Source organism: Kosakonia sp. S42, assembly GCF_016624785.1.
Taxonomy (GTDB): Bacteria; Pseudomonadota; Gammaproteobacteria; order Enterobacterales; family Enterobacteriaceae; genus Kosakonia; species Kosakonia cowanii.
In genome coordinates, this window is record NZ_JACVTW010000029.1 from 1 (window position 1) to 42,976 (window position 42,976).

At 59.2% G+C, this 42,976-nt stretch carries 41 protein-coding genes and 1 pseudogene; 21 read left to right on the plus strand and 21 right to left on the minus strand.

Translation table 11 applies throughout. The annotated features are described in order from the left end of the window. Positions 1–64 precede the first annotated feature (64 nt). The 3 genes from gutM (at position 65) to gutQ (ending at position 2,223) form a co-directional block, all read left to right on the plus strand. Complete coding sequence (gutM, locus tag IAE50_RS21200; RefSeq protein ID WP_200135649.1) at positions 65–424, plus strand: transcriptional regulator GutM; 360 nt, start codon at positions 65–67, stop codon at positions 422–424. A gap of 67 nt (positions 425–491) precedes the next feature. After that, a complete protein-coding gene (locus IAE50_RS21205) occupies positions 492–1,265 on the plus strand; it encodes a DNA-binding transcriptional repressor (RefSeq protein ID WP_187799901.1) in 774 nt (257 codons plus the stop codon). Beyond that, positions 1,258–2,223: an arabinose-5-phosphate isomerase GutQ gene (gene gutQ / locus IAE50_RS21210; protein WP_200581197.1), complete on the plus strand. Its 966-nt coding sequence runs from the start codon at positions 1,258–1,260 to the stop codon at positions 2,221–2,223. The genes IAE50_RS21205 and gutQ overlap by 8 nt, the downstream gene beginning before the upstream one ends. On the opposite strand, the gene norR is transcribed toward gutQ, so the two are convergent. Then, entirely contained in the window at positions 2,220–3,734 is a 1,515-nt protein-coding gene (gene norR / locus IAE50_RS21215) for a nitric oxide reductase transcriptional regulator NorR (RefSeq protein WP_094421808.1), read from the minus strand. The genes gutQ and norR overlap by 4 nt on opposite strands. Positions 3,735–3,915: 181 nt before the next feature. Here norR and norV point away from each other — a divergent pair, with 181 nt between their 5' ends. Together norV and norW are read left to right on the plus strand one after the other, a co-directional pair. Then, positions 3,916–5,358 (plus strand): anaerobic nitric oxide reductase flavorubredoxin, encoded by a 1,443-nt coding sequence (gene norV, locus IAE50_RS21220; protein ID WP_200581198.1) that lies wholly within the window; start codon positions 3,916–3,918, stop codon positions 5,356–5,358. Then, complete coding sequence (norW, locus tag IAE50_RS21225) at positions 5,355–6,488, plus strand: NADH:flavorubredoxin reductase NorW (protein ID WP_200581199.1); 1,134 nt, start codon at positions 5,355–5,357, stop codon at positions 6,486–6,488. Before norV ends, norW begins: the two co-directional genes overlap by 4 nt. Here norW and hypF read toward each other — a convergent pair. The 4 genes from hypF to IAE50_RS21245 form a co-directional block, all read right to left on the minus strand. Continuing rightward, complete coding sequence (gene hypF, locus IAE50_RS21230) at positions 6,433–8,706, minus strand: carbamoyltransferase HypF (protein WP_200581200.1); 2,274 nt, start codon at positions 8,704–8,706, stop codon at positions 6,433–6,435. The two genes, norW and hypF, sit on opposite strands and share 56 nt — an antisense overlap. A 4-nt stretch (positions 8,707–8,710) precedes the next feature. Further along, a complete protein-coding gene (gene fdhF, locus IAE50_RS21235) occupies positions 8,711–10,861 on the minus strand; it encodes a formate dehydrogenase subunit alpha (RefSeq protein ID WP_200581201.1) in 2,151 nt (716 codons plus the stop codon). A 35-nt stretch (positions 10,862–10,896) separates the two neighbouring features. Continuing rightward, on the minus strand, positions 10,897–11,442 hold the full coding sequence (gene hydN / locus IAE50_RS21240; protein WP_023480526.1) for an electron transport protein HydN: 546 nt from the start codon (positions 11,440–11,442) through the stop codon (positions 10,897–10,899). Positions 11,443–11,575: 133 nt separating this feature from the next. Then, the gene (locus IAE50_RS21245; protein WP_200581202.1) at positions 11,576–12,589 is read right to left on the minus strand and encodes a LacI family DNA-binding transcriptional regulator; all 1,014 of its coding nucleotides are present in this window, start codon (positions 12,587–12,589) and stop codon (positions 11,576–11,578) included. Between the two features lie 263 nt (positions 12,590–12,852). Here IAE50_RS21245 and ascF point away from each other — a divergent pair, with 263 nt between their 5' ends. The 4 genes from ascF to IAE50_RS21265 all read left to right on the plus strand — a co-directional run bounded on the left by ascF (position 12,853) and on the right by IAE50_RS21265 (position 18,669). After that, positions 12,853–14,295, plus strand: a complete 1,443-nt coding sequence (gene ascF, locus IAE50_RS21250) for a PTS cellobiose/arbutin/salicin transporter subunit IIBC (protein ID WP_200581203.1) — start codon at positions 12,853–12,855, stop codon at positions 14,293–14,295. A gap of 20 nt (positions 14,296–14,315) precedes the next feature. Then, complete coding sequence (locus IAE50_RS21255; protein ID WP_200581204.1) at positions 14,316–15,740, plus strand: 6-phospho-beta-glucosidase; 1,425 nt, start codon at positions 14,316–14,318, stop codon at positions 15,738–15,740. Positions 15,741–15,876: 136 nt separating this feature from the next. Continuing rightward, complete coding sequence (locus tag IAE50_RS21260) at positions 15,877–16,770, plus strand: SDR family oxidoreductase (protein ID WP_023480577.1); 894 nt, start codon at positions 15,877–15,879, stop codon at positions 16,768–16,770. A gap of 84 nt (positions 16,771–16,854) precedes the next feature. Next, a complete protein-coding gene (locus IAE50_RS21265; protein ID WP_200581205.1) occupies positions 16,855–18,669 on the plus strand; it encodes a glycoside hydrolase family 15 protein in 1,815 nt (604 codons plus the stop codon). A 19-nt stretch (positions 18,670–18,688) separates the two neighbouring features. Here the strand turns inward: IAE50_RS21265 and IAE50_RS21270 are convergent. Together IAE50_RS21270 and IAE50_RS21275 are read right to left on the minus strand one after the other, a co-directional pair. Then, a pseudogene (locus IAE50_RS21270) lies at positions 18,689–19,749 on the minus strand (bifunctional transcriptional activator/DNA repair enzyme AdaA). Next, entirely contained in the window at positions 19,736–20,500 is a 765-nt protein-coding gene (locus IAE50_RS21275) for an isocitrate lyase/phosphoenolpyruvate mutase family protein (RefSeq protein WP_200581206.1), read from the minus strand. The pseudogene IAE50_RS21270 and the gene IAE50_RS21275 overlap by 14 nt, the downstream one beginning before the upstream one ends. 480 nt (positions 20,501–20,980) lie before the next feature. Between IAE50_RS21275 and IAE50_RS21280 the strand changes: the two genes are divergently transcribed. Both IAE50_RS21280 and IAE50_RS21285 read left to right on the plus strand, forming a co-directional pair. After that, complete coding sequence (locus tag IAE50_RS21280) at positions 20,981–21,364, plus strand: type IV secretion protein Rhs (protein ID WP_232045226.1); 384 nt, start codon at positions 20,981–20,983, stop codon at positions 21,362–21,364. Positions 21,365–21,370: 6 nt separating this feature from the next. After that, positions 21,371–21,778 carry a putative T6SS immunity periplasmic lipoprotein gene (locus tag IAE50_RS21285; protein WP_200581207.1) on the plus strand — a complete coding sequence of 136 codons (408 nt, stop codon included), beginning with the start codon at positions 21,371–21,373 and terminating at the stop codon, positions 21,776–21,778. 36 nt (positions 21,779–21,814) lie between these two features. Here IAE50_RS21285 and IAE50_RS21290 read toward each other — a convergent pair whose 3' ends face one another. Genes IAE50_RS21290 through IAE50_RS21305 form a run of 4 tightly spaced genes read right to left on the minus strand, consistent with a single transcriptional unit; the run spans position 21,815 to position 23,791 of the window. Continuing rightward, positions 21,815–22,348, minus strand: coding sequence for a type IV pilus biogenesis/stability protein PilW (locus IAE50_RS21290; protein WP_200581208.1), 534 nt, complete (start codon positions 22,346–22,348; stop codon positions 21,815–21,817). A gap of 33 nt (positions 22,349–22,381) precedes the next feature. Next, entirely contained in the window at positions 22,382–23,086 is a 705-nt protein-coding gene (locus IAE50_RS21295; protein WP_200581209.1) for a helix-turn-helix transcriptional regulator, read from the minus strand. Further along, positions 23,083–23,475 carry an amino acid-binding protein gene (locus IAE50_RS21300; protein WP_094421828.1) on the minus strand — a complete coding sequence of 131 codons (393 nt, stop codon included), beginning with the start codon at positions 23,473–23,475 and terminating at the stop codon, positions 23,083–23,085. The genes IAE50_RS21295 and IAE50_RS21300 overlap by 4 nt, the downstream gene beginning before the upstream one ends. A 1-nt stretch (position 23,476) precedes the next feature. Continuing rightward, positions 23,477–23,791 (minus strand): antibiotic biosynthesis monooxygenase, encoded by a 315-nt coding sequence (locus tag IAE50_RS21305; RefSeq protein WP_200581210.1) that lies wholly within the window; start codon positions 23,789–23,791, stop codon positions 23,477–23,479. 218 nt (positions 23,792–24,009) lie between these two features. Here IAE50_RS21305 and IAE50_RS21310 point away from each other — a divergent pair, with 218 nt between their 5' ends. Next, entirely contained in the window at positions 24,010–25,869 is a 1,860-nt protein-coding gene (locus IAE50_RS21310) for a beta-glucoside-specific PTS transporter subunit IIABC (protein WP_200581211.1), read from the plus strand. A 30-nt stretch (positions 25,870–25,899) separates the two neighbouring features. After that, positions 25,900–26,895 (plus strand): LacI family DNA-binding transcriptional regulator, encoded by a 996-nt coding sequence (locus IAE50_RS21315; RefSeq protein WP_200581212.1) that lies wholly within the window; start codon positions 25,900–25,902, stop codon positions 26,893–26,895. A gap of 127 nt (positions 26,896–27,022) precedes the next feature. On the opposite strand, the gene IAE50_RS21320 is transcribed toward IAE50_RS21315, so the two are convergent. Beyond that, positions 27,023–27,883 carry an aldo/keto reductase family oxidoreductase gene (locus IAE50_RS21320; protein WP_200581213.1) on the minus strand — a complete coding sequence of 287 codons (861 nt, stop codon included), beginning with the start codon at positions 27,881–27,883 and terminating at the stop codon, positions 27,023–27,025. Positions 27,884–28,050: 167 nt separating this feature from the next. Between IAE50_RS21320 and IAE50_RS21325 the strand changes: the two genes are divergently transcribed. Beyond that, a complete protein-coding gene (locus IAE50_RS21325; protein WP_094421838.1) occupies positions 28,051–29,004 on the plus strand; it encodes a diguanylate cyclase in 954 nt (317 codons plus the stop codon). On the opposite strand, the gene hycI is transcribed toward IAE50_RS21325, so the two are convergent. From hycI to hycA, 9 genes are all read right to left on the minus strand, one after another. Next, positions 29,001–29,456 carry a hydrogenase maturation peptidase HycI gene (hycI, locus tag IAE50_RS21330; protein ID WP_076769120.1) on the minus strand — a complete coding sequence of 152 codons (456 nt, stop codon included), beginning with the start codon at positions 29,454–29,456 and terminating at the stop codon, positions 29,001–29,003. The two genes, IAE50_RS21325 and hycI, sit on opposite strands and share 4 nt — an antisense overlap. Beyond that, the gene (locus IAE50_RS21335; RefSeq protein ID WP_200581214.1) at positions 29,449–29,859 is read right to left on the minus strand and encodes a formate hydrogenlyase maturation HycH family protein; all 411 of its coding nucleotides are present in this window, start codon (positions 29,857–29,859) and stop codon (positions 29,449–29,451) included. Before IAE50_RS21335 ends, hycI begins: the two co-directional genes overlap by 8 nt. Beyond that, positions 29,859–30,623, minus strand: coding sequence for an NADH-quinone oxidoreductase subunit B family protein (locus IAE50_RS21340; protein WP_054804324.1), 765 nt, complete (start codon positions 30,621–30,623; stop codon positions 29,859–29,861). Before IAE50_RS21340 ends, IAE50_RS21335 begins: the two co-directional genes overlap by 1 nt. Further along, positions 30,623–31,165 (minus strand): formate hydrogenlyase complex iron-sulfur subunit, encoded by a 543-nt coding sequence (locus IAE50_RS21345; protein ID WP_200581215.1) that lies wholly within the window; start codon positions 31,163–31,165, stop codon positions 30,623–30,625. Before IAE50_RS21345 ends, IAE50_RS21340 begins: the two co-directional genes overlap by 1 nt. 17 nt (positions 31,166–31,182) lie before the next feature. After that, positions 31,183–32,892, minus strand: coding sequence for a formate hydrogenlyase subunit HycE (hycE, locus tag IAE50_RS21350; RefSeq protein WP_094421840.1), 1,710 nt, complete (start codon positions 32,890–32,892; stop codon positions 31,183–31,185). Between the two features lie 12 nt (positions 32,893–32,904). After that, positions 32,905–33,831 carry a respiratory chain complex I subunit 1 family protein gene (locus IAE50_RS21355; protein WP_124967423.1) on the minus strand — a complete coding sequence of 309 codons (927 nt, stop codon included), beginning with the start codon at positions 33,829–33,831 and terminating at the stop codon, positions 32,905–32,907. Between the two features lie 2 nt (positions 33,832–33,833). Beyond that, on the minus strand, positions 33,834–35,648 hold the full coding sequence (hycC, locus tag IAE50_RS21360; protein ID WP_200581216.1) for a formate hydrogenlyase subunit 3: 1,815 nt from the start codon (positions 35,646–35,648) through the stop codon (positions 33,834–33,836). Further along, positions 35,645–36,253 carry a 4Fe-4S dicluster domain-containing protein gene (locus tag IAE50_RS21365; RefSeq protein ID WP_200581217.1) on the minus strand — a complete coding sequence of 203 codons (609 nt, stop codon included), beginning with the start codon at positions 36,251–36,253 and terminating at the stop codon, positions 35,645–35,647. Before IAE50_RS21365 ends, hycC begins: the two co-directional genes overlap by 4 nt. A gap of 96 nt (positions 36,254–36,349) precedes the next feature. Continuing rightward, positions 36,350–36,817, minus strand: coding sequence for a formate hydrogenlyase regulator HycA (hycA, locus tag IAE50_RS21370; RefSeq protein ID WP_023480582.1), 468 nt, complete (start codon positions 36,815–36,817; stop codon positions 36,350–36,352). A 197-nt stretch (positions 36,818–37,014) separates the two neighbouring features. Here hycA and hypA point away from each other — a divergent pair, with 197 nt between their 5' ends. The 7 genes from hypA to IAE50_RS26135 all read left to right on the plus strand — a co-directional run. Then, a complete protein-coding gene (hypA, locus tag IAE50_RS21375; protein ID WP_023480549.1) occupies positions 37,015–37,362 on the plus strand; it encodes a hydrogenase maturation nickel metallochaperone HypA in 348 nt (115 codons plus the stop codon). Between the two features lie 3 nt (positions 37,363–37,365). Next, positions 37,366–38,238, plus strand: coding sequence for a hydrogenase nickel incorporation protein HypB (gene hypB, locus IAE50_RS21380; protein WP_200581218.1), 873 nt, complete (start codon positions 37,366–37,368; stop codon positions 38,236–38,238). Beyond that, positions 38,229–38,501, plus strand: coding sequence for a HypC/HybG/HupF family hydrogenase formation chaperone (locus tag IAE50_RS21385; RefSeq protein WP_042718782.1), 273 nt, complete (start codon positions 38,229–38,231; stop codon positions 38,499–38,501). The genes hypB and IAE50_RS21385 overlap by 10 nt, the downstream gene beginning before the upstream one ends. Next, positions 38,501–39,622, plus strand: coding sequence for a hydrogenase formation protein HypD (gene hypD / locus IAE50_RS21390; protein WP_200581219.1), 1,122 nt, complete (start codon positions 38,501–38,503; stop codon positions 39,620–39,622). Before IAE50_RS21385 ends, hypD begins: the two co-directional genes overlap by 1 nt. Further along, complete coding sequence (hypE, locus tag IAE50_RS21395) at positions 39,619–40,629, plus strand: hydrogenase expression/formation protein HypE (RefSeq protein WP_200581220.1); 1,011 nt, start codon at positions 39,619–39,621, stop codon at positions 40,627–40,629. The genes hypD and hypE overlap by 4 nt, the downstream gene beginning before the upstream one ends. A 43-nt stretch (positions 40,630–40,672) precedes the next feature. After that, complete coding sequence (gene flhA / locus IAE50_RS21400) at positions 40,673–42,754, plus strand: formate hydrogenlyase transcriptional activator FlhA (protein ID WP_200581221.1); 2,082 nt, start codon at positions 40,673–40,675, stop codon at positions 42,752–42,754. Then, positions 42,747–42,976: hypothetical protein (locus tag IAE50_RS26135; protein ID WP_234467277.1), on the plus strand; the 230-nt coding region annotated here is incomplete at its 3' end. The genes flhA and IAE50_RS26135, both read left to right, overlap by 8 nt.

Genomic DNA, 42,976 nt, shown 5'->3' on the forward strand with positions numbered 1-42,976 from the left:
CCAACGCCTGATGGCGCTGCGCTTATCAGGCCTACGGGTTCAGCGATTTATAAAGGAGACACCGATGGTTTCATCCCTTATCACTCTCGCCATTATCGCCTGGCTCAGCCAGCTGGCGCTTGGCGGCTGGCAAATCCGCCAGTTCAACAAAGCTTTCGACGCGCTCTGCCAGCGCGGGCGCGTTGGCGTTGGTCGCTCGGGCGGGCGCTTCAAACCGCGCGTAGTGCTGGCGGTGGCCTTCGATCAACACGATCGCGTCAGCGACACGTTGCTGATGCGCGGCCTGACGGTTTTTGCCCGTCCGAGCAAAATCGAGCGCTTAATCGGCGTAAAAAGAGAGGAATTAGAGCCCGATGTGATCTTTCCCCATGATCCGGGCTGTCAGAATGCTCTATCATTGGCGCTTAAAATGAAACATGGATAATTTCGTTGTGAACGCTAATAGCTTGCGAAATTATCATTTCGCAACGTAACGCAGGATATCTTCGCCTATGAAACCACGTCAGCGTCAGGCGGCAATTCTTGAGCATCTTCAGAAGCAGGGAAAGTGTTCTGTTGAAGAGCTGGCACACCACTTTGATACCACCGGCACAACCATCCGCAAAGATCTGGTCGTGCTGGAGCAGTCCGGCGCGGTGATCCGCACCTACGGCGGGGTGGTGCTCAATAAAGACGAGGCCGATCCGCCCATCGATCACAAAACGTTGATCAACACCGTGCAAAAGGGTCTGATTGCCGAAGCAGCCGTTGGCTACATCCACGACGGCGACTCGATCATCCTCGACGCGGGCAGCACGGTGCTGCAAATGGTGCCGCTGCTCAGCCACTTCAATAACATCACCGTGATGACCAACAGCCTGCATATCGTCAACGCCCTCTCGGAGCTGGATAACGAACAGACCATCCTGATGCCCGGCGGCACATTCCGTAAAAAATCTGCCTCTTTCCACGGCCAGTTGGCGGAGAACGCCTTTGAACAGTTCAGCTTCGACAAGCTGTTTATGGGCACCGACGGCATCGATCTTAACGCCGGGGTGACTACCTTTAATGAGGTCTTCACCGTCAGCAAAGCGATGTGCAACGCCGCCCGCGAGGTGATCCTGATGGCGGACTCCTCCAAGTTTGGCCGTAAAAGCCCCAATATTGTCTGTAGCCTTGAGAGCGTCGATAAACTGATTACCGACGCCGGGATCCCGCCGGACGTTCGCGCCGCGCTGGAAGAGAAAGGAATCGATGTGATTATTGCCGGAGAAGAAAATGCGTGACGCTTTTATTAACGCCGCCCGCCAGGCTCTGCTGCTGGAGCTACAGGAAGCAAGCCGCCTGCCGGAGCGCCTTGGCGACGATTTCGTTCGCGCCGCTGAAACAGTGCTGAACTGCCAGGGCAAAGTGATTGTCTCCGGGATCGGTAAATCCGGGCATATCGGCAAGAAGATTGCCGCTACTTTCGCCAGCACCGGCACCCCGGCCTTTTTTGTCCACCCGGCAGAGGCGCTGCACGGCGATCTCGGCATGATCGAGAGCCGCGACGTGATGCTGTTTATCTCCTACTCCGGCTCGGCAAAAGAGCTGGATCTGATCCTGCCGCGTCTTGACGAGAAAGCCGTCACGCTGCTGGCGATGACCGGTAAATCGCGCTCGCCGCTGGCGCTCGCTGCCCACGCGGTGCTTGATATTGCCGTTGAGCGCGAAGCCTGCCCGATGCATCTCGCCCCCACTTCCAGCACCGTCAACACACTGATGATGGGCGATGCGCTGGCAATTGCAGTCATGCAGGCGCGCGGCTTTGACGAAGAGGATTTTGCCCGCTCGCATCCGGCGGGCGCGCTGGGCGCACGGCTGCTGAACAAAGTGCATCATCTGATGCGCAAAGCAGATCAGGTGCCGCAGGTGATGCTGACCAGCAGCGTGATGGACGCGATGCTGGAGCTAAGCCGCACCGGGCTGGGCCTGGTGGCGGTCTGCGACGCCGGGCATCACGTGCACGGGGTGTTTACGGATGGCGACCTGCGCCGCTGGCTGGTGGCGGGCGGTGCCTTAACCGCGGCGGTCAGCGAGGCGATGACGCCGGGCGGCATTACCCTTGACGCCAGCAGCCGCGCAGTGGATGCCAAAGAGCGCCTGATGCAGCGCAAAATCGCCGCCGCGCCGGTGGTAGATGATGCAGGTGAACTGGTTGGTGCCATCAACCTGCAGGACTTTTACCAGGCTGGAATTCTCTAGTCCTTCAGCCCAAGACGCTTCGCCAGCCGGTGCAGGTTGGCGACGTCCATCTCCAGCGCTCTGGCGCAGGCGGCCCACTTGCCGCCACTCTCCTCAAGCGCGCGAGAGATAAGTGTGCGCTGGAACGCCTCCGTCGCTTCGCGCAGGTTTTGCCCGCTTAACGGCACGCTTACCGGCTTTGCCGGCGGTGCAGGCTCATCGCTCAGGGCAAAGTGATGCGCTTCCAGCACGATATCCCCGGCATGCTGGGTGCCGCGCGCCAGCACCACCGCCCGGTGGATGGCATGCTCCAGCTCGCGCACGTTTCCCGGCCAGCCGTAACGCTGCAAATGCCCGCGCGCAGCGGGGCTTAGCGCCACGCGCCCGAGACCAAAACGCAGGCGGCACTGCTCGCAAAAATAGCCCGCCAGCAGCACCACATCCTCGCCCCGCTCGCGCAGCGGCGGCACCTGTAACGGAAAGACGCTCAGGCGGTGATAGAGGTCGGCGCGAAACCGTCCGGCAACCACCTCTTCACGCAGATCGCGGTTGGTAGCAGCCAGCACCCGCACATCAACACGCTGGCTGCGGTCATCGCCGACGCGCTGAATATCGCCATATTGCAACACGCGCAGCAGCTTCGCCTGTAGCGCCAGCGAAAGCTCGCCAATCTCATCGAGAAACAGCGTGCCGTTATCGGCCATTTCGAACTTGCCGCTGCGGTTGCTGATGGCTCCGGTAAAGGCCCCTTTCACATGACCGAAGAGTTCGCTCTCGGCAACGCTCTCCGGCAGCGCGGCACAGTTGAGGTAGACCAGCGGTTTGTCGGCGCGTGGCGAGGCTTCATGGATTGCCTTCGCCACCAGCTCTTTACCGGTGCCGGTTTCGCCGCCAATCAGCACGTTGAGATCCGAAGGCGCAACGATGGCGATCTCTTTTTTCAGCTGCACCATCCCCGGCGACAGGCCGATCATCTCGCTGCGCGCGACCTGCTCAAACGCCGCGGGCGCACCGGGCAGCATGTTCTGCCGCTCCAGCTCCTCAATCAGCAATGCGTTATTAAGCGCGCCTGCCGCCAGCGCGGCAACCAGCCGCAGCTCCTCATCGCTGAAGGCGTCAAACTGATCCGGCGACATGCCGTCGAGAGTCAGCGCGCCAATCAGGTTTTGCCCGGCAAACAGCGGCAGGCCGACGCAGGCGTGCACTTTGAGTTTCTCCTGGCCGGGGATCAGGCCATCGTAGGGATCGGGCAGATCGCTGTCGGCGGGAAAGCGCACCACATCGCCAGCGCGGGCAATCGCTTCCAGCCGCGGGTGGCCTTCAAGGGTAAAGCGCCGCCCGAGCACATCCTGCGCCAGGCCGTCGATCGCCAGCGGAATAAACTGCCGCGCCTCGTAGCGCAGCAGCGCCGAGGCATCGCACGCCAGCACCTGGCGCAGGGTGGTAATCAGCCGCTGGAAACGATCCGCGTGACCGATCCCGCTTTGCAGCTCAATGGCGATACCCGCCAGCACATTCAGTGAAAAACTCATTCTGACCCCACTGTCATTTTGACAATACATATTGTCATATTGACTCTATTTATCATAGTCATAATGACATTATGATTTTGAATGGATTTTAAAAAATATATCAATATCAAAATGATAAAAAGCTGGCACGCCTCTTGATATAGCCATGTATCACATTGAGAAACTGCACAGGATTACGATCATGGCGATTCATGTAAAAAACAACATTCACTGGGTTGGACAACGCGACTGGGAAGTTCGTGATTTTCACGGCACCGAATACAAAACCCTGAAGGGCAGCAGCTATAACAGCTACCTGATCCGCGAGGGCAAAAACGTGCTGATTGATACCGTCGATCACAAATTCAGCCGCGAGTTCGTGCAGAACCTGCGCGGCGAGATCGATCTGGCGATGATCGACTACATCGTCATTAACCACGCCGAAGAGGATCACGCGGGCGCGCTGACGGAGCTGATGTCGCATATCCCCGATACACCAATCTACTGTACCCATAACGCTATCGACTCGATTAACGGCCACCATCACCACCCTGAATGGAATTTCCATGTGGTGAAAACCGGCGATACGCTGGATATCGGCAACGGCAAACAGCTGATCTTCGTCGAAACGCCAATGCTGCACTGGCCCGACAGCATGATGACCTACCTGACCGGCGACGCGGTGCTGTTCAGCAATGACGCCTTCGGCCAGCACTACTGCGACGAGCATCTGTTCAATGATGAGGTGGATCAGGCCGAGCTGTTTGAGCAGTGCCAGCGCTACTACGCCAATATCCTCACCCCCTTCAGCCGACTGGTGACGCCGAAAATTACCGAGATCCTCGGCTTTAACCTGCCGGTAGAGATGATTGCCACCTCCCACGGCGTAGTGTGGCGCGATAACCCGACGCAGATCGTTGAGTTGTACCTGAAATGGGCGGCGGATTATCAGGAAGATCGCATCACCATTTTCTACGACACCATGTCAAACAACACCCGCATGATGGCCGACGCCATCGCCCAGGGAATTACCGAAGTCGATCCGCGCGTGGCGGTGAAAATCTTCAACGTCGCGCGCAGCGATAAAAACGACGTGCTCACCAATGTTTTCCGCTCCAAAGGGGTGCTGGTCGGCACATCGACGATGAACAACGTGATGATGCCGAAGATTGCCGGGCTGGTCGAAGAGATTACCGGCCTGCGTTTTCGTAATAAGCGCGCCAGCGCTTTCGGCTCCCACGGCTGGAGCGGCGGCGCGGTTGATCGCCTCTCGACACGTTTGCAGGATGCCGGGTTTGAGATGTCCCTCAGCCTGAAAGCGAAATGGCGACCCGATGTCGATGCGCTGGAGATCTGCCGCCAGCACGGGTGCGACATTGCCCGCCAGTGGGCGCTCGCCCCGCTGCCGGAGCCGCTCAGCCAGCCCGCCGTGCAAGCTGCCTGCGGCTGCGCAGAATCAACTGCCGATCTCGGCCCGCGTATGCAATGCAGCGTCTGCCAGTGGATTTATGACCCGCAAACAGGCGAGCCGATGCAGGATGTCGCGCCGGGTACGCCGTGGTCTGAGGTGCCGGGCTCCTTCCTCTGCCCGGAGTGTTCGCTGGGTAAAGAGGTGTTTGACGAACTGGCAGTGGAGGCAAAATGAGCGCCGGGATTGTGATTATCGGCTCGGGCTTCGCCGCCCGCACGCTGGTGAAAAATATCCGCAAGCTGGACAGCCAGGTGCCGCTGACGCTGATTGCCGCCGACAGTATGGAAGAGTACAGCAAACCGGAGCTGAGCCATGTGATAAGCCAGGCGCAGCGCGCCGAAGATCTGATCCGCCAGACGGCGGGCGACTTCGCCGAGCAGTTCAACGTGCGCCTTTTCCCCTACACCTTTGTCACCGCCATCGATCCCCACGCGCAGGTGGTGAAAAGTGCCGACAGAAGCTGGCCGTACGATAAGTTAGTGCTGGCGACCGGGGCGAAAGCCTTTGTGCCGCCGCTGCCGGGGCGTGAAATGATGCTGACATTTAACAGTTTGCAGGAGTATCACACCTGCGAAGAGCAACTGCGCGCGGCGAAGCGGGTGCTGATTGTCGGTGCCGGGCTGATTGGCTGTGAGTTAGCGATGGATCTTCAGCGCGCGGGCAAAACCGTCACCCTGCTGGATAACGCCGCCAGCATCCTTCCGGCACTGATGCCGCCGGAGGTGAGTGCTCGCCTGCAACACTGCCTGACGGCAAGCGGTGTGCGCCTGCTGCTCGCATCCAGACTGGCGCAGCTTGAGGCGCAGGAGAGCGGCGTGCGGGCGCGGCTGGATGATGAGCGCAGTGTCGATGCCGATGTGGTGGTTGCCGCCACCGGCCTGGTGCCACACACCGCGCTGGCGCAGGCCGCCGGGCTGCAGACCCGCCGCGGAATTGTCGTCGACGCCACGCTGCAAACCAGCCAGCCGCATATCTTCGCGCTGGGCGACTGCGCCGAAATTAATGGTCAGGTGCTGCCCTTCCTGCAACCCATTCAGCTCAGCGCCATGACGCTGGCGAAAAACCTGACCGGCAGCCCGACGCAACTGACGCTGCCGCCGATGCTGGTGAAGGTGAAAACGCCGCTGATGCCGCTGCATCTGGCAAGTGAAACCTCGCGCGCCGACCTGCGCTGGCACATCGCTACCGATGCCGCAGGCATGGTGGCAAAAGGGATCGACGACTCCGACAAGCTGCGCGCGTTTGTGGTCAGTGAAGATCGCATGAAAGAGGCCTTTGCGCTGCTGAAGGCGCTGGGGCAATAGCCCGCGCGGCCGCCACCAGCCCCTGGCCGAAGGCGATGCCGCCATCCCCGGCCGGAAGCTGGTGGGGAAAGAGCAGCGTGAAATCGGCCAGGTAGTGCTGTAAGCGGGCTTTCAGCAGGCGGTTATGCAGCACGCCGCCGCTGAAAACCAGCGTTGTAATGCCGTGTTTGCGGGCCTGCTCGCGCGCAAGCCGGGCAAAGCCGCACGCCAGCGCATCGTGAAACGCCCACGCCCGTGCGGGCGGTGCCGCCTGCCAGCCCAGCCACGTCTGCCAGAAGGTCGCCAGATCGAGCCGGCTCCCGAGAAGCGGCATCTTCACCGGGTGCTCGAGGTTTTCCGCCTTTGCCGCCAGCGCTTCCAGCTGGCAGGCGGCCTCCCCTTCATAGCTAAGCTGCTCTGGTGCACAACCGAGCGCGCAGGCCACCGCGTCAAAAAGCCGCCCGCAGGATGAGGCCAGCGGTGCGTTGATGCCGCGCGCGATTGCTCGCTCCAGCACCGGCCAGTTCTGCTGTTGGATAAGCGCCGTTTCCGGGTAATCCTGCCACCTCTCAACAAAAGCCAGCATCTGTGCCAGCAAGTTGCGCCACGGCTGACGCGCGGCGAGATCGCCCCCCGGCAGCGCCACCGCCGGCAGGCCACCGAGGTGCTCGCAGTCGCGGTAGTTGACCCGCAAACACTCCCCGCCCCACAGCGCACCGCCCTCGCCCATACCGATCCCATCCAGGGTTATAGCAATCACATCCCCGCCGTCGAGCGGCCAGCCATGCTCGCCAAGACAGGCGGCGGCGTGGGCGTGGTGATGCAGCACGGTATGAACCGGCAACCCGGCGCGATCCGCCCATGCGCGAGTGCGGTAGGCCGGGTGCGCGTCCACCACCACCTGCTGCGGCGTGAAATCGTAGATCTGCTGCATCAGGCGCAGGGCGTTTTGCCACTGCGCCTCGACGCCCTCATCGGTTAAATCGCCGAAATGCTGCCCCGGCACGGCGCTCTCGCCGCGCAGCAGGCAGAAGGTGTTTTTCATCTGCGCGCCGAGGCAGAGCAGCGGCGGAATATCACGAAAGCCCGGCGGCAGCGGCAGCGCATCGGGCACATAGCCTCTGGCGCGCCGCAGCATCTCGCCGCTCGCCCGCACCACGGAGTCATCCATACGCTGCACAATCTCGCGATTATGCACCAGGAAACCGTCGACTATCGACGCCAGCTCGGCCTGCGCGGCAGCGTTGGTAAGCGCGGGCGGTTTGCCGCTGAGGTTGCCGGAGGTCATCACCAGCGGGCGCTGCAACGCCTGCGCCAGCAGATGCTGCACCGGGTTTGAAGGCAGCATCACACCAGTCTCATCAAGCCCAGGCGCAATGGCCTCACAGAGGCCGCTGACGCTTGCGCTCTCCACCAGCACAATCGGTGCCGCAGGCGTGGCCAGCAGGCGCTGCGCTTCAGGGGAGAGCCCGTCGCTTGACGCCAGCATTACCGCCAGCGGCTTGCTCGGGCGCTGTTTTCGCGCGCGCAGGTAGCGCACGGCGGCCTCGTTGCCCGCATCGCAGACCAGATGGAAGCCGCCGATGCCTTTCACCGCCACCACGCCGCCGCTTTTGATCAGCGCCACCGCCATCTGCAACGCCTCTTCGCCTGCTGCCCGGTAGCTCGCATCATGCCAGCTCAGTTGCGGCCCGCATTCAGCACAGGCCACCGGCTGGGCATGAAAACGCCTGTCCAGCGGATTGCAATACTCCGCTTCGCACTCCGGGCAGAGGGGAAACGCCGCCATAACCGTTAACGGGCGGTCATAGGGCATGGCGTGAATGATGGTAAAACGCGGTCCGCAGTGGGTGCAGTTGATAAAGGGGTAGCGGTAGCGGCGCCCGGCGGGGTTGAACATCTCCGCCAGGCAATCAGGACAGGTTGCGGCATCGGGGACAATCTGCGTATCCATTGCCCCGCCCGCGCTGTCGCGGATGGTGAAGGCCTGCGGTAAAACAGGCCAGTAAAAGGGGTGCTGCTCAACGCGATCGATGCGCGCCAGCGGCGGGCAGCGCTGGTGCAGCAGGGAGAGAAAAGCCTGCGCATTGCCAACGAGGCGTATCTCTACCCCCTGCGCGTCATTACAGACATCGCCGTTCAGCGCCAGCTGCTGCGCCAGCTGCCAGACAAAGGGGCGGAAGCCCACCCCCTGCACTTTTCCATAAACGCGTAAGCAAACCCCAGGGCTTTGGCTCATATCATCATTGCAGCGCCGCATCGCGCAGGCGCGTCTTCATCTGTTGATAGGTGCGCTGAGTGTACGCTTCGGCCCAGGGCTGATCGTTGATCGCACTCACCCGTACCGCGCAATATTTGGTCTCCGGCGTTTTCGATATCGGGTCGAGATTATCCTGCGTCAGCTCGTTACAGGCACCGATCCACCACTGGTAAGTCATATAGACGCTGCCCTGGTTGATGCGCTCGCTGACATCCGCGCGGGTGATGACTTTCCCGCGGCGCGACTCTACCCACACCAGTTGATGGTCGCGGATCCCCAGCGCATCGGCATCCAGCGGGTTGATCTGCACAAAGCCCGGCTCATCGGCGAGGGTTTGCAGCGCCGCGCAGTTGCCGGTCATTGAACGGCAGGAGTAGTGCCCCACTTCGCGCACGGTACAGAGCACCAGCGGGAATTCGCTGTCCGGGCGTTCGGCGGGCGCACGCCACGGTGCGGCGAAAAGGTGGCCTTTGCCATCCGGCGTATCAAACTTGTTGTCGTGGTAAAGATAAGGCGTGCCGGGATGATCGAGCGTCGGGCAGGGCCACTGAACATGGCCCATATCGCCCATCTTCTCGTAGGTGACGCCGTAAAAGAGCGGGCAGAGTTCGCGCAGTTCATCCCAAATCTGCTGATTGTTGTCGTAGTGCATCGGGTAGCCCATCTCGGTGGCGATCAGGCTGATAATCTCCCAGTCACGTTTGACGTTATAGGTCGGCTCAATCGCTTTTTCGAAGCGCTGGAAACCGCGGTCAGCGCAGGTAAAGACGCCGCCATGTTCACCCCACGAGGTGGCGGGCAGCAGCACGTCCGCCTGCTCGGCGGTTTTGGTCATAAAGATGTCCTGCACCACGATAAAGTCGAGAGCCTCAAAGCCTTTGCGCACCAGGCCCAGGTCCGCTTCGGTCTGGAGCGGATCCTCGCCCATGATGTAGTAGGCTTTCACTTTGCCCTCCAGCGCCAGGTGCGGCACTTCGGTAATGCGCACGCCCACCTGATCATCCATTACCGCCGGATCGATCCCCCAGGCAGCGGCGAATTTAGCCCGCACCTGCGGGTCAACCACATCCTGATAACCGGGGAACTGGTTCGGGATGACGCCCATATCGCACGCGCCCTGCACATTGTTCTGACCACGCACCGGGCCGACGCCGACATGCTCGCGGCCGAGGTTGCCGGTGAGCAGCGCAAGGCTCGATAACCCTTTCACCACATCGACCGCCTGACCAAACTGCGTCACGCCCATGCCCCACATAATGGTGGCGGAGGGCGCGGCGGCAAAGGTGCGCATCGCCTGGCGTACCTGTTTCGCCGGCACGCCGGTAAGGTGTTCCACCGCTTCCGGGGCGAACTCTTTCACCGTTTCCCGGTAGGCATCCAGCCCGGTAGTAAAGCTGGCGACATAATCTTTGTCATACAGCTCCTCCTCAAGCAGCACATAACCGAAGGCGTTGACCAGTGCCATATTGCAGCCGTTTTTCAGTTGCAGATGCTGGTCGGCGATGCGCGCGGTCTCGATCCGACGCGGATCGCAGACGATAATTTTCGCACCATTTTGCCGCGCTTTAATCACTCTTCGCGCCACGATCGGGTGTGAATCGGCGCAGTTGTAGCCAAAAATCAGCAGGCAGCGGGAGTTTTCAATATCGCTGATGGAGTTGCTCATCGCGCCGTTGCCGAGGGTCTCCTGCAACCCGGCAACAGAGGGGCCGTGGCAGACGCGGGCGCAGCAGTCGACGTTATTAGTGTTGAGCACGCCGCGGGCGAATTTCTGCATCACATAGTTAGTTTCATTCCCCGTCCCGCGTGATGAACCAGTGGTCATAATGGCGCGCGGGCCGAACTGGGCTTTGATTTCGCTAAGGCGTTTTGCGGTGTAGCGGATCGCTTCATCCCAGCTGACCGGGGTGAGCTTGCCCCCTTTCTGATAGCGGATCATCGGTTGCGTCAGGCGCGGGGTGAGCAGCTTGGTGTCGTTAAGGAAATCCCAGCCGTAGTAGCCTTTCAGGCAGAGTTCATTCTGGTTGGTATGGCCGTCGGCGGCTTCCGCGCGGATGATTTTTCCGTCATCAACAACCAGTTTCAGTTTGCAGCCCGCGCCGCAGTATGGGCAAACACTTGTGATCTTCTTCATCAGTAACAGACCTGTTAAAAGTGAAAGTAAAGGGGTTAGAAGGTAATGGAGAGCGAGCTGTCGAGCGCGGCGCGACGCCGTTTATCCGCGCTCATCTGCTCCAGCACATTACGATCGATGCAGACCAGCGCCTTGGTCGGGCAGGCCTGAATGCAGGCCGGGCCGCTCTCGCTGTGGTGGCAGAGATCGCACTTGTTGGCTTCGGCTTTTTCTGCCCGCACGTTGAGGCCCGCGCCGCTGTGGCGAATAACCGGACGCACGACCACCTCCATCGCGCCATAGGGGCAGGCCACCACGCAGGTTTTGCAGCCGATGCAGCGCTCCTGCATCACATGCACAAAACCTTCGTCGCGGCGGATGGCGCCGTTCGGGCAGACGTTGGCGCAGGGCGCGTCTTCGCACTGACGACACATGGTCGCCGTCGACACATTGACGCCTTTCACCACGTGAATACGCGGCAGGAAGGTTTCCGGGGTGAGCGCCGCGCAGTCGCGATCCGCCTGATGGGAGACCACGCAGGCCACCTCACACGTGCGGCAGCCAATGCATTTTGCGGCGTCGGCCATAATAAATCGGTTCATCATTTTCTCCAGCTAAGAGCCTTGTCCCGCTGAAGTATTCATAAAGCGTGCCACTTTTTAAGTGGCTGAATTTAATGATGTTAGTAAAAGCGCAGCGCTGTCATCGACAGAAGTGTCGATGACGGCTGACACCTCAGGCGCCGGGGCCGCTGGTGATGGAGTCGCGCAGGATCAACTCGCCGGGAAAGGTGGATTGCAGGGTAAAGTCACCGCCATCGAGCATAAAGATCAGGCGGTTGATGGTCTCTTTGATCATCCCGGTAACCGGGATTTTGACGCTGGAGAGGGCCGGTACGGTGAAGGGAGCCATGGCGATATCATCAAACCCCACTACGGAGACCTGGCCGGGTATGGCAATGCCGCTGTCATGCAGCTGTTTGATAGCCCCCACCGCCATATCGTCGTTGCTCGCCACCAGCGCACTGAAAGAGACTTTGCGATCCAGCAGTTCACGCACGCCGCTTGCTCCGCTTTGCGGTGTCCATTTCCCTTCGACAATCAATTCGTTACGCACCGCAATACCCTGCTGTTGCAGCGCGTCTTTGTAACCGGATAAACGCTCAATGCCGGTGGGTGAATCGAGCGAGCCGGTGATCAGCGCAATATCGCGATGGCCGCGCGCAATCAGCGCTGAGACCGCCTGCTGGCTGGCGGCGTGCTGATCGCAAAAGACGCAGTGGCTGAGGTTTTTGCGCAGGCGACGGTTGAGCACCACAATCGGCTGAGGGTGGCTGTCGATAATCGCATCCAGCTCGTCGACGCTGAGAAAACGGGGGTAGATGATGACGGCGTCGCAGCGCAGATCGAGCAGATACTGAATCGCCTGACGCTCCTCTTCGGCGCTGTGTTTACCATCCGCCAGCAGCAGTTGACGCCCTCTGTCTTCGGTCATGCGCGCCGCGTGAGAGAGCAGTTCGCTGAAGTAGACGCCGTGGTAAAGGGTGTTAGTGACCACCAATCCCAGCGTCTGGGTGGTGCTGCTGGCAAGGCTGCGCGCCAGCAAGTTTGGCCGGTAGCCGCTCTCGCTAATTGCCTGAAAGACGCGGGTTTTTGTCTCTTCACTGACATAGCCTTTGCCCGTCAACACGCGTGAAACCGTGGCTTTCGACACCCCTGCCCGCTTCGCCACCTCCTGCATTGTCGCCATCTGTCCTGCTCCTGCAAATGTCCTGTGGCGAAGTGTACTTCAGCCACGACGCGTATTGGAACAGATAACCATCCTGCGAAAAGCGCGCGCTTGTGGTTATCCGGTGATCTCCATCACGCTTTGGAAAAGTGGTTATTTTTAGGTCTTGTTTCACTCACACAAACTCATCATGATTTTGTGGAACCGGTTACCTATTTCATGTTTCATCGCCGCCTGGGCGTGCGATAAGTCATTACCCTATTGATTAAACAGGATAAAAAACAATGGCTAAGAACTATGCGGCGCTTGCCCACTCGGTGGTAGATGCGCTGGGCGGTGTCGATAACATTGCCGCCGTAACGCACTGCATGACGCGCCTGCGCTTCGTGGTGAAAGATGAAACGCGCATCGACAGCGCGACGCTGAAAAGCATCAGCGGCGTGATGGGCGTGGTACGCAACGACAATCAGTGCCAGGTCATTATCGGTAATACGGTTGCGCAGGCGTTTCGTGAAGTGGTCAGCCTGCTGCCGCAGGATATGCAGCCCGTTGAGACGCAGACCAAACAAAAACTCACCTTGCGCCGCATCGGCGCGGGCATTCTCGATGCGCTGATTGGCACCATGTCGCCACTGATCCCGGCAATTATCGGCGGGTCGATGGTCAAACTACTGGCAATGGTGCTGGAGATGTCCGGCGCGCTGCCCAAAGGCTCCTCCACCCTGACCATCCTGACGGTGATTGGCGACGGGGCCTTCTTCTTCCTGCCGCTGATGGTGGCTGCCTCGGCGGCGGTAAAATTCAAAACCAATATGTCGCTGGCGATCGCCATTGCCGGTGTGCTGGTGCACCCGAGCTTTATTGAGCTGATGGCGAAAGCGGCACAGGGCGAGCACGTCGAGTTTGCGCTGATCCCGGTGACCGCGGTGAAATATACCTACACGGTGATCCCGGCGCTGGTGATGACCTGGTGCCTCTCCTACATTGAGCGCTGGGTCGATCGCATCACCCCGGCAGTGACGAAAAACTTCCTCAAGCCAATGCTGATTGTATTGATTGCCGCGCCGCTGGCGATTGTGCTGATTGGCCCGCTCGGCATCTGGATCGGTAGCGCCATCTCCGCGCTGGTTTACACCATTCACGGCTATCTCGGCTGGCTCTCCGTTGCCATTATGGGCGCGCTGTGGCCGCTGCTGGTAATGACCGGTATGCACCGCGTCTTCACACCCACTATCATTCAGACCATTGCCGAGACGGGCAAAGAGGGGATGGTGATGCCGTCGGAAATCGGCGCGAACCTCTCCCTTGGCGGCTCGTCGCTGGCGGTGGCATGGAAAACGAAAAACCCGGAGCTGCGCCAGACGGCGATGGCGGCGGCGGCCTCGGCGATCCTCGCCGGCATCTCCGAACCGGCGCTCTACGGCGTGGCGGTTCGCCTGAAACGCCCGCTGATCGCCAGCCTCATCAGCGGCTTTATCTGCGGCGCGGTCGCCGGAATCGCCGGGCTTGCCAGCCACTCCATGGCGGCACCGGGGTTATTTACCAGCGTGCAGTTCTTCGATCCGGCAAACCCGATGACCATTGTCTGGGTGTTTGGCGTGATGGCGCTGGCGGTAGTGCTGTCGTTTGTGCTGACGCTGCTGCTCGGCTTTGAGGATATTCCGGTCGAAGCGGAGAAAAACGCACCGATGGCGCAGCCGGTAACGGTAAAAGAAGCACAAGCCTGATTAATAGAGCGAGGTAACGCATGGCTGTTTTTCCGCAAGGATTTTTATGGGGCGGCGCACTGGCCGCCAACCAGTCGGAAGGGGGATATCTGGAGGGCGGCAAGGGGCTGACCACCGTCGATATGATCCCGCACGGCGCGAACCGTCTGGCGGTGAAACTGGGGCAGGAGAAGCGCTTTGCCCTGCGCGACGATGAGTATTATCCCAGCCATGAGGCGATCGATTTTTACCATCGCTACAAAGAGGATATCGCGCTGATGGCGGAGATGGGCTTTACGGTGTTCCGCACCTCGATTGCCTGGAGCCGTCTCTACCCGAAAGGCGACGAATTAACGCCGAATGAAGAGGGGATCGCCTTCTATCGCGCGGTGTTTGCCGAGTGTAAAAAGTACAATATCGAACCGCTGGTGACGCTGTGCCACTTCGATGTGCCGATGCACCTGGTGACGGAGTATGGATCCTGGCGCAACCGCAAAATGGTGGAGTTTTTCACCCGCTATGCCCGTACCTGTTTTGAAGCCTTCGACGGTCTGGTGAAGTACTGGCTTACCTTCAACGAAATCAACATTATGCTGCACAGCCCCTTCTCCGGTGCCGGGCTGGTGTTCGAAGAGGGCGAAAACCAGGATCAGGTGAAGTACCAGGCCGCGCACCATGAGCTGATTGCCAGCGCGCTGGCGACCAAAATCGCCCATGAGGTGAACCCGCAAAACCAGGTCGGCTGCATGCTGGCGGGCGGTAACTTCTACCCCTACTCCTGCAAACCGGCCGATGTCTGGACGGCGCTGGAGAAGGATCGCGAAAACCTCTTCTTTATCGATGTGCAGGCGCGCGGCAGCTACCCGGCCTACTCCGCCCGCGTATTCCGCGAAAAAGGGGTGCAGATTGTTAAAGAAGCAGGCGATGACGACATCCTGAAAAACACCGTCGATTTTGTCTCCTTTAGCTACTACGCCTCGCGCTGCGCCTCGGCAGAGATGAATGCCGCCAACACCAGCGCGGCGAATATCGTCAAATCCCTGCGCAACCCGCATGTTGAGGTGAGCGAATGGGGCTGGGGTATCGATCCGCTTGGCCTTCGCATCACTATGAACATGATGTATGACCGCTATCAGAAGCCGCTCTTTTTGGTGGAGAACGGGCTGGGGGCGAAGGATGAGGTCGATGCTAACGGCGAGATCCATGACGATTACCGCATCAGCTACCTGCGCGAGCATATCCGCGCGATGGGCGATGCGATTGAAGATGGTATTCCGGTGATGGGTTACACCAGCTGGGGCTGCATCGATCTGGTGGCGGCCTCCACCGGTGAGATGAGCAAACGCTACGGCTTTGTCTATGTCGATCGCGACGACCAGGGCAACGGCACGCTGGCGCGCAGCCGCAAGAAATCCTTCTGGTGGTATAAGAAGGTGATCGCCAGCAACGGCGCGGATCTCGACTGATCCTGACGGCAGCGAAAACCCCGCTTTTCGCTGCCGTTTTATTTCACATATTCCTGGTTTTCCTGCCCGTAACGTGACAACGCTCACATCTATGCCAGGCTTAAACACGTGTCTACATAACGTTTAAGGAGCAAGCATGGCAGAGCAAAACACTAAACGACCTTTAGCGCCGCACTACCCGACCCCTCCTTTTGCCGAGCAACCGCAAACGCCGCCTGGCCTTGCCAGCAAGATGATCCCGGTACCGGATCATGGCGAAACCAGCTATCGCGGTTCTGGCCGTTTGACCGGACGTAAAGCGCTGATCACCGGGGGTGACTCTGGTATTGGTCGCGCTGTCGCCATCGCCTATGCCCGTGAAGGGGCCGACGTGGCGATTAACTATCTGCCGGAAGAGGAGTCCGATGCGGCAGAAGTGATCAAACTGATTGAAGCAGAAGGCCGCAAAGCGATTGCCATTCCGGGCGATATCCGCTCCGAAGCCTTCTGCCAGCAGCTGGTAGAGGAAGCCGTTAAAGGCCTTGGCGGGCTGGATATTCTGGTTAACAACGCCGGTCGCCAGCAGTTCAACGAATCGATCCTCACCCTGTCGACGGAAGATTTCGACGCCACCTTTAAGACCAACGTCTACGCGATGTTCTGGATCACTAAAGCGGCGGTGAAACACCTGCCGGAAGGCGCGAGCATCATCAACACCTCTTCGGTGCAGGCCTACCAGCCAAGCCCGATCCTGCTTGATTACGCGCAGACCAAAGCCTCGATTGTCGCCTTTACCAAATCCCTGGCGCAGCAGCTGGGCGAGAAAGGGATTCGCGTCAATGCCGTTGCACCGGGTCCTTACTGGACACCGCTGCAATCAAGTGGCGGTCAGCCGCAGGAGAAAGTGCAGCAGTTTGGTGCCAGCGCACCGCTGAAACGCCCAGGCCAGCCGGTTGAGATTGCGCCGCTGTACGTCACGATGGCATCGCCGGAAAGCAGCTACAGCTCCGGTCAGGTATGGTGCTCCGACGGGGGTACCGGCACATTGTAAGGATTGCCACAATCCTGCATCTCGTGGTCGCCGCCCGGCGGCCACGTCCGTTTCTCCCCTCCTCTCAACAGGACACAACAGACCGTGAAGAACGCGCAATACACCTCTCCCGTGCGGGAAAATGGCTTTGTCGAGGCGGGCGATTATGCGGCTATCGGCGAAGGCCGCTCCGTGGCGCTGATTGCGCCGGATGGCTCGATTGACTGGTGGTGCGCGCCCAACCTTGATTCGGCCCCGCTGTTTGACCGCCTGCTCGACCCCGATATCGGCGGTTTTTTTCAGCTTGAGCCAGATGCGCCCTACAGCGTGACGCGGCGCTATCGCGATGACAGTAACGTGCTGGAAACCACCTTCACCACCGACAGTGGCAAAGTGCTAATCACCGAATCGATTAACAGCACGCTGGCGGGCCGCCTGCCGTGGAGCGAACTGGCGCGGCGCGTTGAAGGGATTGAGGGAGAGGTGAAAATGAAGCTCTCCCTGCGCTTTGGCACGCGGGCGGAAACCTGCTCGCCGTGGCTTAATGAAACCGCTCACGGCAACGTCTACCATATCGCCGATCTGATGGCGATGCTGCGTACCAGCGAGGATGTGGCGATCGTCGATGTTGATGATGAGCAGATCCACGGCGCCTTTACCACATCGCCCGAAAGCCGCACGCTGGTGGCGCTGCTGGTGACGGAGAAGGAGCCGCTGGCGGTGCCGGATCTCGCGGCGATTGATGAGCGGATCGAGACCAGCCACACCGCGTGGGTCGACTGGTCAAAAAGCCTCAGCTACCGCGGGGCGTATGAAAATCATGTCGGGCGTTCGGCGCTGGCGCTGAAGTTTCTCTGGTACTCACCGACCGGTGCCCTTGCCGCAGCGGCAACCACTTCTATACCTGAAGGGGTCGGCAAAGAGAAAAACTATGACTACCGCTATGCCTGGGTGCGCGATGCCTGTCTGATCATTAAAGCCTTCGCCTTTCTCGGCGCGCTGGAGGAGTGCAAAGCCGCCTTCTCATGGTTATCAAAAACGATTATTCGCCACGGTGTGCGCCTCCACGCTTGCTATACGCTGGAGGGCGAAGCGGTGCCCGCCGAGACCTATCCGCCACTGCGGGGCTATAAAGATTCGCGCCCGGTGCGCGTCGGCAATAACGCCCGCGATCAGCTGCAACTGAGTATGTATGGCGACATGCTGGCGACGGCGCAGCTGTTTGTTAACGCCGGGCATGTGCTCGATCTGCGCACGTCGCGTTTACTGGGCGAGCTGGCGAACTGCTGCGCCGATCACTGGCGGCAAAAGGATTGCGGCATCTGGGAACTGCCCGAGCACCAGCACTATACCCACTCCAAAATGGCCTGCTGGCTGGCGCTCGACCGCGCGGTGGAGATGGCGCGCGAGAAGCATATTGAGCCGACCTGGGTAGGCCGCTGGGAGCGCGAACGCGACCGCATTCGCGACTGGGTTGAGGAGCACTGCTGGTCTGAGCACAAACAGGCCTACCTCTTTTACCCGCAAAGCGAGGATCGCCTCGACGCGTCGCTGGCGCTGGTGCACCACTATGGCAACAGCGTTAATCCGCAGCGCATGTTATCCACCTACCGTGTGATCCGCGAAGAGTTGGGCGACGGCTGCGCCATGACCTACCGCTACAGCGGCGTGCAGGAGGAGGAGAACACCTTCGTCGCCTGTTCGTTCTGGCTGGCGGAGGCCTGGGCGGCAATGGGCGAGATCGAGTGCGCGAAAACCGCGATGGAGGAGGTCCTCGAGTGCATCTGCGATAAAGGCAACGTCGAAACCTTCAACGAGATGTTCGACGTGCGCACCGGAAAATGGAGCGGCAACCTGCCGCAGGGGTTGAGCCATCTGGCGCTGATCTGCGCCGCGCAGGCGATAACGGAGCATTCGTAAGATGTTGATGCGCCTTGCGCTATCCGGCCAGGTTAAGCGCGTGGCGCGCGTCATGCTCAATTAACCACTTTTTGCGGGCAATGCCGCCGCCATAGCCGGTCATGGTGCCATTTTTACCGATAATACGGTGGCATGGGATGACTATTGCCACCCGGTTGGCACCATTCGCCGCCGCGACCGCCCTCACCGCCAGCGGTTTAGCGATACGCTCGGCAAGGCATTGATAGTGCGTTGTTTGACCATACGGCACATCCTGCAAACCTTGCCAGACGAGGCGCTGAAAGGCGCTGCCCGGCAGATCTAATGCCATATCAAAATGGCGGCGATGACCCGCAAAATAGTCGCTTATCTCCTTTTCGGCCTGCCGCGTATGCGCATTCTCTCCGGCGAGAATGCGGGCGTTAAGCAACCGTTGCAGATCGCTGAACTCGGTTTCAAGCATACGTCTGTCGACAAACTCAAGCAGGCAAACTCCGTGCGCGGTAGCGCAGACAAACATTGGACCCAGCGGCGTCGTGAAGCGGTGGATCATGATGGTCTGCCGCCCTTCGCTCGGCGCGGCACCGGTGAGTTTTTATAGGTGTAACCGAACCCGCTCAGCGATTCATACCCACTGTCGAAAGCCACATCGGTGGCGCTGCGACCACCTTTAAGCTCCTGCAACGCAACGTTGACGCGCATCATCCGTTGAAAAGCCTGAAACGTCATGCCGTGGTGTTGTAAAAACCAGCGCCTGACACGCTCCGGACTGATATTCCGTTCACGCAGCTGCGTATCACTGATGCGGGATTTCAGGTTATTACGCACCAGCGTAACCGCCTGCTCAATAAAGTCTGGCGCAGAGCAGGCATTTTCTGTTGGTCGGCACACTTTGCACGGCCGGAAACCCGCACCCAGTGCCGATTTCATATCGCTATAAAATTCGACATTCTCCCGCTTCGGCTTACGCGCCCGGCAGACAGAAATGCAGAACACACCGGTGGTTTTCACGCCGACGAAGAACACGCCCGTGTACTCCGAGGCGCGGTCAAGCAACGCCTGATACCAGTTCGCGCATTGAACAGGATCACTGATTTTCATCGCAGAAAATCTCCTCAAAAACCTGCTTCCGCTGAATGCCTGAGAGTAACGTTTTTAGCCGGGCCTGTATCGCTTGATGCAGGAAATTTCCTGTTGATATCCGCCGCACACCCCAGCTTGAGAGTGCAGCAATATCAGCCAGCCCTGGTAAGGCCATCACATTGAGCGGCAGCGCAACCTGTCCGGCAATGGTGATGATATCCGTGTCCTGTTTTACCCCCGGCACAAACAACCCATTGGCACCGTGGTCCGCATATAGTTCGCCGCGCCACAGCGTTTCCTGCAGGGCATCATCGACCCCAAGCAGAAAGGTATCGGTACGGATATTGAAAAAGAAACCCACGGGCAGCAGGCCGACGAGGGTTTGCAACTGACGCGCGAAAAGTAGAGGGTCAACCAGAGATCGTCTGCCGTTGACCACCTGGCTATCTTCCAGATTGATACCGACCACGCCCAGTGCGATTAACTGCTGGATATTTTGCGCAATCTCTTCGGCAGAGCGGCCATAACCCGCCTCCAGATCGACGCTTAATGGTAAGTCGCTTACGGCGCGAATGCGCTCGACTATAAAGAGCAGGTGTGCGAAGGGCATTGCTTCGCCATCGGCATAGCCGAACTGTGCGGCAATAGCGGCACTTGAAGTGCCTAATGCCGCATAGCCCGCCTGCTCCGCCGCCTGGGCACTGCTTGCATCCCAGACGTTAGCTAACAGTAAAGGGCAAGGTTGTTGATGAAGGTCGTTGAACGTCATGGTCGTCTCCGGTGGTGTTGTTGAGCCGAGTCTGACGTTTAGAGCCATAGACGCACAACCGAAAATCGGACGACCATTTTTACCCTGAGCGGGCACGTTTTCTTGCCGGATGGCGGCTGCGCCTTATCCGGCCTACGAAGACGAGGGGCGGCGTTCGGGGGCTCTTAAAGATGTTGGTGTTTTCGGGAAGAAGGTGACGGTGCGTGATTCTGTAAAGGCAGGAGCTTTTTTAATTTTGCGACTTTTTCATCGAATACTTTGAGATTTTGACTCTGACTATACCCGCACAAAAAATGTAATTATTTCGGCAGTTTGTAACAACCGAGAGTATAAAGATGGAAACCAGGGAAGGCTTTGAAAGAGCGTTAACATATGGGGAAGTTGTGCTGGCACGCTCTGTATATGGCAATTCAATTTTTTATAACGACGTAAAAGTACATTGTGACAAATACTTTCCATTCGGATTACAAGATCCTGCTTATGCAATGGCCCCCCAATGGAGAGCTGTGGTTTCGAAAAGAGGGTTATTTATCCGACTTCTCGCGAGGAAATGATGAATCTCAGCATACTTTCATACATGAAATGGCTCATGTCTGGCAGCACCAGAAAGGTATGTGGGTAAGGTTGAGCGGCCTTTTTAGCGGATTTGCTGATTACACGTACCGCCTTGATGGTAAGAGGTTGCTCCATCACTACACGATGGAACAGCAAGCATCCATCATTGCTGATTATTGGTTGCTTCGAAAACTAGGGTATTCCAGATGGATTAAAAACGTACGCCTTATCAATTTCAGGGGTGTAACAAATAAGACTGTCCTGCCAGAATACGAATATGTTCTTTCACACTTTTTAAACCAAAGGTAATAGCCGATGAAAAAAATGGTGTTAGTAAGCCTGTTAGTATTATCGCTTGCAGCCTGCCATCAGAACCCACAGCCTCCGCAGCTACGGGCTAAGGTTGTTACCGTCGCGAATAATGTTTGTGTTCTTGTTCAACCCGAAGGCGATGAAAAAGTGGCGATTGTCAAAATTTCAGAAGTCGGGAATCCGCAAAATGTGCTTGAAAAATATGATATCAACGATATAGCGGCCACCTCTGACAGTTGCATGCCGACTTATGGCTATAAGTTTGAAAAAGGGCACTCCTATAACTTCACCGTCTACCTCGACTCAGACGAAAAAAGAGAGAAATCGATAATCCCCTCTTCACGCATATTCTCTGTAGGCTTTGCCGTTCGGGATAATAACGGTAATACAGAAATATTTAGCGATAACTAATTTTTGAGCCCAGTGACTGGGCTCATATTTATTCTATTACGGGTAAATCACCATCAGTACGCTGCGTTTATCCTGCGAGAAGAGAGTGAAATCATCACTTAGCGCCGGATTTTTTGTTAATAAACGCTGCTTAACCGCCAGAAATTTATCGTCGTTGGTAAAAAACAGCGCCATCAGAGAATCCATATTTTCAATATGATTACTTTCCGATTCGCTGATTACACGTTGATAGCACGCATCCTCTTTTTTACCCAGACGCTCTTTGAGCATGCACTCTTGCAGCAATAATGATGGATTAGCGTTAGCTCTGTTAAAAGGCTCAAGATAAGTGAGCGATTTCTGATAGTCGCCTCTTGAAGCAAGCAGGCTGGTATAACTGCGAATAACATTCACATTTTCAGGATTTTTGCGCGCGAGCTTGTCGAAATCCTCTAACACGGCAGGTTTATCCGCATCCTCTGCCAGCGTGTACTTTTTCACCAGCTCAGAGGCTTGCTGTATGGGCTCCGCTATCGCGGGTGCGCCGAGAAAAAGGATTAAGATGAATGTTGTCACGCCACTGATACGCATTTCGCTCTCCCTGCTTTAAAAAGAGACATAACCTTACTGCGCAGCGCTTTTTATACCAAACACCCTAAACAGTGCGCTTCTTCCCTCTTCGGTAATCGTCACTTCGCGGTAGCCCGGCGTGCGCTGCAGCCAGCCGCGCTGTTCGAAGGCGACAAGCAGCGCGGCGCCGGCATCGCCGCCGAGATGAAAGCGGCGCTCGCTCCAGTCGAGGCAAGCGCTACAAGGTTTACGACGGGTGTTCAGGTCGAGCGCTACGCCGAGTTTTGCAAGCTCGCGCCTGCCGGTTTCGGTTACCGCAGCACCCGCTTCGGTGATCCACCCATCTCGCTGCATCACGCTATAAATGCCAACGGCGATCTCACCGGCGAGGTGATCGTAACAGGTACGCGCCCGGCGTAGCGCCAGCGGCGTGCGGGTGACGGGGGCTTTTGCGCCGCGCATTGACACACCCATCATATTTTCCAGCAGCCCGGCGACATCGCTGCCCGCCAGCCGGTAGTAGCGATGCCGCCCCTGCGAGACGCAGACCAGCAGCCCGCTGTTTAGTAACTTGGTTAAGTGCGCGCTGGCCGTTGACGCGGCGATATCAACCACCGCGCACAGCTCCGTTGCGGTCCACGCCCGCCCATCCATCAGCGCACAGAGCATCCGCGCGCGCGACGGTTCCGCCATGGCGCTGGCGATGGCGGCAAGGGCTGTTTCCAGCACTGGCGGTGAATTGTCGGCAGGTAAACTCATACTTTCGAAACGTCCCAATGTTGTGTCACCTCGTGCGCCAGTGGATCATTATCGGTGAGCAGGATCAAGCGATTATCGTGATCGCTGTACTGCACCTCAATGTTGATCCCGGCGTTTGCCAGCGCGCGCGCAATTGCACCCAGCTCGCCCGGCCTCTCCTGCTTTAGTTTGCGGATAAGCGGCTTTCGCACACTTTGCAGCGTAAAGCCTGCGGCCTTCAACACCTGCCCTGCGCGCTCCCCCTCTTCCACCAGAAAGTGAGCATGGCACTGCGCGTTGACGGTAAACACCCCGCCGCCCTCAAGGCCGACGCCATTGCGACCCAGTGTTTCGCCAAGCGCCGCCAGCGCGCCGGGCGCGTTATCCAGCACCACGTGAAGATCGTACATATCAGGCTCTCCTGTCAGTCGAGGTGTAGTCGCGAAACACCTGCGCGACGCGAATGCGGTAGAACGAAAAGATGGTGCGCTGCCCTTCTGCTTGCGCGGCCTGGTGGAGGACGTTTTGCTTCCAGGCGATCACCGCCGCCTCATCGCGCCACCAGGAGAGGGACAAAATCTTCCCCTCCGTGCTCAGGCTCTGAAAGCGCTCGATGGTGATAAAGCCGTCAATCTCCGCCAGCTGCGGCTTCAGCTCTGCGGCAAGCTGCAAATAGCGCGGCTGCTCGCCAGGCGCAATATCCGCTTCAAATAACACTGCGATCATAAGTCACTCCCTCTACTGTTCCGTCTCGCCAGTGTTATGCAGCGTCCAACGCGATGCTTCGCCCGGCAACGAAATGTCGCTGCCCCCCTCTTTTTTAGGAGTGATTCAGTTCGCACTTTTCCATGAAACCGGTTGCGGCAGAGCGTCACCAGGCTAGCATGAAACCGGTTTCACCCAGTTACACCTACTCAGTTTCCGATAATAAAAGGTAAATAAAAATGGCCGTTATCAGGGATTACAATAAGTTAGCGAGCGATATCCTGCGGGAGGTCGGCGGTGAAGAGAACATCAGCAACTTCTCCCGCTGCGCCACACGACTGCGCCTTGTCCTCAATGAAACGCCCGCCACGGCAAAAAACAACGTGCAGAGTTTGCCCGGCGTCATTGCGGTCGTTGAGAGCGGCGGTCAGTTCCAGGTGGTGATTGGTACCCACGTCGCCGATGTTTTTAACGCCCTGAGCGGCATGGTGAAAGAGCGCGGGGATGACGCGCCGCCACCCAAAACGCGCTGGCTCGATGCGGTGATCGCCACCATGTCGGCAGTGTTTGCCCCCATCGTCTATATTCTTGCCGCCGCCGGGATTTTACAGGGTTTGTTGATTCTGCTCGGCCTTGCGGATGCGGATATCAAATCCACCGGCACCTTTGCGGTGCTCAACTTTATGTCCTGGACGCCGTTTGCCTTCCTGCCGGTGTTTATTGCTATCACCGCCGCGCGCCACTTTAAGTGCAACCCGTTTATTGCCGTGCTCTGCTGCTGTGCGCTGATCAACCCCGAGTGGACGGCGCTGGCGGGTAAAATCGCCGCCGGTAACGAAGTGAAGTTCCTCTTCTTCCCGCTGGCGGAAACAGTTTATACCTCGTCGGTGCTGCCGCCGCTGTTCCTCGTCTGGGCGCTGTCGTGGTTTGAGCGCCGGGTAGAAAAATGGCTGCCGGAGGTGGTCAGCCCGCTCTTTACGCCGCTTATCTGCTTTGTAGTGATTGTGCCGCTGACGCTGATTGTGATTGGGCCGCTGACCAGTTGGGCGGCGATTGGCGTGGCAAATGGCTATAACGCCCTGTTCCATGCCGCTCCGGCGCTGGCGGCCGCGATTATTGGCGGCGTCTGGCAGGTGATTGTGATTTTTGGCGTTCACTGGGGTATTACGCCGGTGATCATGGCCAACTTCGACACCCAGGGGTATGACTCCTTCCAGGCCTACCAGACTATAGCGGTAATTGGTCAGATGGCGGCGGTCTTTGGCGTGTTTATTAAAAGCCGTAACAAACAGCTGAAAGCCACCTCGCTGTCGGCAGGCGTGACCGCCATTTTTGGTATTACCGAACCGGCGATTTACGGCGTTACGCTGCGCTTTAAAAAGCCCTTTATCTGCGGCTGTATTGGCGGTGCCATCGGCGCAGTTGTCGCCAGCCTGTTTGGCAGCCTCTATTATGCTTATGCCGCGCTGCCGGGCCTCTTTACGCTGGTGAACGCCATCAGCCCCGATGCGCCGATGTCCTTTATTGGCGAACTGGCCGGTGCCGGGACGGCGATTGTGCTGACCGTGGTGATGGTGCAGTTTATTGGCTTTGACGATCCGGTTGAAGAGACGCCCACAGAGCAGAAACCGGCGACGGTTACCGTTGGCACACTGCAAATGCTCAGCCCAATCAAAGGCGAAGTGATTGCGCTAGAGAGCGTGAAAGATGAAGCGTTTGCCGGCAAAGTGCTGGGCGATGGCATCGCGATTGTCCCCGCCGAGGGGAAAGTGGTTGCGCCGTGCGATGCGCAGGTCGCGACATTAATTGACTCCCATCACGCTATCGGCCTGATCTGTGACAATGGCGCAGAATTACTGATCCATGTTGGCCTGAATACCGTTAATTTACAGGGGCAATACTTTACGCCGCTGGTGAAAGAGGGCGACCGGGTCACCGCAGGCACGCCTCTGCTGGCATTCGATAAGGCGAAAATTGAGCAGGCCGGGTATGATTTAACAACGCCGGTGCTGGTGGTGAACAGCGATGAGTTCACGCTTACTCACCATCAGTCACAAGGTGCCGTCACCGCGGGAGCGCCGCTGATGTCGCTGGCCTGACAAGAGAGATAACACGAGCGAGGATGAAGAATGGTAACGATACTGGATGTCGCACGGCTGGCAGGCGTCTCCAAAGCGACGGTATCGCGCGCGCTGAACGGCAAAGTCTTTGTCCGCGAAGAGGTTAAAGCCCGCATTATGCAGGCGATTGACGAAACGGGTTACAAGCCAAACCAACTGGCGCGCAACCTTGCCAATAATAAAACCAACTCCGTCGGTCTGGTGATCACTAACGGGCTCTACAACGGCCCGTTCTTCTCCAGCATGATTTACCACGCGGCGACCGACAGCGAAATGCACGGTCGGCAGCTGGTGCTGGCGGATGGAAAACACAGTGCGCAAGAGGAGCGCGACGCTATCGACCTCCTGCTGTCGCTGCGCTGTGAAGCGATCCTTATCTACCCGAAATACCTGACGGTCGACGAGCTGGACGAGATTATTGATACCAGCGAGACGCCGATTGTGGTGATTAACCGCGAGCTGAGCCGCAACCGCAGCCAGTGCGTGTTTGTTGACCACCAGCAGAGCAGTGAAAGGATGGTGGCGTATCTGCTGGCGCAGGGGCATACGCGTATTGCCTTTGTCGCCGGTTCCGAGGGATCCCCCACCGGCGAAAGCCGTCTGGCGGGGTATCACCAGGCGCTGCGCAACGCCGGAATCGAGCCGGATCCGCAGTTGCTGGTGCGCGGAAGCTGGAGCACCGACAGCGGTTATGAGGCCGGGCGCGAACTGCTGGCGCGCAATGTGCCGTTCAGCTGCGTGCTGGCGGGGAATGACGATATGGCGATTGGCGTGGCGAAAGCGTGTCAGGAGGCCGGGCTGCGCCTGCCGGAGGATGTTTCCCTTGCCGGGTTCGATGATTCGGTGATTGGCAAATATTACAACCCGGCGCTCACCACCCTGCATGTGCCGATGGATGAGATGATCCGCCACGCGGTGGCGATCCTTTTATTGCCGGACGAAACGCCCCCGCGCGCCCATCAGGGCGAGTTGGTGTGCCGCGAGTCGGTGGTTAAAGTTAGCTAATGCCTGGTTTTTGTAGGCCGGATAAGGCGGAAGCCGCCATCCGGCAATACCGCCGATTAATGCCTGATGGCGCTGCGCTTATCAGGCCTACAAATACTTATCACGCCGACAAATACCGAATCGTTTGCTACGCGCCGATGCTGTTTAATGTTTCCAGCACCTCGTGCGGCAATACCAGCCTGGCGCTGGCGAGGTTCTCCTGCAGATGCTGCGGAGAAGAGGTGCCCGGGATCAGCAAAATATTGGGTGAACGCTGTAACAACCACGCCAGCGCCACCTGCATTGGCGTTGCATCAAGCTCCGCCGCCACCGCATTCAGCTCGCTCGATTGCAGCGGTGAAAAACCGCCAAGCGGGAAGAACGGCACAAAGGCGATGCCCTGCTCATTCAGACTATCAATCAGCGCATCATCCTGACGGTTCGCCACGTTATAGAGATTCTGCACGCAGACGATGGACGTCATCTTCTGCGCATCCGCCACCTGTTTCGCCGTCACGTTGCTCAGGCCAATATGGCGAATCAAGCCGCGATCTTTAAGCTTAATTAAGGTCTCCAGCGGCGCCTCCAGTGACCCTTCCGCCGGGCCGTGGGCACTGAACATCGCGCGCAGATTCACCACATCCAGCACATCAAGCCCGAGATTGCGCAGGTTATCTTCCACCGCGCGGGTCAGCTCTTCATCACTAAAAGCGGGCAGCCAGTTGGCCTTCTCATCGCGGCGCGCGCCGACTTTGGTGACAATCGTCAGGTTATCCGGGTAGGGATGCAGCGCCTGCTTAATCAATTTATTGGTGACGTGTGGGCCGTAAAAATCACTGGTATCAATATGATTCACCCCGGCGGCTACCGCATCGCGCAGCACTTGCAGCGCGCGCGCTTCATCGGCCGGCGGGCCAAACACGCCAGGGCCTGCGAGCTGCATTGCACCATAACCCAGACGACCTACTTCGTTGTCGCCCAGACGATAAGTCAGCGAAAGTTCAGACATAGCATTGCTCCTGTGTGTTAAGTCAGTCGATTGTAGGCGGCGCGTCTGAAGGCGGCAATGCACCTTTTGTGCGAAGGGTAAAGCCCATCCTCAAGCCACGGATATATAACGCAATCGTTACAAGAAATGTCTACACTTTAGAAAACGGGCCCTATCGAGGATGTCATATGATTTTTCCAGCTATGCCAGTCAACGAAAAAGAGCGTCTGCACTCTTTATACATGATGGATTTGCTTGATAAAAAAGATGACGAACGCTTCGACCGCTTAACCCGCATGGCGAAAACCACCTTCGATGTGCCGATTGCGGTGATTAGCCTGCTCGATCGCGATCGCCAGTGGCTGCTCTCTCGCGGCGGCATTGATACCCACGAAACCCCGCGTAACCTCTCTTTCTGCGCCCACGCCATTCTCGAAGAGGGCGTCTTTATTGTGAAAGATACCCAGATGGATACGCGCTTTGCCGATAACCCCTTCGTCACCGGCGAGCCGTGGGTGCGTTTCTACGCCGGTTGCCCGGTGCGTCTGCCGGATGGCGCCATTGCCGGTACCATCTGCATTATTGATACCTACCCGCGCCCCTTCTCCAGCGCGGAGATCAACACCCTGCTCGATTTCGCCGCCATCGTCGAAGATGAGTTTTTAATTCTCAGTATGGCGATGACCGATGCCCTGACCGGCATGCCCAACAGCCGCGGCTTTTACCGCTCCGGCGAGAAGCGCTTCACCTTGTCGAAAGAGCACAACACCCCCTTCAGCTTGCTCTATTTCAGCATCGACAACCTGAAGTCGATCAATGAAGTGCTGGGCAGTAAAGAGGGGGATGCGGTGGTGAAAACCTTCGCCAGCACGCTGACGAAATGCCTGCAGGAGCAGGATATCGCCGCGCGCATGGGCGGCGGGGAGTTTGCCGTGCTACTCAGCAACAGCGCCGAGCACGATGTCGATGCCTTCCTCTTCGATCTGCAAACGCGAATGGACACGCTGGAGGTGAGCGGCGGCAAAAACTACCACATCAACTACTCCCACGGCGTGATTGAGCAGGATGAGAAGTACACCACCCTGCGCGACATGCTGGAGGAGAGCGGCAAAGTGATGTACGCGGAAAAACGTCGCCGTTAAAGGGTGGCGAAACCGCCCTGCCCTTGCCAGCCCTCAAGCCGCTGATAGATCGTCTCTACCGCCGCCTTCACCGGCGGCGTCATCGGGTAGTAAAAGCCGACGATATCGGGCTGAATGCCGAGGAAAATCACCTCGCCGACATCCTCTTTCAACTGATCGATCAGGTAGTTGAGCGGCATATTGTGGGTGGTCATCATAAACATCTCGGCGATGTCGTCCGGGTTAACCACACGGATCTCGCCGGGGTTAAGCCCCATATCGGTAGCGTCGACCAGCAGCAGCCGTGCCGGGCGCAAATCACGGATCGCGGCAACATCATTCTCCGGCGCGCTACCGCCATCAATCACCCGCCACTCTCCGGCAGGTTTCGCGGCGCACATCTCCGCCAGCAGCGGGCCTGCGCCATCGTCGCCCATCATGCTGTTGCCGACACAGAGTAAAACGTCAGTCACGTAACCTCCTGACCATCAGATAGATGGCGCTCTCCTGGTAAATATCATGCAGCATCGACAACAGCTCGCGGCTCCACGCCTGCTGCGTTGCGGTTTGCTGCGCCAGCGCGCGGTCAAACGCGTTCGCCAGCAGCATCACATGCGTACTGTCGATAACAATTTCGCCATAGCGCGGCACCCCTTCCATTTTCCGCCGCGCCTCGCTGCCCGCTTCGAGGGTGGCGATCCACGCCATGTAGTCGTCCCACGGGCAGGTGAGCGCCGCCTCCAGACAGTCGATCACCCCAAGATGGTGGCCAATAGCCAGACTGTAGTAGACCACCTGCTGCGCCTGCGGCGGCGTCGCCTCGTTTTCGTCGATAAATTTGCGCCGCAGCTGGCTAAAGACCACCGTTTCACTCATCAGATTTTCGCCTCCTGCACCACCTGGTTAAGGTGGCTGACAATCTCCGTCAGGCGCGGATCGTTCTCCTGCGCCAGCCAGTTCATCACTTCATGCTCGCCGAGGGTGCGCAGGCGCAGGTAGTCATCGGCAATCTGGCGGCCATAGCGATAACCCGCCAGTCGGCGCGCGGTGCGATCTACTTTGACCCGCAGCGGTTGCACCATCTGCGGATGGAGGATCTCCGCCGGTTGATCGTCCAGTTCGCCGGGCAGACGAGCGTGAATTTTCTGCTCCAGCAGCCCGAGCGCCATCGCAAAGCCATACAGCGTGGCGGCAGGCGTCGGCGGGCAGCCGGGAATATAGACATCGACCGGCACGATCTTGTCCGTTCCGCCCCAGACGCAGTAGAGATCGTGGAAGATCCCGCCGCTATTGCCGCAGGCACCGTAGGAGATGCAGATCTTCGGATCGGGCGCCGATTGCCAGGCGCGTAACGCCGGGGAGCGCATTGCGCGGGTGACCGCGCCGGTAAAGAGCAAAATATCGGCATGACGCGGCGAGGGCACCACTTTAATACCGAAGCGTTCGGCATCGAACAGCGGCGAAAGGGTGGCGAAAATTTCGATTTCACAACCGTTGCAGCCACCGCAATCCACGCGGTAGACGTAGGCCGAGCGTTTGATCTTCTTCAGCAGCGAGGCTTTCATGCTGGCGATGGACTCCTCCACCGTCATCGGCAGCGGAATGCCCTCTGCGTCGCGCGGTCCAATAAGCTGGCTCATCAGCTGGCCTCTCTCATATGACGGGTCAATTCAATCCGGTCGGTTGGCACCAGGCACTGCTGGCGTTTACAGGCCGGGCAGGTTTCAAAGCTGGCGCGGTGCGCTTCGGCGCGGGTGTCGCCGTTATGCGCCAGCAGCGCGATGGCGTAATCGATCTCTTTTTGTACGGCAAAGGGGCGCGCGCATTCGCGGCACTGGCACAGCTCAAAGCGCGACTGTTGCAGAAAGTCGGCCTTGTTCCACACCGCCAGCTCATACTCCTGCGACAGGGTAATCGCCGCCGTCGGGCAGACCTCTTCGCAGCGGGCGCAGAAGATGCAGCGCCCAAGATTAAACTGCCAGGCCTGCTCGCCGGTGGCGAGATCGGTCTCAACCGTCAGCGCATTAGAGGGGCAGGCGTTGACGCACGCCGCGCAGCCGATGCACTGCTGCGGGTTGTGCTGCGGCTTACCGCGAAAATTTTTATCAACCGGCATCGGCGACAGCGGATATTCGCTTGTCGGCGCGCCGGTTTTGATCACTTTTTTGATAAAGGTAAACATGGCTTGCAACGCTCCTTCTATTTCAGCGGCGAGTGCTTACGCTCAATGCTGTAGCGCTCCAGCTCTTTGTAGGGCACCACCTGGCTCTTTTTCTTGCGCACATCCACCACCGTCATGCGGTCGGTGCAGGAGTAGCAGGGATCGAGGCTGCCGATAATCAGCGGCGCGTCAGAGACGGTATTGCCGCGCAGCATATAGCGCAGGGTTGGCCAGTTGGCGTAGGTCGCCGCGCGGCAGCGCCAGCGGTAGAGTTTCTGGTTGTCGCCGGTCATGCTCCAGTGGATATCATCCCCGCGCGGCGCTTCGGAAAAGCCAAGAGCAAAGCGGTGCGGAATATAGGTAAAGCCCTCGACCATCAGCGGGCCGCCGGGCAGATTATCGAGACCGAAATCAATCATATTCAGGGCGGTAAAGACTTCGTTGATGCGCACTTTCAGGCGCGAAATGACATCGCAGCCCTGCTCGGTATGAACGGTCATTGGCAGCAGGCCGTAGCCGACAAACGGGTGATCGGCGCGGGTGTCGCGGGCGTGGCCGCTGGCGCGCACCATCGGGCCAACGTTGCTAAAGTCGCGGGCGATTTGCGGATCGAGGCGGCCAATGCCGACCGTGCGCTGCTCAATATTCGGCGTGCTTAACAGCATATCGACCAGCTCCTGCACATCGCGGCGCATCTGCTGCGCCAGCTGGCGGGTCTGGATCATCTCATCCTTCAGCATGTCGCGACGGATACCGCCAATCAGGTTCAGGCCGTAGGTTTTACGCGCCCCGGTGAGAATTTCCGCCATCTTCATTGAGGTCTCACGCACGCGGAAGAACTGCATAAAGCCGGAGTCAAAGCCTACAAAGTGGCAGGCAAGGCCGAGGTTAAGCAGGTTGGAGTGCAGGCGCTCGACCTCAAGCAAAATGGCGCGGATCATCTGCGCACGCTCTGGCACCACAATGCCCATCGCGTTCTCCACCGAGGTGGTGTAAGCGGTGCTGTGGGCAAAGCCGCAGATGCCGCAGACGCGATCCGACAGGAAGGTCACCTCGTTGTAACCCATGCGGGTCTCCGCCAGTTTTTCCATGCCGCGGTGGACATAGAACATGCGGTAATCGGCGTCGATAATGTTCTCACCATCGACAAACAGGCGGAAATGGCCCGGTTCGTCAGAGGTGACGTGCAGCGGGCCAATTGGCACCACATTGTTCTTCTTATCGCCCAGTTCGTTGATGAACTCGTAGGTTTCCGCATCGGTGGTTGGCGCGGGGCGCTGGCGGTAATCCATGCTGTCTTTACGCAGCGGATAGAGTTCATCCGGCCAGTCGTCGGGCAGCACCAGACGGCGCTCATCGGGCAGGCCTACCGGGATCAGGCCATACATATCGCGCACTTCGCGCTCGCCCCATACTGCCGCCGGCACGCGCGGCGTGACCGAGGGGTACTCCGGTTTCAGGGCATCCACTTCGACGCGCACGGTAATCCAGCACTTGACGCCCTGCTCCATCGACAACACGTAGTAAACGGCGAAGTGGCCGTTGAGCTTGCGCTCATCGTTGCCAAACAGCACCGACAGCCAGCCGCCCTGCTGGTAGTAGAGGAACTCGACCACTTCCGGCAGGTAGTTGATTTTGATGGTCAGGGTCAGCTGATCCTTCGTCTGCCATGCGCTCTCCAGCACCACGCCGGGGAATTTTTCATGCAGCGCGGCAAGGTAGTGTTGGCCGATCTTTTCTTCAGACATAGATAAACTCTCTTAATAGGTCGCCAGCAAGGAGACAAAGGCCAGGAAGGCGACGCCGAAACCGGCCCAGGTGACGCGCGAGGCGGCAACAAAACGCAGGCGCGCCATGCTGTTTTCAAACAGGGCGATAACCAGTACGCCGAGCAGCAGTTTCAGCAGCGCGACAACCAGCGCCAGCAGCAGACCGCCAATGCTGAAGGCGGTCATCTGCCCCCAGGGTAAAAAGACGCCAACAAACAGTTGCAGCACCACCAGCTGTTTCAGGCTGATGCCCCACTTGAGGATGGCGAAGCCGCTGCCGCTGTACTCGGAGAGCGGCCCCTCCTGCAACTCCTGCTCCGCTTCCGCCAGATCGAATGGCAGCTTGCCCATCTCAATAAAGGTGGCGAAGGCGCAGGCGCATAGCGCAAGAAACAGCGGCAGGCTGGCGTGCAGCGGCCAGTGATAAACGGTGTCAGTAATGTGGGTGATATGGGTTGATCCGGCGACCAGCGCCGCCACCCACAAGCCCAACAGCAGGATCGGCTCCACCAGCACGCCGAGCATCGCTTCGCGGCTGGCACCCAGCCCGGTAAAGGGGCTACCGGTATCCAGCCCGGCGATAGCGAAGAAGAAGCGGGCAATGGCGAAGAGGTAGATAAGCGTGATCAGATCGCCGAGCAGCGGCAGCGGTGAGGCCACCGTTACCACCGGCAGCGCAGTGGCAATCGTCAGCATCACGCCAACCATCACCAGCGGCGTCAGGCGAAAGACCCAGCCGGAAGCCGCCGGGGCGACGCTCTGCCGCCCGAGCAGTTTGAAGAGATCGCGATACTCTTGCAGCACGCCCGGCCCGCGCCGGTTATGCAGACGCGCACGCGCCACGCGGCTGATGCCGGAAAGCAGCGGCGCAAGGGCGAACAGCACCAGCGCCTGTACAACAGCAAACAGAAAACTCATCTTCAGGCTCCTCGGGAAATCACCACAACTACCAGCACCGCCAGCTCAATCAGCGCCAGGCGACGAAACAGCAGCGGCGCGGCGTCTCCCCGCCAGGCGGGCAGCGACAGCGTCGGCTCCAGCCATTTGCGCAGCGCGAGTACCGGCGCGAAGGCCGCTTTAACCGGCATCGCAAAACCGTGGGCGGTGATGACCATCGACGCTTCATGATCGTACCCACACACCCACGCCGCCCCCCTGCTGCGTGACGGCAGACGGTCGCCCTTCAGCAGCAGGAGCAGCACCAGCGGCAGCAGCGTCGCGGCAATCAGCAGCAGGGCAATCATCGGTTGCGACACCACGGTGTTCGCCGTTTCAAGCGGCAGCGGCACGGCACTGAACAGGCGCGGCAGCAGCCACGGCGCGGCAACACCGCCAAGCACACAGCAGATCGCCAGCGCCGCCACGCTTACACTCATCAGCCACGGCAACGGGCGCGGATTTTCTGCCTGCGCGCTGCGCGGTGCGCCAAGGAAGGTGACGCCATAGACTTTCGCCATGCACATCACCGCCAGCGCGCCGGTGATCGCCAGCCCAACCGCCAGCAGCGGCCCCATCACTTGCAGGAGAAAATTGCCGCTGGCACTTAAGCGGAAGAAGGCCTGGTAGATCACCCACTCACCGGCGAAACCATTGAGCGGCGGCAGCGCGGCCATCGCCATCAGGCCCACCAGCATCGCCAGTGATATAAGCGGCATGCGTTTACCGAGGCCGCCCAGTTTTTCGATATCGCGAAAACCGGTAGCAAACCAGAGCGCGCCCGCACCGAGAAACAGCGTGCTTTTAAACAGGCTGTGGTTGAAAAGATGATAGAGACCGCCGACCAGCCCGAGCGCCACCAGCGCAGGCTGGCGCAGCGCAAGCCCGGTGATGCCCGCGCCAAGGCCGAGCAGGATAATGCCGATGTTCTCCAGCGTGTGGTAAGCCAGCAGCCGCTGAATGTTGTGCTCCATCAGCGCATACAGCCCGCCGACAAACGCGGTCAGCAGACCAAACGCCAGCAGCAGCACGCCCCACCACAGCGACGGTTGCCCGCCAAGTAAAGAGAGTGTCAGGATGCCGAACAGCCCGACTTTCATCACCACGGCGGAGAAGAGCGCCGCCGCCGGAGCTGGGGCGTTGGCATGGGCCTGCGGTACCCAGGCGTGCAGCGGGATAATCCCCGCCAGCAGGCCAAAACCGATCACGCCGAGCAGCCAGAGGCCGCCGCTCAGGGGGTGCAGGCTCAACACGCTGAAATCGAGGGTCTGGTAGCGCTGCCACAGCAGCCAGCAGACCAGCGCCAGCAGCAGTGTGCCGAGACGCCCGAGGGCGAACCAGAGTTTGCCGGAGGCGCTGCACCCGGTGAGGAACACCGCGCAGAGCGCCATGATCTCCGCCATTACCACCAGCGCGCCAAGGTTGGCCGCGCTCACCGCGCAGATCGCCGCCGCCAGCAGGAGGTTAATCAAAAGCCCATTGGCTTTTACCGCCTGATGGCGGTGCCACGCCAGGTTATAGAGGCTGATAAAGAAGCCGCAGACGCCAAGCGTCAGCAGCCAGACAGCGCTGAGCGGCGTGAGCAACAGATGAAGGTTGATGAGCGGCACAATACCGCTCACGGTTTGCCCGTCGAGCAGTGCGCCAGCACCGGCCGCCGTCGCCAGCAGGCAGCCAGCCGCACCGCCAAGACCGGCGAAGAAGCCGCTCACTGCTTTGAACGCACTCAGCAGGCCCGCCAGCAGTGCCGCACAGCTCAGTGTGACGACCGCGCCGCTCAGCAAAGAGAAAAGCGTCATTTTGCACTCCCGTTATTCTGCGCAAACTGCGCCAGATCGCCGTAATCGCTATTAAGGGTCTGCTCGCGTTTGCGGCGGCTGGCGCGATTGATATCGTGCGGGCTGACCAGGTGCAGCGCCTTGGTCGGGCACATGCGCACGCAGGCCGGGCCGTCAGCGTCGAAGTAGCAGAGGTCGCACTTCACGGCGATGGCGCGCACGCCCGGCACCCAGTCGAGCAGCGAACTCACTTTCGCAGGCATCGGCGGCGCGGCGGGCGCTTTTGGCGTGTTGACGTTGGCCGGAATATCCAGCGGACGGCTGCCGGAAAACTCAATCGCGCCGAACGGACAGGCAATCGCGCAGAGCTTGCAACTAACGCAGAGGCTCTCATTGAGCTGCACCGCGCCATCCACGCGGTTGATAGCGTTCACCGGGCAGACCCCGGCGCAGGGCGCATCTTCACAGTGGTGGCACTGCTGCGGCGCGGATTCATATTGGCTGCGCATAACGCGCAGGCGCGGCATCGCCTGCAATCCATACGCGCGGTGCGTCTCGGCGCAGGCCGCCTCGCAGGTGTGGCAGCCAATACAGAGCGCCGGGTCGGCAATTACAAAACGGTTCACCAGTCGATCCTCAGGTGAGTCGCCCGCTTACGGGCAGTCATTTTTGACGAAACATGTCGCTTTCGGTGTCATCTCGACACCCGTCGACACTCCAGCTCAGGCCAGCACCGGCGAGTGCCCGTCGCGGGCAAGGGTGGTGAGGTTGACCGGCGTATCGGCTTCCATTGCGGCATAGAGGTTGTCGTAGACGGCGGCGAGTTTGCCGAGGTAGTGCTCAAGCACTTTTTCGCGATCGCGGACCTCAAACAGACCATCAATTTTCCCGTCGCTGGTGAGCCGCGCCTCGGCGATTAAACGCTTCTCTTCACTGCCTTTATTGGCAATCGCATACTCAATGGTGTGGCCGTTAAAGCCGCCGCTCAGGGTGATATAAACCGTGAAGTGATCGAACAGCACGAAGCAGAGCTGCTGCTCCGGCGCACAGCCGATGGTGTGGTGCAAACGCGCTTTGGCGAGCGTAATGCCCTGAACCAGCGTATTGCAGTAACTGCGCCACGCCTCTTGCAGACGGTGGTGCCGTCCGGCGATGTAATCCGCCTTTTCGCTAATTTCCCAAATCGTCATCTCAGCTTACCCGCTTAATTGAAACAACTGCTGATAAGCATCATCCATGCCAGTTTTTAACCTACTGATTTTAATTGCTTTTATAAAAATAAAGGCGAATTTCGACGTGTCATCTCGTCATTGTCGTCATCGTCACCCTGACTAAATCGGGAGTGGCACTGTTATTGCATTAGCAGGGGAAATGATAAGGAGGCGTTATGCATGAAATCACGTTGTGCCAGCGCGCGCTGGAGGTGATTGAACAACAGGCGGCGGCAAATGGCGCACGCAAGGTCACCGGCGTCTGGCTGAAGGTGGGCGCATTTTCTTGCGTCGAAACGGACGCTTTAACGTTTTGTTTTGATCTGGTCTGCCGCGGCAGCCTGGCGGAAGGTTGTAGACTGCATATCGAACAACAACAGGCCGAGTGCTGGTGTGAGTCTTGCCAGCAGTATGTGACGTTACTCAGTCAGCGTGTACGCCGCTGTCCACAATGCCACAGCGACCAGTTGCAGATCGTCGCCGACGACGGTATGCAAATTCAGCGACTGGAAATTGAGGAGTAAGCAATGTGTACGACATGTGGTTGTCAGGATGGAAACCGCTATATAGAAGGCGATGAACATAACCCCCACTCCGCCTTTCGCAGCGCCCCCTTCGCCCCGGCGACGCGCCCGGCGCTGACCATTACCGGGGTCAAAACCGATGCGTTCAGCCCGACTCAGCTTGACGAGGGCGACCTGCATTATGGCCACGGCGCAGCGGGAACCCATGCGCCGGGCATCAGCCAGCGGCGGATGCTGGAAGTTGAGATCGACGTGCTGGATAAGAACAACCGCATCGCCGCCCGCAACCGCGCGCGCTTCGCGGCCCGCCAGCAACTGGTGCTGAATCTCGTCTCCAGCCCCGGCTCCGGCAAAACCACTCTGCTCACGGAAACCTTGCTGCGCCTGAAAAACCGCCGCCCCTGCGCGGTGATTGAGGGCGATCAGCAAACCGTTAACGACGCCGCGCGCATCCGCGCCACCGGCACCCCGGCGATTCAGGTCAATACCGGCAAAGGCTGCCACCTCGACGCGCAGATGATTGCCGATGCCGCACCGCGTCTGCCGCTGGCCGAGCAGGGAATCCTGTTTATTGAGAACGTCGGGAATCTGGTCTGCCCGGCGAGTTTCGATCTCGGCGAACGGCATAAAGTGGCGGTGCTCTCCGTAACTGAAGGCGAGGATAAGCCGCTCAAATATCCGCATATGTTCGCCGCCGCCTCGCTGATGCTGCTCAACAAAGTCGATCTGCTCCCCTACCTCAACTTCGATGTTGAGCAGTGCATCGCCTACGCGCGGGAGGTAAACCCGGAGATTGAGATCCTGCTGGTTTCCGCCACCAAAGGCGACGGCATGGACGCGTGGCTTGAGTGGCTGGAGGCGCAACGATGTGCATAGGCGTACCGGGGCAAATCTGCGCCATTGACGGCCTGCAGGCGAAAGTCGATGTCAGCGGCATCCAGCGCAATGTCGATTTAACGCTGGTTGGCAGTGAAGATGAGCAGGGTCGCTCGCGTATCGGCCAGTGGGTGCTGGTGCACGTCGGCTTTGCCATGAGCATCATCAACGAAGCGGAAGCGCGCGAAACGCTGGCGGCGCTGCAAAACATGTTTGATGTTGAGCCGGATGTCGGCGCGCTGCTCTACGGCGAGGAGGGATAATGCGCTTTGTCGATGAATACCGCGCGCCGGAGCAGGTGATGCAGCTTATCGCCCGCCTGCGTGAACGCGCTAACGCACTGGCTTACACCGCTGCGCGACCGCTGCGCATTATGGAGGTGTGCGGTGGCCACACGCATGCCATTTTCAAATTTGGCCTCGACCAGCTGCTGCCGGAGAATATTGAGTTTATCCACGGCCCCGGCTGCCCGGTCTGCGTCCTGCCGATGGGGCGCATCGACACCTGCGTGGAGATCGCCAGCCACCCGGAGGTGATCTTCTGCACCTTTGGCGACGCCATTCGCGTGCCGGGCAAAAACGGCTCACTGTTACAGGCGAAGGCGCGCGGCGCGGATGTGCGCATCGTCTACTCGCCGCTCGATGCGCTGGCGCTGGCGGAGAAAAACCCGCAGCGTAAGGTGGTCTTTTTTGGCCTCGGCTTCGAAACCACCATGCCCGCCACCGCGATTACGCTACAGCAGGCGAAGGCGCGGGATATTAACAACTTCTGGTTCTTCTGCCAGCACATCACGCTGATCCCGACCCTGCGCAGCCTGCTTGAGCAGCCCGATAACGGCATTGACGCCTTTCTCGCGCCCGGCCACGTCAGCATGGTGATTGGCACCGATGCCTATACCTTTATTGCCGATGAGTTTCAGCGCCCGCTGGTGGTCGCCGGTTTTGAGCCGCTCGACCTGTTACAGGGCGTGTTGATGCTGGTCGAGCAGAAAGTTGCGGCGCGAAGCGAGGTGGAGAACCAATACCGCCGCGTAGTGCCGGATGAGGGCAACCGGCGGGCGCAAGAGGCGATTGCCGAGGTGTTCACCGTGCGCGGCGACAGCGAGTGGCGCGGGCTGGGGATGATTGGCGAGTCGGGCGTGCATCTGACCGCTCCCTATCAGCGTTTTGACGCCGAAGCCCATTTCCAGCCAGCCATGCAGCAGGTGTATGACGACCCGCGCGCCCGCTGCGGCGACGTGCTGACCGGGCGCTGCAAACCGCACCACTGCCCGCTATTTGGCAACACCTGTAATCCACAAAGCGCCTTTGGCGCGCTGATGGTATCCTCTGAAGGAGCCTGCGCCGCCTGGTATCACTATCGTGCTCAGGAGTGTGAAGTATGAATGAGGTTCAGATGGCGCACGGCAGCGGCGGCCAGGCGATGCAGCAGCTGATAGGCGAACTCTTTATGCAGGCTTTTGCCAACCCCTGGCTGGCGGAGCAGGAGGATCAGGCGCGCCTCGATCTCACCGCGCTGGCGGCGGGCGGCGACAGGCTTGCCTTCTCCACCGACAGCTATGTGATTGACCCGCTGATTTTCCCCGGCGGTGACATCGGCAAACTCGCCGTCTGCGGCACCGCCAATGATGTGGCGGTCAGCGGCGCGATCCCGCGCTACCTCTCCTGCGGCTTTATCCTCGAAGAGGGGCTCTCGATGGCAACCCTGAAACAGGTGGTGGAGAGCATGGCGGCAACGGCCCGCAGCGCCGGGATCGCCATCGTCACTGGCGACACCAAAGTGGTGCAGCGCGGCGCGGCGGATAAGCTGTTTATTAATACCGCCGGTATTGGAGCGATCCCCGCCACCCTTCACTGGGCGGCAGCCTCGTTACAGCCGGGCGATGTGCTGCTGGCAAGCGGCACGCTGGGCGACCACGGCGCGACGATCCTCAACCTGCGTGAAGGGCTGGGGCTGGACGGTGAGTTAAGCAGCGACTGCGCGGTGCTGACGCCGTTAATTGAGACGCTGCGCGAGCTGCCCGGCATCAAAGCCCTGCGCGACGCAACGCGTGGCGGCGTCAACGCGGTAGTGCATGAGTTTGCCGCCGCCTGCGGGTATGGCATTGAATTACAAGAGAGCAAATTGCCAATTAACCCGGCGGTGCGCGGCGTGTGTGAACTGCTGGGGCTGGATGCGCTTAACTTCGCCAATGAAGGCAAACTGGTGATCGCCGTTGCGCGCGACAGCGCCGAACTGGCGCTCAGCCACTTACGCGCCCACCCTTTAGGTAAAGATGCCGCGATGATTGGCGAAGTCGTCGAACAACAGGGCGTGCGGTTAGCCGGGCTTTACGGCGTGAAACGCCTGTTAGATCTCCCCCATGCGGAGCCGTTACCGCGGATCTGCTAGTTGTTATTTTTCACACCTGTTGGTGTGTTTCTGGATGAGCAAAATGTCGTATACACCGATGAGCGATCTCGGACAGCAAGGGCTTTTCGATATCACGCGGATATTATTACAGCAGCCGAACGTGGCGGCGCTCAGCGAAACGCTGGCACAGCTGGCGCGTCAGGCGGGGCTGGCGCAGGGCGCGGCGATTGTGCTGTGGCATGCGGATAGCCACCGGGCGAGCCGCTACAGTGTTCAGACAACGGAAAAGGGCGCGGAGTATGGCGATCAGGCGCTGCTGGCGAGCGGGCCGGTGCGGCATATTCTCTCGCACCCGCAGGCGTTGCACTGCACGGCGGAGCTGTTTAATGAGACCTGGCCCGTCCTTGCCGCAAGCGGGCTTTACCCACCCTTCGCCCACTACGCGCTGCTGCCGCTGGCGGCGGAGGGGCAGATTTTCGGCGGCTGCGAGTTCTTTCGCTATGACGACCAGCCCTGGAGCGAGCGCGAGCTGGAGCGCCTTAATACGCTGACGCAGCTAGTCGCGGTGGTGGCTGAACAGTTGCAGACCCGCGACCGGCGCACGCCGGACTATGCCCTGCTCAGCCAGGAGCGCAACGATTACCGCATTCTGGTCGCCATTACCAATGCAGTGCTCTCGCGGCTGCATATGGATGAGCTGGTGAGCGAAGTCGCCAAAGAGATCCACTACTACTTCGGCATTGACGCCATCAGCCTGGTGCTGCGCGGCAGCCGCAAAGGCAAGCTGACCATCTACTCCACGCACTACCTTGATGAGGCCAATCCGACGCATGAAACCCAGGAGGCGGACGAGGCGGGCACGCTGACGGAGCGCGTGTTCCTGAGTAAAGAGATGCTGCTGCTCAACCTGCACGAGCGCGACAAGCTTGCCCCCTATGAGCGGATGCTGTTTGAGACCTGGGGCAACCAGATCCAGACGCTCTGCCTGCTGCCGCTGATGTCGGGCAAAAATTTGCTCGGCGTGCTGAAGCTGGCGCAGTGCCAGAAGGAGGTCTTTACCCAGGCGAACCTCAAGCTGCTGCGCCAGATCGCCGAGCGTATCGCCATTGCGGTGGATAACGCGCTGGCCTATCAGGAGATCCATCGCCTGAAGGAGCGGCTGGTGGATGAGAACCTCGCGCTAACCGAGCAGCTTAATAAGGTCGACAGCGAATTCGGCGAGATCATCGGCCGCAGCGAGGCGATGTCGCGGGTGCTGAAACAGGTGGAGATGGTGGCGCGCAGTAACAGCACGGTGCTGATCCTCGGCGAAACCGGCACCGGTAAGGAGCTGATTGCCCGCGCTATCCACAACCTGAGCGAGCGCAACAGCCGCCGGATGGTGAAGATGAACTGCGCGGCGATGCCGGCCGGATTGATGGAGAGCGATCTTTTTGGTCATGAGCGCGGTGCGTTTACCGGTGCCAGCGCCCAGCGCATCGGCCGCTTTGAGCTGGCGGATAAGAGCTCGCTGTTTCTTGATGAGGTGGGCGATATGCCGCTCGAGCTGCAACCGAAGCTGCTGCGCGTGTTGCAGGAGCAGGAGTTTGAGCGGCTCGGCAGTAACAAATTGATCCGCACCGATGTGCGGTTGATCGCCGCCACCAATCGCGATCTGAAGAAGATGGTCGCCGATCGCGAGTTTCGCAGCGATCTTTACTACCGTCTGAATGTGTTTCCTATCCAGCTGCCGTCGCTGCGCGAGCGCCCGGAGGATATTCCGCTACTGGTGAAAGCCTTCACCTTCAAAATCGCCCGCAAGATGGGGCGCAATATCGACAGTATTCCGGCGGAAACCCTGCGGGTGCTGAGCGCGATGGAGTGGCCGGGGAATGTGCGCGAGCTGGAGAATATGATTGAGCGCGCGGTGCTGCTGACGCGCGGCAATGTGTTGCAGCTTTCGATGGCGGAGATCGCCATGCCGGTCGTGCCCGCGACACCGCCCGCCGAGTCACCGCGCGACGGGGAGGATGAGTATCAGCTGATTGTGCGCGTGTTAAAGGAGACCAACGGCGTGGTCGCCGGGCCAAAAGGCGCCGCGCAGCGGTTGGGGCTGAAGCGCACCACGCTGCTCTCACGTATGAAACGGCTGGGGATTGATAAGGATGATTTGTCGGGTGGATAAGGTTCAGGTGCCATCCGGCAACCTTTTTGAACGCCAATGCCGGATGGCGCTTGCGCTTATCCGGCCTACGCCGTTTCAGAAACAGGGTTTTGTAGGCCTGATAAGGCGCAGCCGCCATCAGGCATTCCTTCAGCAACACAGATTTTCCCTTTACATCAAGTCTCACAGCGAGGGGGTTGTGTCCCCGCTGAAATCGGCGAACCGAAGCGTGAATGACAAGGT

Coding starts and splice junctions, on each gene's coding strand:
- IAE50_RS21385 (WP_042718782.1), top strand. CDS start 38,229: ATGTGCATAGGCGTACCGGGGCAAATCTGCGCCATTGACGGCCTGCAG.
- hypB (WP_200581218.1), top strand. CDS start 37,366: ATGTGTACGACATGTGGTTGTCAGGATGGAAACCGCTATATAGAAGGC.
- IAE50_RS21325 (WP_094421838.1), top strand. CDS start 28,051: ATGATTTTTCCAGCTATGCCAGTCAACGAAAAAGAGCGTCTGCACTCT.
- flhA (WP_200581221.1), top strand. CDS start 40,673: ATGTCGTATACACCGATGAGCGATCTCGGACAGCAAGGGCTTTTCGAT.
- IAE50_RS21340 (WP_054804324.1), bottom strand. CDS start 30,623: ATGAGCCAGCTTATTGGACCGCGCGACGCAGAGGGCATTCCGCTGCCG.
- IAE50_RS21275 (WP_200581206.1), bottom strand. CDS start 20,500: ATGACGTTCAACGACCTTCATCAACAACCTTGCCCTTTACTGTTAGCT.
- IAE50_RS21205 (WP_187799901.1), top strand. CDS start 492: ATGAAACCACGTCAGCGTCAGGCGGCAATTCTTGAGCATCTTCAGAAG.
- ascF (WP_200581203.1), top strand. CDS start 12,853: ATGGCTAAGAACTATGCGGCGCTTGCCCACTCGGTGGTAGATGCGCTG.
- hycE (WP_094421840.1), bottom strand. CDS start 32,892: ATGTCTGAAGAAAAGATCGGCCAACACTACCTTGCCGCGCTGCATGAA.
- IAE50_RS21260 (WP_023480577.1), top strand. CDS start 15,877: ATGGCAGAGCAAAACACTAAACGACCTTTAGCGCCGCACTACCCGACC.
- hydN (WP_023480526.1), bottom strand. CDS start 11,442: ATGAACCGATTTATTATGGCCGACGCCGCAAAATGCATTGGCTGCCGC.
- IAE50_RS21310 (WP_200581211.1), top strand. CDS start 24,010: ATGGCCGTTATCAGGGATTACAATAAGTTAGCGAGCGATATCCTGCGG.
- norR (WP_094421808.1), bottom strand. CDS start 3,734: ATGAGTTTTTCACTGAATGTGCTGGCGGGTATCGCCATTGAGCTGCAA.
- IAE50_RS21285 (WP_200581207.1), top strand. CDS start 21,371: ATGAAAAAAATGGTGTTAGTAAGCCTGTTAGTATTATCGCTTGCAGCC.
- norW (WP_200581199.1), top strand. CDS start 5,355: ATGAGCGCCGGGATTGTGATTATCGGCTCGGGCTTCGCCGCCCGCACG.
- IAE50_RS21345 (WP_200581215.1), bottom strand. CDS start 31,165: ATGTTTACCTTTATCAAAAAAGTGATCAAAACCGGCGCGCCGACAAGC.
- IAE50_RS21295 (WP_200581209.1), bottom strand. CDS start 23,086: ATGAGTTTACCTGCCGACAATTCACCGCCAGTGCTGGAAACAGCCCTT.
- hypA (WP_023480549.1), top strand. CDS start 37,015: ATGCATGAAATCACGTTGTGCCAGCGCGCGCTGGAGGTGATTGAACAA.
- fdhF (WP_200581201.1), bottom strand. CDS start 10,861: ATGAAGAAGATCACAAGTGTTTGCCCATACTGCGGCGCGGGCTGCAAA.
- IAE50_RS21355 (WP_124967423.1), bottom strand. CDS start 33,831: ATGAGTTTTCTGTTTGCTGTTGTACAGGCGCTGGTGCTGTTCGCCCTT.
- hypE (WP_200581220.1), top strand. CDS start 39,619: ATGAATGAGGTTCAGATGGCGCACGGCAGCGGCGGCCAGGCGATGCAG.
- hycA (WP_023480582.1), bottom strand. CDS start 36,817: ATGACGATTTGGGAAATTAGCGAAAAGGCGGATTACATCGCCGGACGG.
- IAE50_RS21335 (WP_200581214.1), bottom strand. CDS start 29,859: ATGAGTGAAACGGTGGTCTTTAGCCAGCTGCGGCGCAAATTTATCGAC.
- norV (WP_200581198.1), top strand. CDS start 3,916: ATGGCGATTCATGTAAAAAACAACATTCACTGGGTTGGACAACGCGAC.
- IAE50_RS21245 (WP_200581202.1), bottom strand. CDS start 12,589: ATGGCGACAATGCAGGAGGTGGCGAAGCGGGCAGGGGTGTCGAAAGCC.
- IAE50_RS21255 (WP_200581204.1), top strand. CDS start 14,316: ATGGCTGTTTTTCCGCAAGGATTTTTATGGGGCGGCGCACTGGCCGCC.
- hycC (WP_200581216.1), bottom strand. CDS start 35,648: ATGACGCTTTTCTCTTTGCTGAGCGGCGCGGTCGTCACACTGAGCTGT.
- IAE50_RS21315 (WP_200581212.1), top strand. CDS start 25,900: ATGGTAACGATACTGGATGTCGCACGGCTGGCAGGCGTCTCCAAAGCG.
- IAE50_RS21320 (WP_200581213.1), bottom strand. CDS start 27,883: ATGTCTGAACTTTCGCTGACTTATCGTCTGGGCGACAACGAAGTAGGT.
- hypD (WP_200581219.1), top strand. CDS start 38,501: ATGCGCTTTGTCGATGAATACCGCGCGCCGGAGCAGGTGATGCAGCTT.
- IAE50_RS21280 (WP_232045226.1), top strand. CDS start 20,981: ATGCAATGGCCCCCCAATGGAGAGCTGTGGTTTCGAAAAGAGGGTTAT.
- gutQ (WP_200581197.1), top strand. CDS start 1,258: ATGCGTGACGCTTTTATTAACGCCGCCCGCCAGGCTCTGCTGCTGGAG.
- IAE50_RS21305 (WP_200581210.1), bottom strand. CDS start 23,791: ATGATCGCAGTGTTATTTGAAGCGGATATTGCGCCTGGCGAGCAGCCG.
- IAE50_RS21300 (WP_094421828.1), bottom strand. CDS start 23,475: ATGTACGATCTTCACGTGGTGCTGGATAACGCGCCCGGCGCGCTGGCG.
- hypF (WP_200581200.1), bottom strand. CDS start 8,706: ATGAGCCAAAGCCCTGGGGTTTGCTTACGCGTTTATGGAAAAGTGCAG.
- IAE50_RS21290 (WP_200581208.1), bottom strand. CDS start 22,348: ATGCGTATCAGTGGCGTGACAACATTCATCTTAATCCTTTTTCTCGGC.
- gutM (WP_200135649.1), top strand. CDS start 65: ATGGTTTCATCCCTTATCACTCTCGCCATTATCGCCTGGCTCAGCCAG.